This is a genomic window from Rhizobium aethiopicum (assembly GCF_014197535.1).
Lineage (GTDB): Bacteria > Pseudomonadota > Alphaproteobacteria > Rhizobiales > Rhizobiaceae > Rhizobium > Rhizobium aethiopicum_A.
On record NZ_JACIFV010000007.1, the window covers coordinates 170,555 to 227,239 of the forward strand.

Genomic DNA, 56,685 nt, shown 5'->3' on the forward strand with positions numbered 1-56,685 from the left:
GAGGGCAAGGTGACGGCCGAGAACCTGCATGCCGAAATCGGCCAGATCATCTGCGGCAGGAAGCCCGGCCGCGAGAGCGATGAGGAGACGATCCTGTTCTGGCACCGCGGCCTCAGCACCACCGATGTGGCGCTCGGCGCCGCCATGGTCGACAAGGCAAGAGAGATGAACATCGGCCAACGGCTGCGGTTCGCATAATTGCCATGGTGATGTCCAAGCCGATCGCCTGTTCGAGAATGTATAATCTCAGTCCGCGCATTCGCGGCCTGTGGGATGCGCTGTTTGCGCAGGTCAGTCTGCAGTCCGGCATCGAACTCGAGATCATCGCTCACGCAGCACCGGCACCGCTGTCGGAGCTATGGGCGAGGCCGGACATGGGAGCGGTCTTCATGTGCGGCTATCCGTTTTCGCACATGCCCGAGGCTGCGCGACCGACGGTGCTTGCCGCACCCGTCTCGAGCGAGGCATGGTCTTTGGACCAGCCGCTCTATGCCAGCCACATTCTCGTCGCCTCCGCCGGGCCGGTGAACGCTGTGGAGGATCTCGCAGCGGTACGCTGGGGCTGGACTGTGCGCGATTCCCAGTCGGGCTACCACGCGGCGCGTTCTTTTCTTGCCGACCGGTTTTCCGGGAAAATGAAGCAGAGCATGACGGTCGGACCGCTGCTCAACCCGTCAGGCATCGTCGCCGCCCTCAAGGACGGCAGGATCGATGCCGGTGCGATCGACGCTTGCGCCTTCCAATTGTTGCGGATGCACGAACCCGATGCGATCGATGGTCTCCGTATTCTGGCGACGACCGAGCCGCTTCCTGCGCCGCTGCTGGTTGCCGCGCAGACATTGCCGTTGGACATGGCCGCAGCGTTGCGGCAAAGCCTCGTGACATTGCATGAAACGCCTGAGGGAGCGGCGGTTTTGGTGCGGCTCGGCCTCAGGCGGTTCTCAACGGTCGTTGCCTCGGCCTACGATATTCTGCCGCAGAGAGCCGACGACGCCGATCGCAGATTGGGGATCTCATGGTAGACAGGCGAAAGAGCGCCCCGATGCGGAGGTCTCGACGATGAAATGGGTCCCTAAACATCTCGACCGGCTATTCGAAGCACTGTTGGAGCACCTCTATCTCGTTCTTTCCTCGGTCGGCATTGCCCTGGTGATCTCGCTGATCGTCGGGATATGGGCGGCAAGGCGGCCGCGGAGCTTTGCCGTGATCGTCATCTTCACTGGTATCCTGTTCGCGGTGCCGAGCCTGGCGCTGTTTGCGCTTCTCATTCCCATCATGGGCATCGGTGCGGCACCCGCCATAACCGGTCTTGCCGCCTATTCGCTGATGATCCTGATTCGCAATATCGGCATGGGGTTTCAGGCTATTCCGCGTGACATATTGGAGGCTGCCGATGGCATGGGCTACGGCACGGCGCGGCGGATCTGGGAAGTCGAACTGCCGCTGGCAGTGCCCTATATCGTCGGCGGGCTTCGCATTGCCATGGTGACGGTCATCGGCATTGCGACTGTTGCCGCCTATATCAATGCCGGCGGGCTCGGCGTCATCATTTTCGAAGGCATCGACCAGCGCTTTCCTGAAAAGATCATCGCAGGCGGGCTGCTGACGTCATTTCTGGCGCTCTTTGCCGACTACTGTTTTGCCTCCCTCGAAAAGCTGCTGCGACGGCGCAGCGGAGGGAAGATAGCATGATCCTCATCGATGCATTCAGCTGGATCTTCAACAATTCCGGTACCTTCCTCAATGCTTTCAATCGCCATCTTCTGATGTGCGTCCTATCGCTCGGCATCGCCTTCGTCATCGCGGTGCCGCTCGGATTTGTCGTCGCACGGGCACCGCGCGCCGCCTTTGCGGTGGTCAATATTGCCGGCGCCTTGCGCTCCATCCCCAGCCTTGCGATCCTGTCGGCGACGATGCCTTTTCTCGGCATCGGATTGCTGCCGTCGGTGATCGCCCTCATCGTCCTGGCCGTGCCGCCGCTATTGTTGAACACGATCATCGGCATCCGCGAGATCGACGCCTCGGTGATCGATGCGGCGGATGGAATGGGCATCAGCGCCGGACAGATGCTGTGGGAGATCGAACTTCCCCTGGCCGTTCCCGCGATTCTGTCGGGCGTCAGGACGGGCGCCATCCAGGTCATCGGTGGGGCGGCGCTAGCCTCCTTCATCGGCGGCGGCGGGCTTGGCGATTTCATCAATGCCGGCATTGCGATCATGAACATGCCGCGCCTTCTCGTCGGAGCGGTGCCGATAGCCCTGCTCGCAATCTTTGCGGAATTGGCCTTCGGCGCCCTGGAACGCCTCTTCACTCAACGGCGCTGAGCGGCCGAAAGCGGATATCAGGATGATTCATCTCGATCATGTTACCAAGAAATACGACGGAAGCGGCCCGCATGCGGTCGACAATCTCGATCTGCTGATCGAGACCGGCACGACGGTTGCCCTGATTGGTCCTTCGGGCTGCGGCAAGACCACGACCATGCGGATGATCAATCAGTTGGAGACGCCGACAACGGGACGCGTGCTGGTCGACGGAAGAGATATAGCCAGGGTCGATCAGAAGGAGCTCCGCCGCAGCATCGGCTATGTCATCCAGCAGGTCGGTCTGTTTCCGCATATGTCGATCGCACGCAATGTCGCGACCGTCCCGCGGCTTCTCGGTTGGGAAAAGGCGCGCAGCGATCGCCGCGTCGACGAGCTCCTGGATCTCGTCGGTCTTGATCCGGCCATCATGCGGCAGCGCCTGCCGCACGAATTGTCGGGCGGGCAGCGTCAGCGCGTCGGTTTCGCGCGTGCGCTCGCAGCAGACCCAGCAATCATGCTGATGGACGAACCTTTCGGCGCGATCGACCCGATCACCCGCGTTAGGCTTCAGGACGAATTCCGCGACATTCTGAGGAAGGTGAAGAAGACCGTCGTCATCGTCACGCATGACCTCGACGAGGCCATTAAGATGGGCGATCGCATTGCGATCATGCGGGATGGCCGCCTTCTTCAGTATGATAGCCCGCAGGAGATTCTTGCGCGTCCCGTCAACGAATTCGTCGAGAACTTCCTCGGCCCTGACCGAGCGATAAAGAGGCTGAGCTTGATTGCCGTATCGACGATCATGACCGCCCCGGAACCGTCCAACGGCGATGCCGAGATTGCCGCTGATGCCACGGTTCACGATGCCTTGGCGCTCATCCTCTCCGGCGAGATGCCGGGCCTCCATGTCAGGTCACCCGATGGGACGCTTGCGGGATATCTGTCGCGAGCCACCTTGTTGCGCGCCAATCGGCTGTAGAACAATTCCGGCCAAAGTCTGCAGCGGTTTTGCTCGACGTGAACAAGACCACCTGCCCTTGCCCAAGGCTCAATACACCAATGCTACCCACGCGTGCGGAAAGGGTTTGCCGATCGCCTGTCTCAGGCTGTCGGTGAGTTTCACACAATGGGATTGTGGCGGCTGGATTGACGTCAACTCCGCTCGTTCATTCTCTGCGCTTGTCTAGGCGTCTTTCGGCAGTACTGAGCGAACCCTTGCGATGAAGGCATGGAAGTCCTTCATGAATGTACGCAGGAAATCGGCGGTGCTCTCGTTGGTGACCTCGCCGTCATCGGTGATCAGCCCCGGAGTGAATTGGATGTAGGCTTCCGGAGCATTCATCTGCGGAGAGTTGCAGAAACTGAGCACGCTGCGCAAATTCTGCTGTGCGACGGCTGTGCCAATCGCGCCCGGCGACGTGCCGATGACCGCCGACGGCTTGCGTGTGAACGAGTTGGTGCCGTAGGGGCGGCTCGCCCAATCGATTGCGTTTTTCAATCCGCCGGGGATGGACCGATTGTATTCGGGCGTCACGAACAGCACGGCGTCGACGGCCGCGATTGCCGCCTTGAATGCTCTGCCGGCCGGAGGGTAGTCGGCGTCGTAATCGTAACTGTAGAGTGGCAGGTCCTTGAAGGAGATCTCCGACATTTCAAGTTCCGGCGGGGCAACGCGCACCAACGCCTTGGCGAGCTTGCGGTTGATCGAGCCCTTGGCGAGGCTGCCGATAAGATAGCCTACTTTATGCGTGGTCATGGCGTTCTCCAGTATCCCGCATGATAAGGGACCTATCATACGCGGAATTCTCGACAGGGTCTCTGTTCTTTAAGTGCAAGCAACTATTCGCCGATGAAGGTGACCGTTTCGGCCAGCGGGGCGCGGCCCGTACGGGCGTAACTTACGGCAGGGTCTTCGTAGCCGATCGACATGCCGCAGAAGAGGATCAGTCCGTCCGGGGGTGACAGGACCTCGGCGACCGTCTCGCGAACCTGCGACCACGCCATCTGCGGGCAACTGTGCAGTCCTTCGGCGCGGAGCAGCAACATGACGGTCTGCAGATACATGCCGACGTCGGCCCATTGGGGCAGGCCCAGGTCGCGGTCGATGTAGCAGAACAGGGCGGCGGGCGCGCCGAAGCAGTTCCAGTTGGCGATTGCTGCCCGTTGGCGCGCCTCCCAGTCCTCGCGCGCAATGCCGAGCGCGCTGTAGCGCTCCTTGCCGAAGGCGGAGCGGCGCTCGCCGTAGGGGGGCTTCAGCACGGAGGGGTACATCTCGTACTGCCGCTTGTCCCAGGCGTCGCCATGCGCCACACGCTCGACGGCTGATGTCTTGAGTTCGGCCAGCGGCGCACCGGTCATCACGTAGGTATTCCACGGCTGGATGTTCGATCCTGACGGCGACCAAGCCGCGGCGGCCAGCACGCGCTCAAGTATTTCCATCGCCACAGGCTTGTCTTTAAATCCGCGCACCGACCGTCGGCTTGTGACTGCCTCATATACGTCCATGATCGCCTCCATGCTCCGGGCCGTTGGTTCCGTTCCTGATGTGATTCATTATCTCCATTCGCAATGGAGGCGTAATCACACCGTGGTCTAGGAGGCGTACATCAAACGTCCATCAGCGATCGACGTGGTCGAGGGGCATGTCAGCAGAATTGAAGACCAATCATGAGCGGCAGCGTGAGCGTTCCGCCATTGGCGTCAGGTGCCCACGGCTCGGGCACGTTCTGTGGCCGTACTACGATGCGATCCGAAGATGTCCGCGAGCGTATCTAGCATTGCCCTGACCCCCTCAGATTGAAGTGAATAGTAGATCGTCTGCGCAGCCCTTCGTGTTTGCACGAGTTCCTGGTCTCGAAGAATTGCCAGATGCTGAGACGTCGAAGATTGGCTCAATCCCACTTCGTCAGCCAGGACGGTTACGGACATTTCTCCTTCGGTCAACAGATGCAGAATGTGAAGCCGTTTGGAATTCCCGATAGCCGACAGGAAGGTTGCTTCGGTGTCGAAGGCATTGGTTTTAGGGGAAGGCGCGACTGACGATTGATTGTTCAAGGCGAGATCTCCTTTGGGGAACCAAAGCCGGGTACGATGTCATATCCCCGAACTTTAATTTAGAGATAACGCAAGCGTGCGGGGCCGAAACCCATTACCCGGCGCCGCATCGTCTTTTTTGGCGCGAATCGGATACGGCCTGCATCAAATGGACAGCCAGCGTTCTTGGCTCCTTGATTAAAAGCTAACGCGCCCCAGCCTGACGCATCTGTGCCGGCAATGTTTCCCAGGCTCGGATCAGTTCGCCGATGGAGGCGGCCTCCATCTTGTGCATGACATTGCTGCGATGCAGCTTAACCGTCACTTCGCTGATGCCGAGATCGAAGGCGATCTGCTTGTTGAGGCGCCCGCGTGCCACTTGGTGCAGAACCTCGCGCTCGCGCTGCGTCAGCGTCTCCAGCCGTTCGATATTGCGATTGGCGATCGCTGCTTCCGCCCGTCGTTCGCCGTCCATTGAAATGGCGGCGGTTACGGCATCAAGCAGCGTCTGATCCCGCGCCGGCTTGGTGAGGAAATCCACGGCGCCGGCTTTCATCGCCTGGACGGTCATCGGGATATCGCCATGGCCGGTCAGGAAGATGATCGGCTTGGCGATGCCGTTCTCGGCCAGATGGCTCTGCAGGTGGAGACCGCTTACCCCCGGCATGCGCACATCGAGGATCAGGCAACCTGGTCTGTCCAATATATCCGCGTCGAGCAGCTCGCGCGTCGAAGCAAAGCTGACCGGCTGAAAACCGGCCGACAGGATCAGCTCCGACAGCGCCTCGCGAATGGATGCGTCGTCGTCCACGATCATGACGAGCGGCTGATCCTCTTCACGTTCACGCTGCGCTGACAAAGGCGCCGATCTACGAACGAACGGCTGGTCAACCCTCATGTCACCCTCCATCTCTCGATTTGTGTAAGGCATTGGCGATGGCCGCGATCAGGGCCTGGGCATCGAATGGCTTGCGGAAGAATCCGCCGGCGCCTTGAGCGCGGCCCTGATCCGCGATCTCGTGGCGGCCCGTAATCAGGAAAACCGGCAGCTCCGGGCGTGACTTCCTGACGAGATCGCGAAGTTCGAAGCCGTCTATGCCGGGCATTCCGATATCGGTGATGAGCAGATCCAGGTCCGACAGCCCGTTGACGAGCAGCGAGCCTGCCGACGAGAAGCTGCGGGCGACATAGCCCGCCGATTCCAGAAGGTCGCTCATCGATTCAAGGAGCCTTGGATCGTCATCGACAATGGCCACGACATGTCTTGTCTTGTTCATGTTCAATTCCCTCCCACCCGGCGCGAGTGGGTTATCGGTATTTCCAGTTTCTCCGCGATGCGCACGAGATCGGCGAGCGATGCCGCCGCCATCTTCTGCATCACGTTTCTTCTGTGGATCTGCAGTGTGACTTCGCTGATCCCCAATTCCGCGGCCGCCTGCTTGTTGAGAAGGCCGCTGACGACGAGCGGCAGCACCTCGCGTTCGCGCGGCGTCAGGTCGAGATAGTGTTGCCTCAGCATGCCGAGTTCGGCGCGCTCGGCCCTCTTTTCCCGATCCTGGGCGATCGCCGCCTGGATTGCCGCCATGAGATCCTCGTCGCTGAACGGCTTCGTCAGGAAATCCACTGCGCCGCGCTTGATGGCGCGCACGGAGGAGGGGATATCGCCATGTCCGGTGACGAAGACGATCGGCGGATGATCGACGTCGGCGATCTGCCTCTGCAATTCGAGGCCGTTGATATCGGGCAGTTCGATATCGAGGATGAGGCAGGCGGGAACATCCGGCTTGTCCGCTTTCACATAGTGGCAGGCGGACTCGAAGGCGACGGCGCGTATGCCGTGCGAGTCCAGCAGCTCGCCGAGCGCCTCGCGGATCCGTTCATCGTCATCGACGATGAAGACAATATGGTCGTCCGCCGTCATGACGCCGCCTGTGTTTCAATGGGCAATGTGAAGATCAACGTTGCTCCGCGCGGATTGTTCTGCTCCGCCCACAACCGTCCGCCATGCAGTTCGACGATCGAGCGGCAGATCGCCAGGCCCATGCCCATGCCATCTTCCTTCGTCGTGAAGAACGGCTCGAACATTTTTTCGGGAAACTCGATCCCCTGGCCATGATCGCTGATTTCCGTCTGCACGGCATTGCCGATGTGACGCACGCGCACCTCGATCACCCTGTCGCCGGCAACAGCGTCCATCGCTTCTATGCCGTTGCGAATGAGATTGATCAGAACCTGCTGGATCTGGGTGCGATCGATGGGAATTGGTGGGAGCTTGCCGTCGATCTGCAACACCATGCGGGCGTGACGGCGCGCCATCTCGTCTGCCATGAGGTTGCGCGCTTCGCTGACGATGTCAGGCATCGTCGTATGAACCCTCCTGTCGGCTGATTGCTTGAACAGGGCGCGGATCCGGCTAACGACATCCGCGGCCGAGTTGGCGTCTCGAATGATGCGCTCGATTGTCCTTTGGGCCCGCTCCATATTCGGCGGTTCGGCCATGAGCCATCGTTGGCAGGCGTGTGAATTTGCGACGACGGCCGCCAGCGGCTGGTTCACCTCATGGGCGATGGAGGCCGAAAGCTCGGCAAGGCTTGCCACCTGGCTCGCCCGTGCAAGGCCTTCCCGCGCCTGACGCAGATCTTCCTCCGTCCGAACCTCACCGTCGATATCAAGGCAGATGACATTCCACTGGACGATCACGCCTTCGGCATTGCGCATCGGCGCGGCACGTGTCTCGACCCAGCGATATTCTCCATCGAACCGCCTCAGGCGGTGCCGTCGTGCATAGGGCTCGCCGGTGCGCAACGAATGGGCATAGTCCGCTTTGACACTCGCCACGTCGTCGGGATGAACGCCGGCATCGAGGGTCCCGTCCAGCCGGGTTTTTCCCGTTCCATCAAGCTCTTCGAGCTTATAGCCGAGGAAGTCGCGGAGCTGAGGGTTGCGATAGACCGGCTCTCCGTCCGGGGCCGCGCAATCGATCATCGCCGGCAGCGTTTCAACGATTTGCCAGAGCGAACGTTCCCTTTCCCGCAGCTCTTGCTCGATGCGCAATTGATCGTCGATGTCATGCGTGAGGCCGTACCACTGTATGATTTGCCCGCTCTCGTCCCTGAGCGGTTCGGCGCTACCTCTGACCCAGCGGTAGACGCCGTCAGCGCGCCGCAGGCGATACTGTTTCGAGAAGCGCTCGCCGGTGGCGAAGGAATGCTTTAGCGCCTCGGAGAGGCTCTCCGCATCGTCGGGATGGATGGCGGCTTCTATTATGGCGGACAGCCGGTTCATGCCGGGCTTTTCTGTGTCTGCAATGTCCGGGCCGAGAAAATTGATCAGCCGCTTGTTGAAGAAAGTCGGCTCGCCATCCGCATTCAAGCGCCAGAGAAGGCTGGGGACGATGTCGACGAGCTGTGACAGCTCCCGCTCCCGCTCACGCAGGGCCTGTTGCGCACGCACTTCGTCATCAATATCGATCGCAGCGGCATACCATTGCACGATCGTTCCATTTTGATCCCGCAACGGCTCTGCGCGCCCTTCCATCCACCGATACGCGCCGTCGGCGTGGCGCCGGCGATACTTTATCGTATAGGGCCGCCGGTCGCGAGCGCACGACCGAGCACCTCGCGCATGCGAGGTCCATCGTCGGGATGCACGGTTGCTCCGATGATCACCGCCAAACGGCTGAGATCGGGTTTGTCCCAGGCTGCGACATCATCCAACCCGATGGATTGCAATGTGCGCCTGCTGAAGAAGGTTGGCTCGCCATTGGGCGCCATGCGGGCAATGTGAACCGGGACCATGTCGACGAGCTGTGAGAGTTCGCGCTCGCGGTCACGCAATGCCTCGAGCGCACGCACCTCTTCGTCGACATCGAGGGAAACTCCATACCACTGCACGACCGCTCCGTCATCGTCGCGCCGGGGCTCTACCCTGCATTCGGCCCAGCGATAGACGCCATCCTTTTCGCGCCAGCGGAACCGCATGGAAGTGCCGCTGCCGCTTTCGAAGCAATCGCGCAACTTGCGATCTACGCCCGGTGCGTCGTCGGGATGGATCAGCTGCTGCAGCAGTTCTTCGATGCGTGGCGCGCCGAGAGTGTCGAAACCAGCAATGACCGCGCGGAAATGGTCCTGGTACCGCTTGTTGAAATAGATCGCCCCGCCGGTGGGCTCGACGCTCCAGATGCGGACCGGGACGGCATCGATCATCTGCTGCAGTTGCCGTTCGCTTCGCCGGACCGCCTCTTCGGCCCGGACCTGATCGTCGATGTCGTGGCAAAGCCCATACCACTGGAGGGTGTTGCCCGCCTGATCCCGCAGCGGCTCGGCGCGGCTCGACATCCATCGATACACGCCGTCGGCGCGGCGCAGCCTATAGCGCATGGCGAAGATTTCGCCGGTGACGAGGCAGTGGCTAAGCGCTGTCCGGAATTCGGCTGCGTCGTCGGGATGAACGATGGCCTGAAGTACCGCTTCCAGCCGGCTCATATCCGGCTTGTCGGAATCGGCCACGTCAAGGCCGAGGAAATCGACCATGCGCTTGTTGAAGAAGGTCGGCTCGCCCTCGGGCGTCAGACGCCAGACGTGGCTCGGAACCATGTCCACCAGTTGTGAGAGCTCGCGCTCCCGTTCGCGCAATGCTTCAACGCTTTGTCGCAACGAAAGCGACGCCAGTTGATGCTGGCGGGATATGGCGGCGACGATAAGCGCCGAAAGCGCCGAGATGGCCAGAAAAAGCTGCAGCATGATCTGCTTGTGCTTCTGGGACTCCGGGTCGCCCGCGAATTGACCGGCGCCGGTTATCGTGAAGACCGCCGTAATCAGTGCCAGCAGCACGAGCGATATTGCCGCGCCCTTGAACTCGAAGCGGACCGCCGCCCACAGGAGAGGCGGCATGATGATATAGGCGAACGGAAGGTAGCCGCTCAGCGAAAGCGCGGCGACGGCGAGGAAGATGAGGCCGAGAACGCAAGCCTCCATCCATTGCGTGGTCGACAGCTGCGGTCTGCCCCGCCAGCTGTGGAGTACGACAAGCGCCAGCGGGGCGATAATGAGAACGCCGGTCGCATCGCCGATCCACCAGAGAGGCCACGCCGTCACGAAGGATTGCGACAGGATGCTAAACCACGCCAGCGTGGCGCTTCCGATGGTGGCGCTGACGATCGGAGCAATTCCGGCGCCCAGCGCTACGAAGGTCAGCACCTCCTGCAGGCTTTCCAGCCGCACAGGCCGCTGCAGAGTGCGGTTCACGAGCCAGGCGCCCGCCACCGCTTCCAGAGCGTTGCCGACATAGATCAGGAAGGCGGCGAGCGGTGGACTGTGAAACCACAGGACATTGCTGAACATCTCCGCCAGGCAGCCGCCCAGCACCCACCAGGGCCAGCTGTATCCGGAACTGAGAATGAGCGTCGCGATGAAAAGCCCGCTCGCCGGCCAGATGGAAATGCCGGTTCCAGGCACGATTGCCAGAGATTGCGCAAAGCCGCAGGCGAGCACATAGGCGGCGATAAAGAAACCCAGGTGCAACGGCTTGGGGCGGTACGACCAGACGTTCATCATCAGCCGCTCCTGCCGGGTTGAGAAAACCGGAGGATCGTCAGCATTTCCTACGGCGCTTGTTTTCGATTTCGGGGCCGGCGAGCTCATGATCGAACGCTAATCCTGTAACACCACAACCGCAACTCATGGAAATCTATGCATTGCGCGGGAATGTAGCCGCAAACTTGATCGCCGAACGGGCAACCGGAAGGATGTATTTTTTCGCTGGCGCATCCTGGACCTCGGGCTGGCTCCGCTACGCCCTGCGTCTCAGGCGTCCAACCTCAAGCACGATGGATGGTGGCCGGCGTTCCGGTCATTCTCGGTCCGTGTGAGGATTGTCGACGAGGCGTGAGAGGATGCCGAGATGAAAATCATGGTAGCGGGAGCAAACGGCCTTATCGGAACGCAACTGGCGGCGGATCTGCGACGCTCGGGCCACGACGTCACGGCCGCATCTCTGTCGCTCGGCGTCGATACGGTGACCGGCAAGGGCCTGGAAGCGGCAATGACAGGTGCCGAAGTCGTTGTCGATGTGACCAATGCCGCATCCTTCGGCGACAATTCGGCGCTCGATTTCTTCAAGGCATCGACGAAGAACCTGCTCGCCGCCGCGGCGGAAGCCCGCGTCCGGCATTATCTCGCGCTTTCCATCGTCGGCACCCCGCGCCTGGTCGAAAGCGATTATTTCCGCGCGAAAGCTGTGCAGGAAAATCTCATTCGGGCCTCGGCTCGTCCCTACACGATTCTCCGCTCGACGCAGTTCTACGAATTCATCAACGGCGTGATCGACATCGGCGCCGAGGGCAACGTCGTTCGTTTGCCTCCGGCCTCCGCGAGGCCGGTCGCGGCTCATGAAGTCGCGGCATTCCTGGCGGAACTGGCGACAGGAGATCCCTTGGGCAACATCATCGAGATCGGCGGCCCCGAACAGTTCGGCATCGATGACATCGCCCGGATCTATCTCGCCGCGAACGAAGACCAGCGACAGGTGATAACCGATCCTTCCACCTCGTATTTCGGCGTCGAACTCACCGGTGACGTGTTGCTGCCTCATGTCGGGGCGCGCGTGGCGACCCAGAAGCTCTCCGACTGGCTCTACAGGTCGATGGCGGCTTAGCGGCCATCTTGAATTTTGCCGAATGAAGTAATACCTTCTTCTTGGAGAGTATTACAGAAGGCGTTCGCTATGACCACCACCGTTACTGCGAAAGGGCAAGTGACCATTCCGAAGCCTCTACGGGACATGCTTGGCATCGTTCCTGGCAGCCAGGTCGATTTTCATCGTGCTGCCGACGGCAGTGTGGTTCTGACTTGCGCCGACAAGAAACGGCCGGCGAGCCGCTTCGAGAAACTGCGCGGCCATTCCGGCAAGGGTCTCGATACCGACGCCATCATGGCTTTGACGCGCGGCGAAACGTGACACTCGTCGATACCAATGTGCTCCTGGACCTCGTGACAAACGACCCGGAATGGGCGGACTGGTCTATCGCGCAGCTCGAGACGGCAAGTATCGAGGGGCCTCTCCTGATCAACGATGTAATTTATGCCGAACTTGCGGTTCGGTACGAGAGAATCGAGGCGCTGGAGGCTTTCCTGGAAGAGGCTGGCCTCAAGATGATCTCGATGCCGAAAGCCGCTTTGTTTCTTGCCGGCAAGGTCTTCACGCAGTATCGCAAGGCAGGCGGGATGCGCACCGGCGTGTTTCCTGATTTCTTCATCGGTGCTCACGCTGCCGTGCAACAGCTGCCACTCCTGACACGAGATCGCGGCCGCTATTGCAGCTATTTTCCCTCTTTGAGATTGATCGCGCCCGGTGCCTGAGGCGAAGACCTGCGTTATGGCAGATTTCAACAAATCTCCTGCAGCGGAGGCCCAAGCTTTTGCGCGGCTCCAACACTGTCGGCGACAGCCGGTTTGGCCTTCGCACCAAAGCGTGAATCCTGTTTATTGAACAACCAGAGAATGATGCCGACCGAGACGGGGATCATGCTCCAACCGTGCAGTGCCCCGCCGGCTCGACCTCGAGTCTATCGCGGCCCATGTGCCCCGTCGAAGATATGCCGCGCCTTGGCCCTCGGCGCAGCGACGGAATGACGATTGACCAGCGAGCATTCGAGCTTCGTAATTGGATAGCGCTTGCCGGGCATGGTCTGCAGGTTGAGATGTTCAATTGCCCACTGACCCATGGCGAGGTGCGGAAGGACCGAAGTGGTCAGTGCCGGTACCAGATGTCTCGAAATTTCTTCGTCGTCGTAACCGACCACCGACATGTCCTGGGGAATGCGAAGCCCGGCATCTTTGAGCGCTTCGTAGCATCCCACTGCAGTGCGATCGTTCTGGCAGAAGATCGCGGTCGGGGGTTCCTGCAAAGCAAGCAATTGCATCGTAGCGGCGTAGCCGGCACCGGCCGACCAGTCGCCTTCAACGACTAATTCTGGATCGAAGGGTAAATCGGCGGTCGCTAGTGCGCGACGGTATCCCGTCAGCCGGTCTTGTGCAGCCTGCATCCAGATTTCACCAGTGATCGTCCCTATGCGATGGTGGCCGTGCGTGATCAGATGCCGGGTGGAGCTCTGGCCTCCGGCGATTTCACTTGGCACCACGGCTGGAAAGGTATGATCCGCCGTGTAGCAGTTCAACAATACGGTCGGGATGTTGAGTTCAAAGACATAAGAAGGGAGTTGGACCTCTCTGGTATAGATTGTCATGTATATGAGTGCGGATATGCCCCCGTTCGTCAGCGCCCTGATTGCTTTTGGCTCCATGACGGGATCACCGAGCGTTTGGGTAACCAACAGCACGTTGCCTGTATTCCACGACGCTTGGCGGGCGCCCTCGATCGCGACGATCGCTTCCGGGCTGGTAGCGAGCTGATCCACGGCGAAACCAATTACGTTGTCCAGGCCCGAATAAGAGGCCTTCATGGTATAGCTTGTCCCCATATAGCCGAGAGCGCGCGCCGCCTCCAATACGCGGTCGCGAGTCTGCTGTGAGATGCGGGTGCCGGGCGTGTCGTTGAGCACGAAGGAAACAGCCGCCTGTGAGCAGCCGGCCGCCGCGGCAATGTCCATCATAGTCACGCGGGCGGGCTTATCCATTTCAGGATTCTTTTGGGCCTTAGGCTTTCGCATTCGGGGGAAAGATCTCCGGATCTTGGAAGAAGTTGCGTTTTAGGTAATTAATATTAGCACTTATCTGAAAGTGCTGGCAATCGCGCGAGAACCTGCAACGCTTGGCAATCTTCACTTTAAAACTTCATCCTCACTAGCCCGCGATGAAATGTTTTGATGCGCATTGATAATACTATTTACTAATTAAGATTCTTGTATACCGTCAGGAGGGCGATCGGAACCTATGCCACTCGTCGCTTTTGCGGCGGCCCTAGGAGGGGGCGCGCATTCGGCCGGCCGCAATTCGCAAATGGGCCCATGCGACTGCGGCCCCTCGGGAGGTATATTATGAAACAGCTGAAACGGAATGCAGCCTTGTTCCTTGCCGGGCTGATACTGAGCGCGGCGCCGATTGCAATATCCAATGCCGCCGACAAACCGACTCTTGCTTTCGTCGTCAACGGAGCGTCTGACTTCTGGAAAGCTGCGGAAGCGGGCGTGAAGAAGGCCCAGGCCGAATTGCCAGATTACCAACTGGAGCTGAAGTACCCTGAGCAGGCATCGGTAGCCATCCAGCAGCGCCTGATGGAAGACCTGGTCAGTGCTGGCGTCAAGGGGATCATGGTTTCCGCAGTCGATCCCAAGACTCAGACCGAGGGCTTGAACAAGATCGGCTCACAAACAGCTCTCTTCACGACCGACAGCGACGCTCCGCAGACCAACCGCGTCGCTTATATCGGCTCATCAAATATCGACGCGGGTCTGCAGGCAGCCGAAATCGCGAAGAAGGCAATGCCGGATGGCGGCAAGTGCATCGGTTTTGTCGGGCTCCTGGGAGCCGATAACGCCAAGGAACGCATTCAGGGCATGAAAGATGGGCTTAAGGGCACGAAGATCGAGCTGATAGATGTGCGCGGCGACGATATCGACCAGACACGCGCAAAAAAGAATGTCGAGGATGCTTTGGTGGCCAGCCCCGACGTCACCTGCATGGTCGGCTTCTACTCTTATAACACGCCACGCATCTATGAGGCGCTGCGCGACGCCGGAAAGCTTGGTCAAATCACCGTCGTCGGCTTTGACGACGATCCGATCACGCTCGGCGGCGTCAAGGAAGGCACGGTCGCGGCAACCGTCGTGCAGCAGCCATTCGAATGGGCTTATCAGGGGATGAAGCTGATGGCAGCCTACCTCAAGGGCGACAAATCAGGTGTTCCCAGCAACGGCTTGATCATCATTCCGACAGTGATCATCGGCAAGGATGACGTTGATAAATATGCCGCTAACCTGAAGGCCATGGCCGGCAAGTAATTCTCTTTCGCGGCGGGGTACTCCTCGCCGCGAAAGACGTTTCATGCCGTAGCATCCGCAGTCATGGACAGGCAATGAACCATAGCTCAGACATCTCGTCACCGGACGCGCCAGCAACGCCGTTCCTTTCGCTTTCGGGCGTTGGCAAGACATTCCCAGGTGTCGTCGCGCTTGAGGGGTTGTCGCTCGACATCTTGCCGGGAGAGGTCATCGGCTTGGTCGGCGAGAACGGGGCCGGGAAATCGACGCTGATGAATATTCTCGGCGGCGTGATCGCTCCGGATCGGGGCACGATCCTGCTTGATGGCGCAGAGCTTCACCACCTGACTGTGGAGTCGAGCATCGCATCCGGCATCGCCTTTGTGCATCAGGAACTCAACCTCTTCGACAATCTCGACGTTGCCGCCAATATCTTCCTGGGACGTGAGCCGTTGACAGCGGGACCTTTCAAGTTTGTCGATCGCGCTCGGCTTCGCGAGATGGTGACCCCGCTCTTGAAGCGCGTAGGGGCACATTTTTCCGCCGATACACCCGTTTCGGCGCTTTCCCTTGCCGAACAGCAGATGGTGGAAATCGCCAAGGCACTGTCGATCAAGGCCAGGCTTGTCATCTTCGATGAACCCACTTCCAGCCTGCCGCTGGCCGAAACCGAACGGCTGCTGAACATCATCAAATCGCTGAAAGCGGATGGTATCAGTGTGATCTTCATCTCGCACCGCCTCCACGAGGTTGAGCGCGTAGCGGACCGGGTGGTCGTATTGCGCGACGGCGCGCTCGTGGGGACCCTCGCCAAGAAGGACATTGGCCATGATCAGATGGTCAAGCTGATGATCGGCCGGTTGCTCGCGGCGCGGACGGCAAAGCCGCAGCGCTCGCCAGGTTCAATTGCATTGAAGGTAAGCGGCGTGCGCACGGCGGCCTATCCCGGCCGCCCCGTTGACCTGGAAATCAGATATGGCGAAATCCTGGGGCTTGCAGGCCTCGTCGGATCTGGCCGCACCGAGCTTGCAAGGGTACTCTTTGGCATCGATCGGAGTTACGGCGGAGCCATTCTGCACGACGGACGCCAAATTGCGATCGGTTCTGCTCGGGACGCCGTCGCCCGCGGCATCTTTCTGGTGCCGGAGGATCGCAAGCGCAATGGCATTCTTCTGGATCTTCCGATCGCCCAGAACATCACGCTTGCCGATCTTCCCAGGATTTCTAATCGCTTCGTGGTCTCCTCTGAACGGGAGATGGAGGCCGCTGAAAAGCAGCGTGTTCGTCTCGGTATCAAAGCGCCCTCAGTTTCGACGCGAACCGGCACTCTGTCCGGCGGCAACCAGCAGAAGGTGGTTCTAGCCAAATGGTTGTCGATGAGCCCGAGGGTCATGATCTTCGATGAGCCGACGCGCGGCATCGATATCGGCGCGAAGAACGAAATCTATGGCCTGATGCGAGCGCTTGCCGATGCCGGTGTGGCGATCCTGATGATCTCCAGCGACATGGAAGAGGTGATTGGCGTTTCTGACCGCATCGCCGTCATGCACGAGGGCCAGATTGCCGGCATTCTCGAAGGGGACGAATTCAGCCAGGAAAGCGTCCTTTTGCTTGCTGTCGGCAAAAGCGTAAAATAGCGGCTGCGGCCATTATGAATGGGTATCGGGGGATGGGTCTCGAATGATCAAGAAAGATCTTGGACTGCTGCTTTTGATCGTCGTTGTCGGCGTCGTTGTCGCCATCATCAACCCGCGCTTCTTGCTGCCGATCAACCTTGCGAACACCGCCAACCTGATCGGCCTGTTCGGCATCCTGTCGATGGGGCAAGCTTTTGTCATTATTACGGGCGGTATCGAGCTTTCGGTGGGCTCCCTCGTAGCGCTTCTTGGCGTACTGTTCGTCGATTTCATTGCCGTACAAGATATGCCCTGGATGCTGGCGCTACCGCTCATTCTCCTGCTCGGCGCAGTCATAGGCGCCGTTCACGGTTGGCTCATAACCCGGCTCAACTTGCAGCCATTCGTCGTCACCCTCTGCGGCCTCCTGATCTATCGCGGGGCAGCGCGCTTCTATACGGCCGACGGAACGGCGGGATTTGCTTTCGGCCAGAATTTTCCGGAGCTTGAGTTTCTGACCGCGGGGCGGTTCTATGGCATTCCGAGCACCTTCATTGCTATGGTCGTCATTGCCGTGGCCATGTGGCTGGTGCTTCATCGCTCTGTGTTCGGCCGTTATCTTTACGCGATTGGAAAGAACGAAGAGGCTGCTCGCTATTCAGGTATCCGGACCGACCGTTTGGTTATGACGGCCTATGTCATATGCGGACTGCTTACGGCGCTTTCGGCGATCTACTTCTCTATGTACACGCGGTCGATCTCGCCGGCGAGCCATGGCCAGTTCTACGAGCTCTACGCGATTGCCGCCGCCGTGCTCGGCGGCTTTTCACTCCGCGGCGGTGAGGGATCGATCGTCGGGGTCGTGCTGGGCACAGTCCTACTGCAAGAGTTGCAAAATCTTGTGAACCTGCTCGGCATTCCCTCGTCGCTGAACTTCGCCGTCATGGGTGGCGTGATCCTCATCGGCGTCCTGATCGACCAACAATGGCATTCGATCCGCGCAAGGCGACGTCTCGTCTCCGCCGCACGACAGGCTGAATCCCGCCATCCGAATGACGGGACCTTGCCACTCGTTGCAAACAGGGATTAGGCAGTTTAGTCGAGTATTTACTGCTGCTCGTCGAGGTGAGCGTGACCGAAATTAGAGGACATTGTCGCGCCTTGGCCAGATCGATCATCGCCTGCCAATTTTCCTCAAGAAATCCGCTCCTCCCTCCGCGAGCGACATCGTTCGTGAAAATAACCGGTAGTCGATGGCAATTCAAATATTGCCGCGAACGCGACTGATCTGGCGGCGCGAACCAAGTGATAAAATTCTCGTGTTCCGCTGTCGGCCAATGCACCGGCAACGTCCAAAATGGTAAGGTTGTCGAGCAGTCTTCCGCCGATGACTTCTCTCAACTCACCCCTGGTCGTTAACTTTCCCACCCAGGCCAGTCATTCAAATTGATCAGCATGTGGTTTTCTATTCGATCAATTGTGCCTTCATTCTGCGTCAGAAAGCTAGCAGCTTTGGGCGACTTAGGTACCTTCGAGCTTGCTCGAGGCAGGGCATCGGGCAATTTCGTTGCTACGACAAGCTCCAGTGCCACGGCATCGTGTGAAGTGAATTCGCGGCGGCAAAGGAGCAGCTTCAGGACAGGCCCCGGCGACCCTACCTGCTCCGGATGAGCCTGAGAATCCGCGTTAATCAGGTCATTGCGTGCTTCTTTACAATCGTGATTGGCAGCGCTACCATCGGCTGCGTGACGCCCTCGGGAGGAGCCCATCCGGCGTCATTTGGATAGCGTATCGACATGCATTGCCGGACCGGCAACCGACTGCAGAACAAACTGCAGCGGACAGTCGATGATTCCGACACCCATTCGATGCCGATCCGAACATGGCAACAAATGGGAGGATTCGATGTACAAGACATTGGTCGGCGGCCTTCTCGCCGCGGCTGCATTTACGCTTTCCCACTCCACGGCTCTTGCCCAACCGGAAATTGTCAGCGGGCCTGCGGCCGACCCTGACTGCTTCGTGCCGTGGACGGCGGATACCAAGTTCTTCAAATTTCCGAAAAAAGACGGGCCTTATCGCATCGCGCTCGCCAATGGGTATATCGCCAACACCTGGCGCATTCAGATGATCCAGACGGCGAAAGCCTATGCCGCTCAGCCGGATGTCGCCGCCAAACTCAAGGAGTTCAAGGTCGTTTCCACCGGTGAAGACGTCCCGGCGCAGATTTCGGCGATCAACAACTTCATCGATTCCGGTTACGACGCCATCGTCGTCAATGCCCAGAATCCGACGGCATTCGGACCGGTCATCAAGCGCGCCAAGCAGGCCGGTGTTGTCCTGGTCGCCTTCGACAATATTCTCGATACGCAAGACGCAATCAACGTCAACGTCGATCAGAAGGGCCTGGGCGTGTTGTGGGCTAACTGGCTGGCAAAGCACCTGCCTGACGGCGGCAAAGTTCTCGAGGTGCGCGGGGTTGCCGGAACGTCAGTCGATACCGACCGCCACAACGGCATACACGAAACCCTGGATGCCACCGGCAAGAAGTGGGATGTGGTCGAAGTACTAGGCAAGTGGGACGACCCGACGGCACAGAAGGCCACCGCCGACGCGATAGCGGTGCACAAGAAGTTCGACGGCATCACCGCGCAAGGCGGCGATACCGGCGTCGTGCAGGCAATGATCGATGCCAAACATCCATTCGTGCCGTTCGGTGGCGAAACCGAAAACGGCTTCCGTAAGTTCTGCGCCAAATATGCTGGCGAAGGCCTGAAATGCTCCTCGGCCGGCACCGGGCCTGCCCAGGTGGCGGTTGCCATCAAGACGGCGATCGCAGCACTTGAAGGACAGGTCGTGCCGCAGTCCATCAAGCTGCCGCTGGCAATCGTCGAAGATCCGAACTTCAAGGAGGGCCAGGACTACTATCCGGATCAGTCGGACAATTTCTTCGTCGGCAACGCTTTTCCGACCTGCGGCATCAATTTCACCGCACAGGAGATCATGGGGCAGTCGAAGGAAAACCAATAGGCCGGGGTCCAACCGGATCACTTGAGCGGCGTGCCGCGGCTCTGCCCGCGGCGCGCGAGAAACACCTGCCCCGAGGACATTCATGACGGCACCAGAAAAACCGGCGGCAACCCCGCTCTTTGAGATGAGCGGTGTATCGAAGCGTTACGGCGGCGTGCATGCGTTGGAAAACGCCAAACTCACAGTGGAAGCCGGGAAAATCCACGCCATTCTCGGCGAGAACGGCGCGGGCAAATCCACGCTGATCAAGATCATGGCCGGTGTCGTTGCGCCGGATGAAGGCCGCATGCTGCTTGACGGGCATCCGGTGACCTTCCGCTCCCCGGCCGAAGCTTCCGCCGCCGGCGTCACCTGCGTATTTCAGGAACTCTCGCTGATCCCGGACCTCAGCGTTGCCGACAACATCTCTATCGCCGCTCCGCCGCGCCGTTTCGGCCTGATTGACCGCAAGGCGCAACGCGTCATCGCCGAGGAGATGCTCGCGCGGGCAGGCGCCAGCGACATTCATCCGCGCGAGCTGGTCAAGGACCTGCCGCTCTCGCGCCGACAACTGGTGGAGATCGCCAAGGCGCTCGCCTGGAAACCGCGCATTCTCATTCTTGACGAAGGAACGTCGGCACTGACGGCAGCCGATGTCGCCGAGGTCTTCTCCGTTTTGCGGCGGCTGAGGTCCGAAGGGCTGGCACTCCTTTATATTTCTCATCGCATGCAGGAGATCGCCGAATTGGCGGATCAATGCACGGTCTTGCGCAACGGCCGCAATGTGGCGAGTTTCCCGGCAGCCACGCGCAGCGATGGCGAGATCGTCGAAATGATGATCGGTCGGGAATACAGCCGCGCCTTTCCGCCGAAACCGGAACGGGTTGCGAAGGATGAAGTCCGTCCGGTCCTCGAATGCCGCAAGCTCGGCTGGGCGGATACGCTGCACGACATTTCACTCACTGTCGGGCGTGGTGAAGTCGTCGGCCTTGGAGGCCTGGATGGACAAGGGCAGCGCGAGCTGCTGCTTGCGCTCTTTGGCGTCCTGCGCGGGACCACCGGTTCTGTCCTTGTCGACGGCAAGGCGGTTACGCTCGCAAGCCCGGCAGCGGCAAAATCCGGACAGATCGGCATGGCGCTCATCCCCGAGGACCGCAAGACGGAAGGCTTGATGCTGCCGATGACGGTCCGGGAAAATCTATCCTTTGCGGTACTGGACCGGGTGTCCAGAGCGTGGGTGATAGATCAGGAAAAGGAAGAACGGCTGATCGAGGAGATGGTACAGCTACTGGCGATCAAGACGGCAGGTCTCGACATTCCGGTCGGAGCGCTCTCCGGCGGCAACCAACAGAAGGTCGTCATCGCCAAGTGGCTGATGCGCAAGCCGCGGATCATTCTGCTCAACGATCCGACACGCGGCATCGATGTCGGCACCAAGCAGGAGATCTATCAGTTGCTGCGGCGCTTGGCCGAAGCGGGAGCAGCCATTCTCTTTTATTCGACGGATTACGGCGAGTTGATCGGCTGCTGCGATCGCGTTCTCGTCTTCTACAACGGCAGCATCAGACGCGAATTGAAGGGCGACGGCATCACCGAGCATGCGCTGGTGGCGAGCGCACTGAATGTCGGCAGCGAGAATGTGGGGAGCGCGGCATGACGGAGTGGCGTTACCGGTTGGGCGAATGGCGCGGCACGCTGATGGCAGCCGGCATATTCCTCGTCATGTTTGCAATCTACGTCTCCAATCATCCCGCCGGACTGACGGCCAATGTCGTGCAGACCGCGGCGAACAAGGGCGTGCTGCTTGCCTTCGTCGCGATGGCTCAGACGTTGGTGGTGATCACCGCCGGCATCGACCTCTCGGTCGGGATGATCTTCATCCTGACCAATGCGCTGGCCTCCTGGCTCGTGCTCGGCTCGCCGCTTGAAACTGCTCTTGGGGTGATGGCCGTCCTGGCAACCGGTCTTGCCTGCGGCGCGCTCAACGGCCTGATCGTCATCTATGGACGGTTGCAGCCGATCGTTGCCACGATCGCTACCGGCGCTGTGTTCTTCGGCATTGCCCTCCTGCTGCGACCCTTTCCCGGCGGATCGGTCAACGAGGAACTCGCAGACGTCATGACCGGCAAGGTCTTCGACCTCTTGCCGGCCAGCCTTGTCGCTCTCATCGCCGTCGTGCTCGTCATATGGGTACCGTTCAGCCGCTCCCTGATCGGGCGGGCGGCCTATGCCTCCGGTTCATCGGAGATCGCGGCTTATATGTCCGGCCTGCCCATCCGCCGCGCGAAATTTACCGCCTATGCGCTCGCCGGTCTTCTTGCGTCGATTGGCGGGCTCTTCCTCACCTTCTTCACCTTCACCGGCGAGGCAGCCTTTGCGAGCGGCAATGCCTATACGCTGTTCTCAATCGCTTCGGTGGTGCTCGGCGGCGTATCCCTGTTCGGCGGCAGAGGCAGCGCGATCGGCGCAATCTTCGGAGCCCTCGCCTTCCGGACCATCGGCGACCTGCTCTTCGTCTTCGATTTCGATCCACTGTGGCAGCCGCTGTTCCAGGGTGTGGTGCTGCTCGTCGCGGTGAGCCTTGGCGCGTTCGCATTGTTCCGTGTGCGCAACCGCCTGGAATGGTTCGGATGAACAACCTAATGCGAGAACACTCAGTGACCCTGCTTTCCAAGTTCATGCATCGGCTGGACCCGGCCATCGTCACCGCCTTCGCCTGCATTTTCCTTCTGCTCATCATCGGCAGTTTCTATTCGGCGAGTTTCCTGTCGCCGGAATATCTCCTGCAGCAGTTGAAGGTCGCATCCTTTCTTGGCGTCATCGCCACAGGCATGATGATCGTCGTGCTGCTTGGCCAGATCGATCTTTCCGTACCGTGGTCTGTCGCCGTCGGCGGAATGATGGCGTGCGCGGCTGCCGCTTACGGCCCACTCGGCGAAGCTCTGGCCATGCCCTTCGGCATTGCCTGCGGCATGGCGATCGGGCTCGCCAACGGGATCGGCGTCGCCTATTTGCGCATCCCCTCGATGATCATCACCCTGGCGACCAACGCCGTCGCGCAAGGACTGATGGTCGTCTATACTGGCGGCTTCTCGCCGCAGGATTCGGCAACAGTTGCGATGCGCTATCTGGCAACCGGCTTCCTTCTGCCCGGGCTACCCAATGCCGTTCTCATCTGGGCGGTCGTTGGCGCCGCAACGGTCTTCGTCCTTAACCGCACGACATTCGGCCGGTCCGTCTATGGTATCGGCAATCGGGAGAGTGCCGCCTATCTTTCCGGTATCAATACCCGCCGGATCGTCATGATCGCCTTCATTGCCTCAGGGGCGCTGAGCGCCTTCGGCGGTGCCCTGCTTGCTGGCTATGCCTCGAAAGCGGCGCAGTCCATGGGCGATTCTTATCTCCTGCCCTCGATCGCCGCCGTCGTCCTCGGCGGAACCTCGATTCTCGGCGGCAAGGGCTCCTATCTGGGCACCGTTGCCGGCGTGATCCTGATTACGCTGCTGCAATCGATCCTCTCCGTCATGCAAATGCCGGAGGCAGGGCGGCAGATCATCTACGGCGTCGTCATCATCGCCATGCTTTTGCTTTACGGCCGCAGCCCAGCCAACCGGCAATAGCGCGCCTGCGTTACTGCAACGCCGGATCAAAATCGCAGGACCACCGCCGCCCCGTCTGATGAAAAAGAAACGCTGCTCTTTTCCAGTAGCCCCAGGCACGTGCATGTTCAGCCAAATCGAGAAATTCCTTCGAAGCCTCTATCCGCTCGTTAAAATGCTCGGTCGCTACGCGGAGGCTATCCTCCGTCGAGAGCGGTGGGCTCAGGCAGTGGCTCATCGTCCAGTTTATAAAGAACGGAGAGGCACGATGGGGGATCCGGGCCACGGTGGCCGGGGAAGCTATTCTGAAGCTTCACGGGCTTTCAGCCATACTTGAACTCCGACCGGCCTGCCAATCGAATGTCGCCGTCGAGATGGCTTGCAAAGCAGTGAAATCTATCTCACTCGGTTAGCCGTTTGGGATCTGGACGGTGCTGTTTGTTAAGCGTTTGTAAAATGCCAACGAATCGGGGCATATAGCAACTGCGCAACTGAAGTGCTTTCGTTCAAAATTGCGCAGTTACGCGGGAAAGAGATCATGCAGCCGAGTCTTGCTCTTCAAGACGATCAAGAGCACCTTCCGTCGCTTCTGGCAACGGATGCGAAGGAGTTATCCTATCAACTTCAGCAGCATCAGGCCAAAATCTTTCCCCCGCTGTCGCAAAAGACGATCAGGACATTTTCGCCGGCGGAGGCTGCGGCCTTCATCGGCATCGGCGAAGGTTATCTCCGGCAGGTGGCAGCCGACGGCCATGGCCCGGATCCGCTGGCAAACGGACGCCGGCTTTATAGTGCAACCGACATGGACCGGATCCGGCGCGTCCTCGACGAACGGAACGGCACGCCGAAATATGTGCCCGCTCGCAGGCCGGGCGAAAAGCTCCAGATCGTCTCGGTGATGAATTTCAAGGGCGGCTCCGGCAAGACCACGACCGCGGCCCACTTCGCGCAATTCATGGCGCTCCGGGGCTATCGCGTACTCGCTGTCGACCTTGACCCGCAGGCCTCCCTGTCTGCCCTGTTCGGTCATCAGCCGGAATTCGACGTCGGGGAGGGCGAAACGATCTACGGCGCGATCCGCTATGACGATCCGCGCCCGATCGCCGACATCGTGCGCGCCACCTATACGCCGAACCTGCATCTCATTCCCGGCAATCTCGAACTGATGGAATTCGAGCACGAGACGCCGAAGGCCATGGCATCGGGTACGGCGGAGACGATGTTCTTCGCCCGTATCGGCGAGGTGCTGACCGACATCGAAAGCCTTTACGACATCGTCGTCGTCGACTGCCCGCCGCAGCTTGGCTTCCTGACGATGTCGGCGCTCTGCGCCGCGACCTCGGTCCTGATCACGGTTCACCCGCAGATGCTCGACGTCATGTCGATGTCGCAGTTCCTGACGATGACCAGCGAGTTGATGTCTGTCGTCGAGAAGGCCGGCGGGCGCACCAGCTATGACTGGATGCGCTACCTCGTGACGCGGTTCGAACCGAATGACGGACCGCAAAGCCAGATGACCGGCTTCATGCGGGCGATCTTCGGCAATCGCATGCTCCACAACGCGATGGTGAAGTCGACGGCCGTTTCCGATGCCGGCGTCACCAAGCAGACACTCTACGAAGTCGAGCGGTCGCAGTTCACACGCGGAACCTATGATCGGGCGCTGGAGTCGCTGAACCTCGTGAATGGTGAGATCGAAGCGCATATTCGCTCCACCTGGGGAAGGAGATAGGATGGCGCGCAAGAACCTCATCGAATTTTCCGCACCGAGCCCGGCAAGGGCGGAAGCGGTCGCGCCGCGCGATAATCGTCCGATAGCCGGTTTCGTGCCGCAGGAGCGCAGTGGCGGGCCAGTCGGCGGTATCACCAAGACGCTCGGCAACATCACCGAAAAGATGGAACGCGCCAGCGAACTGGAACGGCAGCTTGCCGCCGGCCAGATGATCGTCGAGCTTGATCCCGGGCTGATCGACGGATCTTTCGTCAGCGACCGTCTGGCGATCGACGCGGCTGAACTCGCCGAGCTGGTCGAGCAGATCCGCGAGCATGGGCAGCAGGTCCCAATCCTCGTGCGTCCGCATCCGGAAACCAAAGGCCGCTATCAGGTCGCCTATGGCCATCGCCGCCTGGCGGCCACGAGAGAGATCGGCATCAGGGTCCGCGCTGTCGTCCGCGATCTGACCGACGGCCAGCTGGTCGTTAGCCAGGGACAGGAAAACAGCGCTCGCACCAATCTCTCCTATATCGAGCGCGCGCTCTTCGCGTCGCGGCTGGAAGAACGCGGTTTTGGCCGTGACGTCATCATGGCGGCGCTGAGCGTCGACAAGGCGGCGCTGTCGAGAATGCTGATCGTGATACGGCAGGTGCCCCTTGATCTCATCAACGCCATCGGGGCAGCGCCTGACATCGGCCGGCGGCGATGGCTGGAACTGGGCGAACGGCTGGAAAGCGCCGACGTCGACAGGATCATCGCGGAGTTGTCCGCGGACGACGCACGCAAGATGCCGAGTGACGAGCGGTTTCACCGGGCATTCGTTCTGGCAACGAAGAAGGTCGCGGCACCAAAGCCGGCGGTCGTCAAATCCGAGGTCAGCGGCGTGCCGGTGACCGTCAAGAAAACAGCGTCCGGCGCCACCTTTGTCTTCGACGGCAAGAGCGCCCCCGGTTTCGATCAATTCGTCCAGGAACGGCTGCAGGGCCTGTTCCAGGAGTTCAACAAGTACAGAGGAGCGTAGCGCGCAAAAGAAAAAGGCCCCCAACGACGCCGTCGTGGAAGCCCTTCTCAGATCTTAAGCACATCGAGAATCGCATTTCCACGAATCACAGTCAAGCGTCTTAGGCACCAAAGTGGTGGACTGTTTTCTTTTGCCTGAACGAAGGTGAAGGCAAATGGAGAGTGGATATGTGACGACGCCCTTTGGGCGGCGGCCGATGTCGCTCGGCATGCTGGCAAGCCAGCAACTGGCCGAGAGCATCGAGCCTGGGATAAGACGCAGCAAGTGGAAATTGTTCAGGGCGATCTGCGAAGCGCGGCCGGCACTCGGCGTGACCGATCGGGCGCTGACGGTGCTCGATGCGCTTCTGACCTTCTACCCCAATGACGAAATTTCCGAGGAAAACGGCCTGATCGTCTTTCCCTCGAACGCGCAGCTTTCGCTTCGCGCTCGCGGAATGACGCCGGCAACGCTGAGGCGCCATCTTGCCGTGCTGGTTGAGGCCGGCCTGATCCTGCGCAAAGACAGCCCGAACGGAAAGCGTTATGCGCGCCGCGACCGGGAAGGGGAGATCGGCGAGGCTTTCGGCTTCAGCGTCGCTCCGCTTCTGGCGCGCGCGGTCGAAATCGAAAACCTGGCCGCCGAGGTGGTTGCCGACCGAGAACTCATCCGGGCGACCAGGGAGCGCCTCACCGTGTGCCGGCGGGATATCTCGAAGCTGATCGCAGCAGCGATCGAGGAAGCTGTGCCTGGCGACTGGGAGCAGATGTCGCTGATGTTTCGCGATCTTATTCGCAGGATTCCGCGCGTCGCAGGGGCCGAGGAACTGGCTTTACTGCTCGACGAGATGGGGCTGCTGCGCGATGAAGCCGTCAACCTGCTGGAAAGACATATAAAATTAAAAAAACTAGACGCCAATGAGTCTCAAACTGAGCGCCACAAACAGAATTCAAACCCCAACTCCACATCTGAATTTGAACCAGGCTTCGAAACGAAGCAGGGCGCGAAGCCGGCGACCGATAACGACCCGCTCGCCGGACCGCAGGACGAGCAAAGATTGAAACATCCGGCATCGGCCGGCGCAATGAGCGGCAGGAAATCCGGCGCGCCTGAACCGGCGGCGGGACATACGCTGAAATCCTTCCCGCTTGGTTTGGTTCTTCATGCCTGCCCGCAAATCCTCGATTATGGGCCGGGTGGAACGATCGGCAATTGGCGCGACCTGATGTCGGCTGCCGTCGTCGTCCGCTCGATGCTCGGCGTCAGCCCCTCGGCCTATGAGGAAGCCTGCGCCGGCATGGGGCCGGAAAACGCCGCGACGGTGATCGCCTGCATTCTGGAAAGGGGCGGGCATATCAATTCGCCCGGCGGTTATCTCCGCGATCTCACCCGAAGGACCGAGAGAGGCGAATTTGCGATCGGCCCGATGCTGATGGCCCTGGTGCGGGCGAATGGTGGAGTGCGGCGCGATGTCGGCTGATGAACTTCAGTTGCTACACACTCGGCCATCGAGCGGTTGCTCTCATCAGCGCGGCGGCGCGGTACTCTCCCGCAGGATCAGCTCGACTGGCCACAATTCGTGGATCTCGTCTGCGGGGCGGCCAGCGATAAGCTGTAGTGTCAGCTCGGCGCAGCGTGTGCCGGCGGCACGCATGGAGGACCGCGTGGTCGACAGCGATGGGACCATGTTCTCGGCCGTCAGATAGGGGAAGACGTCGTCATGGGCGATGACGGAAACATCCTGTCCGACCGTCATCCCAAGCGAACGGACGGCACGGTAGACACCAAGCGCTGTCATGGTGGAACCGGCAACGATGGCGGTCGGGGCATTGGCGCTCTCCAGAAAAGAGCGGGCGTGGCGAAAGCCGCTCTCGTCGGAGAATTTATCGCAAACCATCAGGCTGGGATCCGCGGTGAGCCCACGCTCCTGATGGGCGATCCGAAAACCCTGTTCGCGATGGATCGAATAGGTCTTGCCCCGCAGGCCATTGATCATCGCAATGCGCCGGTGCCCGAGATCGAGCAGGTGTTCGGTCACTCTGCGCACGGCATTTTCATTGTCGATATCGAGCCAGGCATGAACGTGCTCGGTCTCCGAGCGGCCGTGGACCAAAAAAGGCACGCCGAGGCTGTTCAGCATTTCGATCCGCGGGTCTCTGGGGCGTGGCGAATGAATGATCACGGCGTCTACCCGGCGGCTTTCGACCAGGCGCCGGTACGCCTGGATCTCGTCGTCGTCATTATGCGCGGTAATAGGTGTGATGAGAATATCCGTATCGGTCGTTTCCAGGCGCTGCGCCATCCCCGACACGAATTCGGCAAAATGAATTTCTCCTGAACGCCCCATCATGACGCCGATCGCTCCGGCTCTTCCGGTCTTCAGGCGCACGGCATTGATATCGGGGCGATAGCCAAGCCGCATTGCTTCGCTGGCAACCCGGGCGCGCGTGGCTTCGCTCACCTCCGGATAGCCGCTAAGTGCGCGGCTGACCGTTGTCGGAGAAAGCCCAAGCTGCTTTGCAAATTCACGAAGTTTCATCGATGTCTTCTTTGTCCGGGAAATCAATGGACGATGCGTTGATGATGCGCAACGGGCAAGTGCCGATTCAGTTCAAATTGAAAACGATTTCAATTATGTCGCGTTGAAATGCCGGCTACGGATGCCGAATATACGCTCCTATCCGCGCAGCATGGCTATTATTATCATACAAATGCAACCACCAGAAGCTAGTTTTGGTGTCTTGACGTAATCAAAGCCTTCTGCAATGTTCCGTTTGCCAAATCGATTTCAATTTCTGGGAGGAGATTATGAAAAAGTTTGCTCTGGCCTTGTCCGCGCTTGGACTTGCTCTCGCGGCTGACCCCATCCACGCCGCAGAAATTTCGTTTGCCGCGAACACCACCGGGAAAAACGTCGAATTCCTGAACAAGCAGCTCGCGATTTTCGAGAAGGCGACCGGCAATCAGGTGAAGCTCGTCACCATGCCATCGTCGAGCAGCGAACAGTTCTCGCAATATCGCTTGTGGCTTGCTGCGGGAAACAAGGACATCGACGTCTATCAGACCGATGTCATCTGGGCACCGCAGCTCGCCGATCAGTTCATCGATCTCAAGGAGGCCACCAAGGACGTGGCCGGCCAGTTCTTCCCGTCGATCATCGCCTCGCAGACTGTTAACGGCCGGCTCGTGGCGCTGCCGTTGTTTACCGATGCTCCGGCGCTGTTTTATCGGAAGGACCTGCTCGAGAAATATGGCAAGCAGCCGCCGAAGACCTGGGACGAGATGGCCGCAACCGCCAAGGAGGTACAGGACAAGGAACGTCAGGCCGGCCAGAAGGATGTCTGGGGTTACGTCTTCCAGGGCAATTCCTATGAGGGGCTGACCTGCAACGCGCTCGAATGGGTGAAGTCGTCGGGCGGCGGCCAGATCGTCGAGCCGGACGGGACGATCTCGATCAACAATGAGAAGGCGGCAGCAGCGCTTGAACGCGCCAAGGGATGGATCGGTACGATTTCGCCGCCCGGCGTGCTCGCCTATCAGGAAGAAGAATCCCGCGGTGTCTGGCAGACCGGCAACGCTGTCTTCATGCGCAACTGGCCATATGCCTATTCCCTCGGCAACGGCGCCGACAGCGCCGTGAAGGGCAAGTTCGACGTGATGACGCTGCCGGTTGCGGCCGCCGGCGACAAGCCATCCTCGACACTCGGCGGCTGGAACCTGGCGGTGTCAAAATATTCGGGGAAGCAGGAGGCAGCCATCGCGCTCGTCAAATTCCTGGCGTCGGAGGACGTTCAGAAGGCTCGCGCCATCGAGCTCTCCAATCTGCCGACGCTGACCGACCTTTATGACGACAAGGATGTTGCCGCAGCACAGCCCTTCATGCCGAACTGGAAACCCATTTTCCAGGATGCGGTGCCGCGTCCTTCGGCGACAGCCAAGGTGAAGTACAACGAAGTGTCCTCGAAGTTCTGGACGGCAGTGCACAATACGCTGTCCGGCAGCGGCTCGGCCGCCGAGAATCTCGAGCTCCTCGAGGCCGAGCTGACGACCCTCAAGGGCGACGCCTGGTGAGTATCGGGACCGGCGACTGAGAGGTCGTCGGTCCATCCTCCGGATGGGCTTAACAGGGGATAGGCTTTCATGACTGAAATCGTAGCTCCACAAGCAGTTGCACCAAGGGCGTCCCGTCTCAGCGCCTCTACGGAGCTGCGATCCGAGCGCGTTCGATCGGCCTGGATGTTTCTGGCGCCGACGCTGTTGATGCTGGCAATCGTCGCTGGCTGGCCGCTCTTCAGAACGATCTATTTTAGCTTTACGAATGCGTCACTCAACGATCTTGGCAATGCGCAATTCGTCGGCTTTGCCAATTATCTGTCGTGGGTGACGCTGAAGAGCGGAAAGACTGTCTATCGCGGGCTGCTTGCCGATCCGGTCTGGTGGAATGCCGTCTGGAACACGGCCAAATTCACTCTCCTTTCGGTGGCGATCGAGACTGTGCTCGGCTTGATCGTTGCGCTGGTGCTGAACGCGCAATTCGTCGGGCGAGGAATCGTTCGCGCCGCAATCCTCATCCCTTGGGCGATCCCGACCATCGTTTCGGCCAAGATGTGGGCCTGGATGCTCAACGACCAGTTCGGCATTCTCAATGATATCTTGCTCGGCTTCGGCCTGGTCAGCGAAAAGATTGCCTGGACCGCCAATCCCGAAACGGCGATGATCGCCGTGCTGATCGTCGACGTCTGGAAGACGACGCCCTTCATGGCGCTTCTGATCCTTGCCGGGCTGCAGATGGTGCCGGGGGATATCTATGAAGCGGCCAAGATCGACGGCGTCAACCCGATCAAGGTCTTCTGGCGTCTGACGCTGCCGCTGATCCGCCCTGCCATCATGGTTGCCGTGATCTTCCGGATGCTGGATGCGATGCGCATCTTCGATTTGATCTATGTTCTGACGCCCAACAATGCGCAGACGAAGACCATGTCGGTCATGGCGCGTGAGAACCTGTTCGACTTCGATAAGTTCGCCTATGGCGCCACCGCCTCGACGGTGCTTTTCCTCATCATCGCCTCCGTCACCGTCTTCTATATCTGGCTCGGTCGCGTCAAGCTCGGCGGGGAGGAACGCTGATGTTGCTTTCGATCACCAAGAACACGCTCTTCTACCTGCTCGTTACGATCATCGTCATCGTTGCGGTTTTCCCGTTCTACTATGCGATCCTCACCAGCCTGAAGACCGGTACTGCGCTTTTCGAAGTTGATTATTGGCCGACCTCGATCTCCTTCGGCAACTATGCTTCCGTGATGGGGCAGGGCAGTTTCGTTCGCAGCCTTGCGAATTCCGCGATGATCGCCTGCGTCGTGGTTTCAGCATCGCTGCTGCTCTCGATCACCGCTTCGTTCGCTTTGGCCCGGGTTCACTTCCGCGGACGGGCACTGTTGATGCTGACCATCCTGTCGGTGTCGATGTTTCCGCAGATTGCCGTTCTCGCCGGTCTCTTCGAACTCATCCGATGGATCGGCATCTTCAACACGCCCTTCGCGCTGATCTTTTCCTACGTAATCTTCACGCTGCCCTTCACCGTCTGGGTGCTGACGACCTTCATGCGGGAATTGCCGATCGAGATCGAGGAGGCGGCGATCGTCGACGGCGCCTCGCCATGGGTCATCGTCACCCAGGTGTTCATGCCGCTGATGTGGCCGGCGCTGGTGACGACCGGGCTGCTCGCCTTCATCGCCGCCTGGAACGAGTTTCTTTTCGCGCTGACGTTCACATCGTCCGATACGCAGCGGACGGTGCCGGTCGCCATCGCCCTGCTTTCGGGCAACAGCGCGTTCGAAATCCCATGGGGCAACATCATGGCGGCTTCGGTGATCGTCACCGTCCCGGTTGTCGTGCTTGTTTTGATATTCCAGCGCCGGATCATTTCGGGGCTGACCGCCGGCGGCGTCAAGGGTTGAGGGAGTAGGACATGGCAGAGATCCGACTGGAGGATATCCGCAAGAGCTTCGGCGCTTTCGAGGTGATCAAGGGCGTGACGATGGAGATCCGCAGGGGCGAGTTCATGGTGTTCGTCGGGCCGTCCGGATGCGGCAAGTCCACGCTGCTGCGGCTTATCTCCGGGCTCGAGGACATCACCTCGGGAACCCTCGCTTTCGACAATGAGACGGTAAACCGGCACGCGCCGTCAAAGAGAGGGATCGCCATGGTCTTCCAGTCCTACGCGCTCTACCCGCATATGACGGTCTTCGACAACATGGCGTTCGGCATGAAGCTTTCCGGGAGCAGCAGAGACGAATGCCGCCAGCGCGTCGAACGGGCCGCCGGTATGCTGCAGCTTTCACCCTACCTGGACCGCTTGCCGCGACAGCTTTCCGGCGGACAGCGTCAGCGTGTCGCCATCGGCCGGGCGATCGTACGCGATCCCAAGGTCTTTCTCTTCGACGAGCCGCTGTCCAATCTCGATGCGGCGCTTCGAGTCGCGACAAGGCTTGAGATCGCCAAGCTTCATCGCAGCATGCACGGTACGACGATGATCTATGTGACGCATGATCAGGTCGAGGCCATGACGCTGGCCGATCGGATCTGCGTGTTGAGAGACGGCGTCGTCGAGCAGATCGGCACGCCGCTGGAACTTTACGAAAGCCCGAACTCGGTCTTTGTCGCGGGCTTCATCGGTTCGCCGAAAATGAACTTCCTATCGGGCGGGCTGGCACAGGCCTATGACAGCCATACGATCGGTGTGCGCGCCGAGCATGTGCTCATCACGGCCGAGTCGCCGGTTTGGAGCGGCACGGTCATCCATTCCGAAATCCTCGGTTCCGATAGCTTCGTCTATCTGGACATCGGAGCGGATGAGCCGCTTGTCATGCGAGAGGCCGGCGTCTCTCGTCATGAGCCGGGCCAGACGCTTGGCCTCACGCCACTTGCCGGTCACATCCACCGTTTCGACCAGTCGGGCCGGGCGCTCGAACGTGAATCCATGCGGGCTGCCTGATCTTTCAGGCATCAATGTCCTTCCCAGGCTCGATCCGCTTCAACTACAAGGAGAAAAAGACGTGACCATACGTACCATTGTGTGGGGTGAAAATATCCACGAGAATACCAATTCGATCGTCCGGGGCATTTACCCCGAGGGCATGCACACGACGATCGCCAATGCGCTGAATAGCGATCCCGCCATATCCGCCACCACGGCGACGCTGCAGGACCCGGAGCACGGGCTGAGCGAAGTCCGGCTTGCCGAGACCGATGTCTTAACCTGGTGGGGCCACAAGGATCACGGCGCGGTGTCAGACGTCGTCGTCGAGCGCGTCGCCAAGCGCGTCTGGGAAGGCATGGGCCTTCTCGTCTTACATTCCGGCCATTTCTCGAAGATCTTCAAGCGGCTGATGGGCACGCCCTGCGCGCTGAAATGGCGCGAGGCGGGCGAGCGCGAGCGGCTGTGGACGATCAACCCGCGCCATCCGATCGCCGCCGGCATCGGCGAGTACTTCGAGCTTGAGAACGAGGAAATGTATGGCGAGCAGTTCTCGGTGCCGGAGCCGCTCGAAACGGTATTCATCTCCTGGTTCCAGGGCGGGGAAGTGTTCCGCTCGGGCCTGACCTGGCGCCGCGGCGCCGGCAACATCTTCTATTTCCGCCCGGGCCATGAGACCTATCCGACCTATCACGACGCCACCGTTCAGAAGGTGCTGATCAACGGCGTCAAGTGGGCCTACAACCCTGAAGGCGCGTTGACTGGCATTACCGACGCTCCAAATGTGCCGGTAGAGAAGGCACCGGAGCCGATCGTCGAGCGCGGCCCGAAACTGCACCAGGCCGGCGAAGCCGGTTACCGCTGAATTCGATAAACGACCATGAGGACAAACATGCGCTTGATCATTCTCGGAACCGGAGGATGGGCAAATACCCATGCCATGAATTTTTCGGAAATCACCGGCGTCAAGATTGTTGCCGCCGTCGATACGGACGAGGTCCGGCTGCGGGCCTTCGCGCTCAGGCATGGCATTCCGCTTACCTTCACATCGCTCGATGACGCCCTTGCGTGGGGGGAGTTTGACGCTGTGACCAATGTGACGCCGGATCGCGCGCATTATTCCACGACAATGAAGATACTCGGCGCCGGCAAGCATGTGCTCTGCGAGAAGCCCCTGGCCGTCAACTACCGCGAGGCCAAGGAGATGGCCGACGCCGCGGCGGCATCCGGCAAGGTCACGATGGTAAACCTTACCTATCGCAACGTGGCGCCGCTGCAAGCAGCGCGAAAAATGGTGCTGGACGGCCGTCTCGGCGCGATCCGTCACTTCGAAGCCTCATATCTGCAGAGCTGGTTGGTTTCGAAGGCCTGGGGCGATTGGACCAAAGAATCGCAATGGCTTTGGCGCCTGTCGACGAAGCACGGCTCCAATGGCGTGCTGGGCGATGTCGGTATCCACATTCTCGACTTCGCGGTTTTTGCCGCCGGAAGCGATGTCAAGGCGGCGGCATCGCATCTTAAGGTTTTCGACAAGAGCCCCGGGAACCGGATCGGGGAATACGAGCTCGATGCAAATGACAGCTTCCTGATGATGGCCGAACTCGAAAACGGCGCGGCTGGCGTCATCCATGCGACGCGCTGGGCAACCGGCCATCTGAACGAATTGCGCCTGCGCCTGCATGGAGACAAGGGAGCGCTGGAGGTGGTGCATACGCCTGAAGGTTCGACCCTCAGGGCCTGTGAAGGCGCCGATGCCGACAAGGCGATCTGGCGCAAGATCGAGGTCGAACCGGTGATCACCAATTTCCAGCGATTTGCAAACGCCGTGCAAAAAGGGAAGCCGGATGAGCCGGGTTTCGGCCATGCCGCCAAGCTGCAATTTGTTCTTGATCACGCAGTCAAGACGGCCGGCGCCCTGACCGAGCTTTAGACAGGTTCTTCGGAGGGCGGTCGAACTCGTCAAATGCGCCGGTTCAGCTCGTCTTCGCTGATGCCGAAATGCTCGAGGATGATGCCGACGTTCCGGCGGTGAGACTTGAAATAGACGTCGAAGAGATCGCCGATCAGCGGAACCGTGCCGCAGGCGGCGTCGACGCCGAGATTGACCGCCATGCGGGCGAGCTTGTGGGTGGGAAGGCCGAGACGCCTTGCTTCGTCGATGATGAAAAGACCGATGAGGGAACCGGCAACGTCGCCGACGGCCGGGATAAGGCCGAGAACCGAATCTGCGCCGATCCGTACGCCGAAAGGCAATCTGACTGCGGTGTCCATGAGCCGAGCGATTGCGGCGGCGCGGCGGATTCTGCCGAGTTCGGCGGCGGTGGGGTATCTCATAGCATGGGAAGTTGGCATCAGCGACCCGGCCGAGCGATGGAACGCTGCGCCTCCATCACGAAGGCAGGGACGCCTTCGATTGTCCGAAGCTGCGAGTATTCGATGTGATCGAAAGCGTTGTCCATGGCGGTGGAACGCCGCAAGCCCGATAAGGTTCGTGCGGCGCGCCGGAGATCATCTCGCGTCGGGAACGACGACCAGTTTGCCGACAAAATTCTTCGCCATGAATTCGGTCTGTGCCCGGTGGAAATCCGACAGCGGATAGACGCCGCCGACAAGAGGCCGGATTTTACGGCTTTCTATATAGCCGATGAGCCTACGGAAATCGGCGCGGCTCCCCTGGCTCGATCCATGCATCTCGAGTTGCTTCAGATACAGAGTGCGCAGATCGAGCTGCACGACGGGGCCGGCGATGGCGCCGGCCGTGGTATAGCGGGCTTCCGGGCGCAAGACCTTCAGGAGATCGTTGAACAACGGTCCGCCCACGAGGTCTGCGACCAGGTCGATCGGCTGGCCACCGCTTGCGGAATGGACGGCTTGGACAAGATCCCCCTTGCCGCGGGTCACGACCGCTTCGGCGCCGATATCGATCATCGCCGCCTCCTTGCCGAGTCCCGCGACCGCGATCGGGATGGCGCCGCGGGCGCGAGCGAGCTGGATGATCGCTGAACCGACGCCGCCCGAAGCGCCGGTGACGAGAACGCGCTCGCCGGCGACAAGCCTTGCCCGTTCCAGCATCCGTTCGCCGGTCAGATAGGCGCAGCAGAAGGTGGCGAGCTCGACATCGGTCATATCGGTCGCGACGACATGGGCGTTCTCGCCAGGCAGCACCATATATTCGGCGTAGCCGCCATCGCGCCCGTGGCCGATGTAATCGATGTCGGCAAGACTGTCGTCGTCGCGATTATAGATCGAGAAGTCGACCATGACGCGTTCGCCGATGCGTCTCGGATCAACGCCCGCGCCGACGCCGACGATATGACCGACGGTATCGGTGCCCTGGATGCGCGGGAATGTCAGCGTGTTGCCCTGCCTGCGCCAGGTGGAGAGGGCGGAGGGATCATCCTCTGTGCCGTAGGCGCCTTCGCGCACCCAGACGTCGGTATTGTTCATGCCGCAGGCGGCAACACGGATCAGCACCTCGCCCTCCGTCGGCGTCGGGACAGGCACATCCGTGGCATAGATGAGCTTTTCCAGCCCGCCATGGCCGGTGAGGAACACCGCCGCCATCTTTTCCGGGATCGTCATGCGGCTCTTCTCCTCAGATGGTTTTGAAAACACTTTCAATCGCGTCTGCAGCCGCCTTGACGACCACGTCTGCTTCTTCGCGGGTGAGGCAGAGCGGCGGAGCGAAGCCGAGAATGTCGCCCTGCGGCATGGCGCGGCCGATGACGCCGCGTTCGAGAAGAGCGGATGCGACCTGCGGACCGACCTTGCGGCCGGGATTGAAGAACCGGCGGTCGTCTCTGTCCTCGACGAATTCGACCGCGGCCATCAGACCGTCGCCGCGGACTTCACCGACATTCCGATGGCCGCCAACCGCTTCTTGCAACTGCGACCGGAAATAGCTGCCGGTCGTGCCGGCATTGGCGACGATGCCGAGTTCGTCGATTAATTCCAGATTGGCGATGCCTGCGGCAGCGCAGATCGGATGGGCGGAATAGGTCCAGCCATGGCCAATGGCGCCGAGCTGATCGGAGCCCTGCACCAGGACCTGCCACATCTTGGTCGAAACGATCGAGCCGGAAAGCGGAGCATAGGCCGAGGTCAGGCCCTTGGCGATGGTGATCAGGTCCGGCTTCATACCATAGTGATCTGAGCCGAACATCGTGCCGAGACGGCCGAAGCCGGTGACGACCTCGTCGGCGACCAGCAGGATATCGTATTTGTCGAGCACGGCCTGGATCTTCTGCCAATAGCCCTGGGGGGGCGGGACGATGCCGCCGGTGCCGAGGATCGGTTCGCCGATGAAGGCAGCGATGGTGTCGGGCCCCTCGGCAACGATCATCTCCTCCAGTTTGTCGGCGCAATATTGCGAGAATTGCTCCTCGCTCATCGACCGGTCGGCCCGGCGGAAATAATAGGGCGCTTCGGTGTGGAGGATCGGGGCGCGCGGCAGATCGAAGGCATTGTGAAAAAGCGCAAGACCGGTGAGGCTGCCGGTCATGACGCCGGAGCCGTGATAGCCGCGCCAGCGTGAGATGATCTTCTTCTTTTCCGGCCGGCCGAGAATGTTGTTGTAATACCAGATCAGCTTGATGTTGGTCTCGTTGGCATCCGAGCCGGAAAGGCCGAAATAGACGCGGCTCATGCCCGCGGGTGCGCGGTCGATAATCATTTTCGCAAGCGTAATCGATGCTTCTGTGCCGTGGCCGACATAGGCGTGGTAGTAGGCAAGGCCTTTCGCCTGTTCGGCGATGGCGTCGGCGATCTCCTGGCGGCCGTAGCCGACATTGACGCAATAAAGCCCGGCAAAGGCATCGAGGCTTTTGCGGCCGCTGGTGTCGGTGATGTAGACACCTTCGCCCCCGGCGACGACGCGCGTCGGCGTCTCGCCGCGCGCATGCATGCCCATATGGGTTGAGGGATGAAAGAAGTGGTCGCGGTCCCAGGCGGTGAGTTCGTTGCTTTTCTCGAGCATGTCCTATCCTCTCTTGAAATGGGCGCTCAGGCGGCGGTGTCGATGCAGAGATATTTGAGCTCGGTGAAAGCCTCGAGCCCGTGGCGGGAGCCTTCCCGGCCGAGGCCGGACTGTTTCCAGCCGCCGAAGGGGATCGGACCGCCGGTGATCTTCACGCGATTGATCGCCACCATGCCGTATTCCAGCGCGCGGCCGAGGCGCATCTGGCGGGCGCCATTCTCGGTGACGACATAGGCGACCAGGCCATATTCGGTGTCGTTGGCACGGGCGACGACCTCTTCCTCCGTATCGAAAGTGACAAGTGCGGCCACAGGCCCGAAAGTCTCCGCGCGCATGATCAGCGCATCCGCCGGCACATCCGTCAAAAGCGTCGGCTGATAGAAGAGTGGGCCGGCTCTATGGCGGCTGCCGCCGGCAGCAAGACGGGCGCCCCGCTCCAAGGCGTCGGCGACGTGGTCCTCGACCTTGACGACGGCGCGTTCATGTATCAGCGGCCCGAGTTCGCTTTCAGCCTCGATGCCTGCGCCGACCTTCAGTGCAGTGATCCGTGCGGCAAAAGCCTTGGCGAAAGCATCGGCGATGCGTCGCTGGACGAAGATGCGGTTGACAGCAAGGCAATCCTGGCCTGACGTGGCAAACTTGGCGTCGACGGCAATCTCGACGGCTTTCGCGACATCGGCATCGTCGAAGACAATCAGCGGCGCGTGCCCGCCGAGTTCCATTACCAGCCGCTTCATGGTCGGCGCGCACTGGGCGGCGATCAGGCGGCCAACCTCGGTCGAACCGGTGAAGCTCATGGCGCGCAGGCGGCTATCGCTGCACATCCGTCCGACGATCGTTGCGGCATGGCCGGTGACTACGTTGAAGACGCCGGCGGGAATGCCGGCCCTTTCGCCGAGCTCGGCAAGCGCAAGGGCAGAAAGCGGCGTTTCCGAGGAGGGGTGGGCGACGATCGTGCAGCCGGCGGCAAGGGCTGCGGTCGCTTTGCGGGTGAGCATGGCGGAAGGGAAATTCCAGGGCGTGACCACGCCGACGACCCCAAGCGGCTCGCGCCGGACGATCATTTCCGCCCCTGGCAGATGGCTGGTGACGCTTTCGGCGTTTAGCCGCTTGCCTTCTTCGGCATACCACTCGATGAAGGAGGCGGCGTAGTCGATCTCACCACGCGCTTCGGCAAGCGGCTTGCCCTGTTCCAGCGTCATGATCAGCGCCAGGTCCTCTCTGGCCGCGAGCATCAGCTCATGCCATTTGCGCAGGATCGCTGCGCGCTGCTGCGGCAGCATCGCGCGCCACGCGGCAAAGGCGCGCGACGCCGCATCGATCGCCATCGCCGTCTCCTCCGCACCCAGGCTCGCAACCCAGGCCAGTGTTGCCGAAGAGGCCGGATCGGTCACGGCGAAACTCTTGCCCGCCCCGGCAATCCACCGGCCACCGATATAGGCGAGATCGCGCAGGAGGTGACGGTCGGCAAGCCGTGACAGCGCATCATGATAGTCGGGGCGGGCAAACACGGCGGGCATGTCCAATCTCCTCGTTGCGGGTTGACGCAAGTCTTGCACAAGAGCGGACGAGAGATTGTCCTTTGCCGAAGGCGGAAAGAGACAGACGGTCTAAAGGGCGGCCGCCTGCTAGAGAGATTGTCTACGAGGCGCTCTGCTCCTCGCCGGAGGCGGCGAGGGAAGAGACCGGAAGGACCGTTTCCTCCTTCACGGTCTTGGTGACAATGTAGGTGAAGTAGCGATCGATGCCGAGTTCGCGGTCGAGAAGACCGTCGACCAGCCGCTGATAGGCGTCGATATCGGCTGCCATGATTTTCAGGATATAGTCGACGCCGCCGCCGACCGACCAGCAGGCGACGATCTCGGGGGTTGCGGCAACGGCGCGCTCGAAACGCTCGAAATCGGCCTGGCGATGATTGGCGAGCGTCACCTCCATCATCACGCTGGCCACCGGCGCTATGCGCCGCGGTGCGATCCGGGCGTGGTAGCCGGTAATGATCCCCGCCTTTTCGAGCTTGCGCAGCCGCATCCAGCACGGCGTCGGCGACAGCCCTGCCTTTTCGGCGAGCGCCAGCTTGGTGATGCGGCCGTCGTGCTGGACGGCGTCGAGGATGCGCAAGTCGATGGCGTCGAGCTTCATGGCGCTTTCTTTAGCAAGAAATCATTTCAAACGCGGTGAAAAGACAATGGAAGCGCATTTTGCCATTGTCAATTGAACTGATTTTCAGCAGTGTTGAAATCATGACAAATTGGCGCCCTGATCCCTCGCAACTCCGCCGGCCCGCCTATCTCTCGCTCGCCGAGCAGATCGCCAATGCGATCACCGACCGCAAGCTCGCCGACGGCATGCAATTGCCGCCGCATCGCAAGCTGGCCGACGATCTGCATCTTTCCGTGCAGACGGTGAGCCGCGCCTATGACGAGCTGAGCCGCCGCGGGCTGATATCAGGCGAGATCGGACGCGGCAGCTTCGTGCAGACGCGGCCGCGCGAGCCGGAACCGCCTTATCTGCCGGAACGGCTGGGCGAGGTCATCGATCTCTCTATCCTCAAACCGGTCTGCGAGCAGATTCATCTGGAAAGGCTGCGCCAGGCCTTTGGCTGGCTCTCCGAAAATCTGCCGTCGAGCTCGGCCCTGTCGTTCCGGCCGAACATGGTCTTTCCCCGCCATCGCGTCGTTGCCACGGAATGGCTGGCGCGCTGCGGCCTCGACGTATCGCCGCTGAACATCAGCCTGACGAATGGCGCGACATCGGGCATGACCGTGGCGCTGATGAGCGTCGCCCCGCCCGGTTCGACCATTGCGACCGAGGCGATCAGCCATCATACGCTGGTGCCTCTCTCCACCTATCTCGGCCTGCATCTCGAGGGGCTGGCGATCGACGAGGAGGGCATGATTCCCGAAGCGCTGGACGAGGCCTGCCGGACGGGGCCGATCCGGGCGATCTTCCTTCAGCCGTCGGTGATCAATCCGATGGCGGCGCTGATGAGCGCAGAGCGCCGGCAGGCGCTCGCCGCCGTGGCCGCCAAGCATGACATAGCGATCATCGAAAACGACATTCTCGGGCCGATGATCGAGGACCGCGCGCCGCCGATGGCCGCCTTCGCGCCGGAGCGGACGCTTTACGTCACGAGCTTCACGAAGATCACCGTTCCGGGTCTCAGGATCGGCTATCTCGTTGCGCCCGACCGCTATGTCGCCGCCGTTGCCAACCGGCATCTGGTCTCCAGCTGGATGGCGACGCCGGCGATGGCCGAAATCGCCACGCGCTGGGTCAGCGACGGCACGGCGATGGAACTCGTCAACTGGCAGCGCCGCGCCCTTGTCGGACGCCATGCGATCGCGGCGGAGATGCTGGCCGGCCTGTCCTATCGAACGCACCCGCAAAGCCTGCACGTCTGGCTGCCGCTTTCCGGCAGCCATACGGAGGATGGTTTCGTGTCGCAGGCAAGGCTGCGCGGCGTGGCGATCGCGCCGGGCAAATCCTTCCGCACCGGCGATCACGGGTGGACGCCGGCGGTGCGCATCTCGCTCGGCTCGACGACGGAAGGCGAGCTGCGGACGGGACTGGGGATCGTTGCCTCACTGGCACAGGGAAATCCCGAAGAGCTGCTGCTCGCGATTTGAGGCCGGCGCCTCATTTGCGGGCAGGCGCAGAATAATTGTCATGATATTATTTTACGAATTGACATGATTTTCGAGCGCCGTCATCGTTAGGTCATTGCTTGTCTCAACAAGGAGAGACATGAATGCCTGCGCCTATCATCCGCATCGACAACATCGTCAAGAAATACGGCCCGCTGACCGTGCTGGACGGCCTGTCGATGAATGTCATGCCGGGTGAGAAGCTGGCGCTGATCGGGCCGTCCGGCTCCGGCAAGACGACGATCCTGCGCATCCTGATGACGCTCGAGACGATCGGCGGCGGCCATATCGAGGTCGATGGCGAGCAGCTCTATCATATGCCGAACGGCAACGGGCTGGTGGCGGCCGATGAACGGCATCTGCATCGCATGCGCGAGAAGATCGGCATGGTCTTCCAGCACTTCAACCTGTTCCCGCACAAATGTGTGCTCGATAATGTGACGCTGGCGCCGATGCTGACCAAGGGCGTCAAGCGGCGCGAAGCCGAAAAGCGGGCTATGGAATTACTCGACATGGTCGGCTTGGCCGATAAGGCTAAAAGCGTCCCGGCGCAGCTTTCGGGCGGGCAGAAGCAGCGAGTTGCCATCGCCCGGGCGCTGGCGCTGTCGCCGAAGATCATGCTGTTCGACGAGGTGACCTCGGCGCTCGATCCGGAGCTGGTCGAGGAGGTGCTGAACGTCATGCGCCGACTCGCCTCCGAGACCGACATGACGATGCTGCTCGTCACCCACGAGATGGGTTTTGCCCATGACTTTGCCGACCGCGTTCTGTTCTTCGATCGCGGCAGGATCGTCGAGGAAGGCAAGCCCGGCGACATTTTTCGCAATCCGACGCAGGAGAGGACGCAGACCTTCCTGCGCAAGGTCATCGCGGCAGGGCACCGCGTCTGAGATCCGACATTGCCCGCAAAATAAAGCGCAAGGAAAGCCAGAGGAGTTGGGAACGATGAAAACAGGATATTTTTTGAGCGCCATCGGCCTGTCGGCCCTGCTGATGACAGCAGCCGGCCAGGCTTGCGCCGGCGATGACAAGCTCGAACAGCTGAAGGAGCAGGGCTTTGCCCGTATCGCCATCGCCAACGAGCCGCCGTTCACGGCGGTCGGCGCCGACGGCAAGGTCTCGGGTGCTGCGCCCGATGTGGCGCGGGTGATCTTCGAGAAGCTCGGCGTCAAGGAAGTGGTCGCCTCGATCTCCGAGTACGGCGCGATGATTCCCGGCCTGCAGGCCGGCCGACACGATGCAATTACGGCGGGCCTCTTCATGAAGCCCGAACGCTGCAATGCCGTCGCCTATTCCGAACCGATCCTGTGCGACGCTGAAGCCTTTGCTCTGAAGAAGGGCAACCCGCTGAAGCTGACCAGCTACAAGGATATCGCCGACAACCCGAACGCCAAGATCGGCGCGCCGGGCGGCGGCACGGAAGAGAAGCTGGCGCTGGAAGCCGGCGTGCCGCGTGACCGCGTCATCGTGGTTCCGGACGGGCAGAGCGGCATCAAGATGCTTCAGGACGGCCGCATCGACGTCTATTCGCTGCCGGTCCTGTCGATCCACGACCTGTTGACCAAGGCGAACGATCCGAACCTCGAAACCGTCGCCCCCGTCGTCAATGCGCCGGTCTATTGCGACGGCGCCGCCTTCCGCAAGCAGGACGTTGCGCTTCGCGACGCCTTCGACGTCGAGCTGAAGAAGCTGAAGGAATCGGGCGAATTCGCCAAGATCATCGAACCCTATGGCTTCTCGGCCAAGGCGGCGATGTCGACGAGCCGCGAAAAGCTCTGCGCCGCCGCCAAGTAACCTGACGTAAGCAGCCGGCCATGCTCCCGCCATGGCCGGTTTGCCCTTCGCACCATCTCCAGAGAAGTGAGCTGCCGATGTCGGTCTGGTCCGGCTATCTGACACTGATCCTTCAAGGCGCCCTGGTGACGCTCGAGCTGACGATCATGGGCTCGGCGCTGGCGCTCGTCATGGCCTTCCTGGCCGGTCTCGCCCGCCTGTCGCGTTTCTTTGCCCTCCGGGCTCTGGCGACCGCCTATATCGAATTCTTTCGCGGCACCTCGATCTTCGTCCAGCTCTTCTGGGTCTATTTCGTCCTGCCCTTCGCGGGATTGACGCTGACGCCGCTGCAGGCGGGCGTGCTGGCGCTCGGTCTGAATGTCGGCGCCTATGGGGCGGAGGTGGTGCGTGGCGCCGTCAAGGCGGTCGGGCGCGAACAATCCGAAGCCTGCATCGCGCTCAATCTGTCGCGATACCAGCGCATGCGCCACGTCATACTGCCGCAGGCGTTGCCGCTGATGCTGCCGACCTTCTGCAACAATGCGATCGAGCTTTTGAAGGGCACGGCCGTCGTGTCGCTGATCTCGCTGACCGACATGACCTTTCAGGCGCAAGTGGTGCGGGCGCAGACCGGCAATACGCTGGTGCCCTTCGCAACGATCCTCATCCTCTATTTCCTCATGGCCTCCGCCATCTCGGCGGCGATGCGCCTGTTGGAGCGACGGATGACACGCGGCCTCGACGGCATGAGGACCTGATCATATGGAATGGGATTGGGATTTCGTCTGGCAGATCATGCCGACCCTTCTCGAAGGGTTCAAGATCACCATTCTCGCGACCATCCTCGGCGCTGCTGTCGCCATGGTCGCAGGCCTCGCGCTTGCCATCGCGCGGCGGTCACCTGTCGCCGCCATTTCCACAACTGTCGGCTTCGTCTCGGAATTCATCCGCGGTACGCCGCTGCTGGTGCAGCTCTACTTCATCTTCTACGTCCTGCCGGATATCGGCATCCGGCTGTCGCCGCTCACCGCCGGCGTCATCGGCATGGGCATTCACTATGCGACCTATACGGCCGAGGTCTATCGCGCCGGCATCGAGAACGTTTCGCGCGGACAATGGGAGGCGGCCAAGGCCACCAATCTGACGACGCGCCAGGCCTGGATCCACGTGATCTTGCCGCAGGCGATCCCGCCGATGATCCCGGCGCTCGCCAATTACTTCATCGCCATGTTCAAGGAAACGCCGCTGCTGTCGGCGATCACCGTGCTGGAATTGATGAACCAGGCCAAAAGCATCGCCAATAGCAACTATCGCTATATTGAACCCATGACGCTCGTCGGCGTCTTTTTCCTCGTCATCAGCTTGATTTCGGTTCTCGGATTGCGCTGGCTCGAGGAGCGCTATGCCAGGGTGGATGACTGACATGACGACATCGATCGAGATCATTCCCGCCGGCCGACTGCCACGGCTGGACGACCGGCCGCTGGAAAAGCGCATCGGCCTCGTCATCCTGGCGACCGACCACACGACGGAAGTCGACTTCCGGCGGATGGTCGCCAGCGACCGTATCGGCGTCTATGTCAGCCGCATCCACTACGCCAATCCGGTGACACCGGAAAATCTTCTGAAGATGCAGCCTTCGCTGACGCAAGGCGCAGGGCTCATTCTGCCGGGCGAGACGCTGGATGCCGTCATGTATTCCTGCACCTCCGCCTCGGTCGTCATCGGTGACCGCAAGGTCGAGGAAGCGATCCAGGCGGCCAAGCCGGGTGCTTCGGTGGTGACGCCAACGGCGGCTGCTGTCAAAGCCCTGAAGGCGTGCGGCGCCAGGCGGATTTCCGTGCTGACGCCTTATACGGTCGAAACCAGCCGGCCGATGGCGGATTATTTCAGCCGACTCGGTTTTGCGATCGACCGCTTTACCTGCCTCGGCCTCAGCGACGATCGCCAGATGGCACGGATTGCGCCGGACGAGATTGCAGCCTTCGCGAACCAGGCGCTGGCGCCGCAATCCGACGCACTATTCATTTCCTGCACTGCCGTGCGCGCCGCACAGGTCGCCGCCCGCATCGAAGCGGCGACCGGCAAGCCGGTGGTGACCAGCAATCTCGCCACCGCCTGGGCCTGTCTGCGGCTCTGTGGCGATGATCAGGCGCGGCCTGAGCTCGGTCAGTTGATGACCAGACCCTATGGGGAAGGCTGAGCGCATGAGGGGCGTCCTGCCAATTTCGATGGAGGATATCCGTGCGGCGGCGCATCGGATCGCCGGCCGTGTTGTGGAAACGCCGATCGTGTCGTCGGCATCGCTCGGCGAGATCGCGGGTGTTCCGGTTTGGCTGAAGCTCGAACATCATCAGACGACGGGTAGCTTCAAGCTTCGTGGAGCGACCAATGCGGTGGCGTCATTGTCGCCGGCGGAGCGCGTGCGCGGCGTCGTCGCCGCCTCGACGGGAAATCACGGCCGGGCACTTGCCCATGCGGCGAAGGCACAAGGCATAGTCGCGACGATCTGCATGTCGCGGCTGGTGCCGGAGAACAAGGTTTCCGAAATCCGCCGTCTCGGCGCCGATGTGCGCATCGTCGGTCGATCACAGGACGAGGCGCAGGAGGAGGTGGACCGGTTGGTGCGAGAGCAAGGGCTGGTGATGGTTCCGCCTTTTGACCATCCGGCTGTCGTAGCCGGGCAGGGGACGCTGGGGCTCGAGATCGTCGACGCATTGCCGCAGACAGCCACGGTTCTGGTGCCGCTCTCGGGCGGCGGTCTTGCTGCGGGCGTTGCCGCTGCGATCAAGGGCGTCAATCCGAAAACGAGAGTGATCGGCCTGACGATGGAACGCGGCGCCGCGATGAAAGCGAGCCTCGATGCCGGACGGCCGGTGCAGGTCGAGGAGGTGAGAAGCCTCGCGGACTCGCTCGGCGGCGGCATCGGCCTCGACAATCGCGTGACTTTCAGCATGTGCCAGGCGCTTCTCGACGATGTCGTCCTGCTGACGGAGGCGGAGATCGCCGCAGGCGTGCGCCATGCCTATGCCTGCGAGCGCGAGATCGTCGAGGGCGCGGGAGTTGTCGGAATAGCAGCGCTGCTGGCGGAAAAGATCAGCTCCGGCGGCCCGATCGTTGCGATCCTTTCCGGGCGGAATGTCGACATGGAACAGCACCGCCGGGTGATCAACGGCGAGGGTGCGGCATTCGAGGAGGATGGCCCATGAACCGCATGATCATTCTGACGGAAGCGGAACTGCGCAAGATCGTGGTGCTCGATCGCGATGCGGTCGCCTGTATCGAGCAGGCTTTCGCGGCGCTTGCAACGAAGGCGGTCGCCATGCCGCCGATTTTGCGGCTCGACATTCCGGAGTATCGGGGGGAGGTCGATGTGAAGACCGCCTATGTACCGGGCATTGAAGGTTTCGCCATCAAGATCAGCCCCGGTTTCTTCGACAATCCAACGATCGGCCTGCCGAGCACCAATGGCATGATGGTGCTGCTGTCCTGCCGGACCGGCCTGGTGCAGGCGCTGCTTCTGGACAATGGCTATCTTACCGATGTGCGCACCGCGGCAGCCGGCGCCGTCGCTGCGAAATACCTGTCACGGCAAGACTCCAGCGTGGCCGCAATTTTCGGCGCTGGCATGCAGGCTCGGCTGCAGCTCGAAGCACTGACGCTGGTGCGGCCTATCGCCGAGGCCAGGATCTGGGCGCGGGATGCCGCCAAGGCGCAGAAGGCAGCGGCCGAATTGAGCGGGGAACTCGGATTTCCCGTCATCGCTACGTCGGATCCGAGAGAGGCAATCTCCAGTGCCGATATTATCGTGACCACCACGCCTGCGCAAAAACCGATCGTCGAAGCCGGGTGGCTCGAATCCGGACAGCATCTGACGGCGATGGGGTCGGATGCGGAGCACAAAAACGAAATCGATCCCGCGGCCATCGCCCGGGCCGGCCTCTACGTCGCCGACAGCCTGAAACAGACGCGCCGCCTCGGCGAGCTGCACCACGCAATCGAAGCCGGTCTGGTCGCGGCCGATGCGGATTTCGCCGAACTCGGCCGGATCGTTTCCGGCCGGACGCCAGGCAGGACGAGCAGCGACCAGATCACCATTGCGGACCTCACCGGCACCGGCATCCAGGACACCGCTATCGCCACCCTCGCCTTCGCCCGCGCCGGCGCGATGAAGGCAGGAACCACGTTCGAAAGCTGACCGGCGCGGCGCCGGAAAAGAAGGGAAGAAACATGACCCAGCCCAATCTGAAGTTCTCGCTCGGCGAATATGCCGCGCGGCTGGAAAAAACACGGCGTGCCATGGAAGCGAAGGGTGTGGACCTGCTTGTTGTCAGCGATCCCTCGAACATGGCCTGGCTGACCGGTTATGACGGTTGGTCCTTCTACGTGCACCAGGCGGTGATCGTGCCGCCGCAAGGCGAGCCGATCTGGTTCGGCCGCGGTCAGGACGCCAACGGCGCTAAGCTCACCGCCTATCTCGCGCACGACAATATCGTCGGCTATCCCGATCACTACGTGCAGTCGACCGAGCGTCATCCAATGGATTACCTCTCCGGCATCCTGACGGAGCGCGGCTTCGCCAAGCTGACGATCGGCGTCGAGATGGACAATTACTGGTTTTCTGCCGCCGCCTTCGCCGCGCTGCAGAGACATCTGCCGAATGCGCGCTTCGTCGACGCAACCGCGCTGGTCAACTGGCAGCGCGCGGTCAAGAGCGAGACCGAAATCAAGTACATGCGCAATGCGGCCCGGATCGTGGAAGCCATGCACGCCCGCATCTTCGACAAGATCGAGGTCGGCATGCGCAAGTGCGATCTGGTAGCGGAAATCTATGACGCCGGCACCCGCGGTGTCGACGGCATCGGCGGCGACTATCCGGCCATCGTGCCGCTGCTGCCGTCCGGCGTCGAAGCATCCGCACCGCATCTAACCTGGGACGATCGGCCGTTGAAAAAGGGGGAGGGCACCTTTTTTGAGATCGCCGGCTGCTACAACCGCTACCATCTGCCGCTGTCGCGTACCGTCTTCCTCGGCAAGCCGACGCAGGCCTTTCTCGACGCCGAGAAAGCGACGTTGGAAGGCATGGAAGCCGGTCTTGCTGTCGCCAGACCCGGCAATAGCTGCGAGGATATCGCCAACGCCTTCTTCGCGGTGCTGAAGAAATATGGAATCGTCAAGGACAACCGCACGGGTTACCCGATCGGGCTTTCCTATCCGCCGGATTGGGGCGAGCGCACCATGAGCCTGCGGCCGGGCGATCGGACCGAGTTGAAGCCCGGCATGACCTTCCATTTCATGACCGGCCTCTGGCTCGAGGATATGGGTTTCGAAACGACGGAGAGCATCCTCATCACCGAGAGCGGTGTCGAATGCCTCGCCAACGTGCCGCGCAAGCTGATGGTCAAGGATTGAGGCTGTCATGACAGAGACTGGCTTGCGGCCGTCGCCGATCAGCGCGACGGTGGATTTCGCCGCCGAAGGCGTCCAGCACGGGTTCCTGAGGCTGCCCTACAGCCGCGACGATTCCGCTTGGGGCTCGGTGATGGTTCCGATAACGGTCGTCAGGAACGGCAAGGGACCGACGGCGATCCTGACCGGCGGCAATCATGGCGACGAGTACGAGGGACCGATTGCGCTTTTCGATCTCGCCCGCTCGCTGCGGGCAGAGGAGGTGAGCGGCGCTGTCATCATCGTGCCGGCAATGAATTACCCAGCATTCCTTGCGGGAACCCGGACCTCGCCGATCGACAGAGGCAACATGAACCGCAGCTTCCCGGGTCGTCCGGACGGCACGGTGACGGAAAAGATCGCCGATTATTTCCAGCGTGTGCTTCTGCCGATGGCGGATCTCGTGCTCGACTTCCACTCCGGCGGCAAGACGCTCGATTTTCTGCCGTTCTGCGCAGCGCACATCCTGCCGAACAAACAACAGGAGGCGCAGGCTTTCGATTTCGTGACAGCCTTTGCCGCACCCTATTCGATGAAGATGCTGGAGATCGATGCGGTCGGCATGTATGACACGGCGGCCGAGGAAATGGGCAAGATCTTCATCACGACCGAGCTGGGCGGTGGAGGTACCGCCACGGCCAGAAGTGCGGCGATCGCCAAACGCGGCACCATGAACGTGCTGCGGCATGCCGGTATCGTCGCCGGCGCCGTCGATACCGGGCCAACGATCTGGCTGGATATGCCGGATGGCCGCTGTTTCTCTTTCGCTGAACAAGGCGGATTGATCGAACCCGCGATCGATCTCGGTGAAGCGGTCGCCAAGGATGCCGTCATCGCTCGCATCTATCCGACGGGCAGGACGGGTGAGGCGCCGCGCGAGATCCGTGCCGCCATGGACGGTATTCTCTGTGCGCGGCATTTCCCAGGCCTGGTCAAATCAGGCGATTGCGTTGGGGTCGTGGCGATTGTGACGAACTGAAACGACGGCGGCGCGTGAGATGAATGTCATCTTCCGATCAACATCAAGCTGCCTTCCGCGCTCTTGACCCGGCAGCTGCCGCATCGGTCTGGAAGCGACCGACAATCCCTTCCAGCGTCTGCGTCTGGCCACCGAGCGCGCGGCAGGCTGAGACGGTTTCCGCGGCCATGGCGGCGTTGCGCTGTGTGACCTCGTCGAGCGCATTGACGGAGGCATTGATTGCCCCGATCGCCACCGCCTGCTCGGAGGAAACCGAAACGATGCGGGCGATCAGGCCGGCGACCTGCTCGACCTGGCCTTCGATTTCCATAAGCGCCTTGCCGGTGCGGTTGACAAGCTCCACGCCGGTGGAAACCTGAGACGATGACGTGGAAATCAGAGATCTGATCTCCTTGGCGGCATTGGCCGAACGGAGGGCGAGCTCACGTACTTCCTGCGCTACAACGGCGAAGCCTTTGCCCGCTTCGCCCGCGCGGGCGGCTTCGACGCCGGCGTTGAGCGCCAGAAGGTTGGTCTGGAAGGCGATCTCGTCGATGACGTTGACGATCTCGCCGATCTGGGCGGACGAACCTTCGATCTCCTGCATGGCAGCGATCGCATCGCGAACGATGGCGGCCGAATGTTCGGCGCTGCTGCGCGTCTCGGCCATCATGCCGGTCGCCTTGCCGGCATGGTTCGAAGCGTCCTTGGCTTTGGCGTTCATTTCGCCGAGCGCGCTCGTAGCCTCTTCAAGCATCGCTGCCTGCTGTTCGGTACGCAATGCAAGGCTGTCGGCGGCATTCGTGATGCCGGCGGAGGAGCTGCCGACCTGCCTGGAGGTCTGGGCGACCTCCGCCATCGAGGCGGAAAGCGCGTTCATGCTGTCGTTGAACTTGGCGCGCAAGCTCTCATAGGCGGCGGCAAAGGATGTCGTGATACGGCAATCAAGATTGCCGTGCGACAGCTGGTCCAGGCCATATGTCAACTCGTTGATAACCGTTTCGCGTGTCCGCTCCTCGGCCGCCTTCTCGGCCATCTGGCTGCGCTCGCGTTCGAATTCGGCATCGCGAAGGGCCGCTTCGCGCTTCTGCGCGTCCTGGCGTTCCAGCGCATTGCAACGGAAGACCGCGACTGCCTTGGACATGGCGCCGATCTCGTCTGAACGGTTCGCATAGGGAACTTCGGTTGAAAAATCGCCCTCGGCAAGATTGCGCATATAGGCCTTCATGCCGTCGAGCGGCACGATTGCCCGGCGGCGCAGGAGATAGAGCCCCGCCAGCAGCAGAGCGAAGGAGCCGAAGCCGGCAGCGCCCGCACAGATCGTCCAGGTCACGATTTCCGAAGCTGCGTTCTTTTCCTCGGCCTTCAGGAAAGCGTCGGAATCTGCGACGAGCTTCTCCACAGCATCCTGGTGCGTATGGAAGGCGACGCGCAATTGCTCGATCGCGCCGTGCGCCTTGTCTTCATCCTTGGCTTTCAGCGCCGGGATAATCTCGCGGTTCATCACGTCCCAGAATGCATCGCCCTTGGTCAGCACATCGTTTTCAAGCTCGTCCTTCAAAGCCTGCGGCAGCCGGGTGGACTTCCAATAGGCGCGGCGGTCGTCGTAAGCGGCTTTCAGATTGGCGATCTTCGCGAGATTCGTATCGGTGAGTTCGGGGAATTTGCTCGCCTCGAAGGAGAGCATGTAGGATTCGACCACGAAGAGGGGCGGCGGCAATATATCGGCGATGAGATCCTTGCCGTAGACGACCTGCTCGTAAACCGGGCCGTTGACCTTCAGCCTTTCAAGCGCCGATTGCTGCAATCCAATCGACATGAAAAGACCGGCTGAAACGGCGATGCCAAACGCCACCAGGCTGCGCGCAATGGTAAATGCCAAGACTCTCTCCAAATAACTTTTTGCTTCTCTTCTTCGAGATGCCTGATCTACGTATGTCATTATTTCGCGAGAACACTGAAATATGGTTAACTTCTTATTCGGATGCGAAGTCGACTAACTGTCCAGGATCGAGCAGCCGTCCAAAATTGGGATGATCAGCTCTATAGCTGTTCAGCCAGCCATCTTCTTTGATGGCTGGCGCGGAAAACATTATGTTCGTTGCAAGGAGATCAGATGGCCGAACCGCAGCTTTCCGTACGCAGCGCAAAGGCGCGGGATCTAGCGCACCGTCTAGCCCGCCGCGAAAATCGCTCGATAGCCGACATTGTCGAGCGGGCTCTGGAATCCTATGAAATACGCGGAGCCGAGCGAGAGCCGGCGATGTCCTTTCTATGCCCCGGCTTTCTCAGTAAAGCGGGACGGACATCGATCTTGAAGCCGTCATCAAGGACGGCAAGCAGCTTCATAAGGACATTGAGCTTTGATTTTCTCGATACCAATGTTGTTTCGGAACCTTTTAGAAAATCGCCCAACGAAGCCGTGATCGCTTGGCCTGTCCGTCATGATTCTGAATTGGCCCTGTCGATCGTGACGATCGCCTGATTTCTCCATGGGACTTCTGACGTCCCTACCGGCCTGTCCGCTAGGCCAGGCATTTCAGCATTTCATTCAGGTCGCCGATTTCCCGCAGAAGCTCGATCAGCTTATCCGTATCGTCCTGGCTGAGTCGGCCCATTCCGCCGCTATTATTCCAGAGATCCTGGAATTCCTGGCTCATCTCGCGGGCGCGATGCATGATCTCGATGATTTGCGTGCGGTTTTCCCAGGTTGTGACGATGTTCGGTTCGTCCATCTCCATCGGCATCTCGGGTTTGCGTTCCAGCAAAAGCAATGTCTGTTCCTCTTGGGCGACGAGGGTTTGGTTCGGATAGGCCTTCGGGCGGAGGGAGCCATCCATGGTGAGGCTACTCGGGGAACGCGGTGTTTGACGGTCGGGCAATGGGAGATCAACGATTGGCTAGCGGGTGTGGGGCGGTACCCGTTAGCCAATCGGCAAGCCCTATTTCGGAATCATCCGAACGAAGGATCGCAGGGCCAATAAATGGGAAATTTTCCCATTTGTCAAATGTTCAGTTACACCGTCAGGGCTGGCCCGGAAAATCCGGTGGTGGTCCAGGCGGCGGCCCCGGCGGCGGACCATTCGGTCCCGGCCCCGCCCCGGGCCCTGGTCCCGGTCCGCCCGGGCCGGAAAAGCCGTCAGGACCGGCTCTGCCAAAGGGCGAGTGATCATGCGGCGGACCATCCCAGAAGCCGCGTGGCGGCCGGGAATCGATGCCCCCGGGAGGATGCGGGTTTGGAAAGTCGGTCAGTCTGTTCGAATCCCGCACGCCGATATCAACGAAGCCGTGACCATCCGGGGATAGCCGCATCGATCCGAAAGGTGGCGAACCCCCGGGACCTGACCTCGGTCCGTCCTTGTCGCTCGCCCGGAAAGTTTCGATATTGACGGTACCGCGTTTGAGGCCCGGCACTACCGGTTCGGGCTGAATGCGGGTGATCGCCAACCGATCAGCCGCTGTCTTGAGATGCACGACGGTTTGCTTGCCGACCAATTGGCGGTGCGCGCCTCCGAGCGAAAGGCCGCCGATCAGGACGCGATTGCCGCTCTTGACGGGGACGCCGCGGACATGAGCGCCATCCGAGACGGAGCGGGTTTCGATGCGCCGGGCTACGATTGTGCCGTCTGGTTTGCGGATGCCGAAGACGGCGACCCGCTTGCCTTTCCGCAGGCCCTTCGTCGCCAGACCGGATGTGTCGACGGTTTGCGAAAGGATGGTTATCGAAGCCTTGCTCAACCGGTCGATGCGGCCCTGGACCTCGCTGACGATCGTGATGCGGGCGGCGCGCTTTCCCTTCAGCAGCACCCGCGCGACATGGCCGACCTTCATCGCGCTTGCAGGAACACGCCGTCCATCGATCTCGATCGGCGTGGTCGCGCTGAACGGTATGTGGATGCCGTTGACGATGATGCTGCCAAAACCCTGGATGGTCCCGACGATGCCGGTTCCGCCGATGCCGTGGTCTTCATTCTCGCCGCCGCCCTGGATGGAGGTGCCGGACCCGCCGATTCCATGATCGTTGGTGCTGGTCGACTGCGCGGCGGCAAATCCCGGCTTCAAGGTCTGAAGCGCTATGCCGGCCAGCAGAAACTGTCTTCTCGAGATCATCGACGGGCTCATTCGTCCGCCTCCGTCTTGGAAGCGGCGCCTGCCTGGAGACCCGTCTCACCCTCTTCGGTCATGACATAGAGCCCCGCGATCCAGCGGCTGTTGCCGCCGGGATCCTCCTTGATCGCCTGATGGGCGACCTTGTTGAGCTTCAGGAGCAGCGCCATCGCTTCCTCGCGCGCGAGCGCATCGAGCCGGGCGGCGAGCGCGGCAGATATGCCGTCATAATGAACCGCGCGTTCGAAATAGGGCGGAGGGTCATTCATCAGGTTGGTGACGGAGGCCTGCACGTGGTCGCGAAGGTTGCGGGTGAAATAATGCCGGCGGGCGTCGTCGCCGGCATTCGGGACGATCGATGAGAGGTCGAGCCGGACGCGGCCGTCCTCATCGAGAACGACGATGCCCCTGTCCAGCCAGTCGTCCAGGATGGAGCGGGGGTGGACATCCTTGGTGATATCGCTCACCAGGCTTTCGAATGAAGGGCTGCCGTCGCTTGTGGTTCGGGGCAGGGCGCTCGGCCTGTCCTCGGCATCGCAATAGAGCGGGTCGGCCAGCCATCGGGCAAGGATGCGGCTCGTTTGCGAGACGCCGACAGTCAGCAACGATGTCGAGATCTCCTGTCCGCGTAGCCGGTTGACGTCCTTGCGATGCACGCCTGTCAGAAGCGAGATGCGGCTGTCCGTCTGCTGCTTGTTCGGCAGCGCGAATTCCTTTTCGGCAACCTCGATATAGAGCCGGCGAAGAATGGCCGAAAAGGCGGTGAAGTTGAAGCCGGAAGCGAGTGCGAGCTTCACCAGCGGACGCAGCACGCGGACGAGCATGGCCTGCAAGGTCTCTTCGGAGAAGGGTAGCTTCGCGCGCGGCTTCGACATCAAGAACACACTCGGTCTCTGAAAGACCATTGCCGGCAGACTTCGATAGCCGCCTTCACTCTCCTATGACAAAGTCCGGAATGCCGCAACGGAGTAGCCCATGCAAGATCGGCCTACGCCGCACTTCCTGCCAACCTGGCCGCGATCGTGCCGCCATAGGGAAGATGTTTCGCGCCTTCTGTCAATGCGTTACCGGATGGGGCTCGGGCGAGAGCACCGCCCCGTGGCTCCAGTCGATCAGCCGGTCGATCCGCGCAATCTTGTGGAAAACCTCGAAGACGTCGAATGCCGCACCCTTTTCGATATGGCCTGCCAGCAGCTCGCAAAGCTCGAATATTTCAGGCGGCGTGGTGGTCATTTCGACGCCGTCATCGGTGAAGACACCTGATCGCGGCCACGCCCGCACCTGCTGCTCGTCGAGCTTGCAACCGACGAATGGGATCGTATCGATGATGCCGGAGGCAAGCGCGAAGGCTGCTTCCGCCACGATTTCGGAGCAGGACGTGTTTGGCTCGTTTCTTAAGGCCGGTATCTGCGGCCGCTTGAGTTCGCGCATTTTCAATCCGTCAGAGATAGTTGACCAGGCTGAGATTCTGGAGTTTCGAGACGAGCGTGTAGGCGGTTTCCAGCTGTGTCTGCAGCTGGTTGACGAGCGTCGAAGCCTCATAGGTGTCGACCCCCTGCAGGTCGACGAGCTTTCCTTGCAGCAGGCTCGACTGGGCGTCGAGCGCGTCATTTGCCTTTTCGAGCCGCTCCTGCGAGAGGCCGAGCTCGCTCTGCTGCGTCACGATGCCCGAAGTCGCCTGGGCCGCGTAGCCTATCGCCTTGGATGCGACGGTGCTCTGCGCGTCCGAGCTCAGATCCTGGCCGAAGAGGGCGGAGACGACGACGGAGGCAAGTGCCAGGTAACGCATGCCTTCGGAATTGGCGGTGGTCGACGAGGTGATGGTTTCCGATGCGCTGATCCGGCTGGTCATGTCGGTGCTCGATGCGCTCGACCAGCCGCTCGAAGCGTCCGCCCAGCTGCTTTCGGAGAACATCGGCTCGACCGTATCGGTGATGAAGCTGCCGATTTCCTCGCCCGTCAGCTCGTTGACGTTTTTTCCGAGACCGGTTGCATAATCGGTGAGCGCCGTGACGATCGTATCCGAGACTGCGGACGACTGATCGGTCAGGGGCTGGCTGTCGAGGTTCGTTCCGCCGAACAGGTATTCGCCGTTGACCGATGTGTTTGCCGTCGAGATCAGCTGCGAAATTGTGGAACTGGCCGATTGCAGGGCAACGGCGATGCTCGTCGTATCCTGGCTTGCCTGGAGCGCGGTCAGGTTGGTGACCAGGCTGTCGCCAGCATCCTTGAGGCTCGAAAGAGCAGTTTGCGATGCTTCCATGCGCAGTGCGACGACGGAATTGCTCGTCTTGAACGAGTCCGTCTGGGCGATGGCGCTGGTGAGATTGATCGACTTCGCGGCGCCGGCGCCGAGGGAGACACCGATATCGGCGTAGGTTCCCGTCGTCGCCTCCGTCGAGGCCTGTTGCAGCTTGCTTTGCGACTGGCTGATGGTGAGCCTGAGTACGCTCTGCATCGCCGATGATGAGACAAAAGAGGCTTTCATGATTAGCTCGCTATATCGAGGAGCGACTGGAACATCTCGTCGATCACGTTCAGGATCTTCGTCGCTGCCTTGTAGGATTGTTCGATGTCGAGAAGGAGC

At 60.9% G+C, this 56,685-nt stretch carries 54 protein-coding genes and 3 pseudogenes (2 of these 57 only partly in view); 36 read left to right on the plus strand and 21 right to left on the minus strand.

The genetic code is table 11. From position 1 onward, the window contains the following. The 5 genes in view from GGD53_RS12800 to GGD53_RS12820 are tightly spaced (at most 37 nt apart) and all read left to right on the plus strand, a layout consistent with a single transcriptional unit that may run on beyond the window. Window positions 1-198 carry the 3' end of an ornithine cyclodeaminase family protein gene (locus GGD53_RS12800; RefSeq protein ID WP_184456451.1) on the plus strand. 807 nt of this gene lie to the left of the window's left edge, so 198 of the gene's 1,005 nt are visible here — the last part of the coding sequence; its start codon lies off the left edge, out of view; the stop codon is at window positions 196-198. A gap of 5 nt (window positions 199-203) precedes the next feature. Then, entirely contained in the window at window positions 204-1,022 is an 819-nt protein-coding gene (locus GGD53_RS12805; RefSeq protein WP_184456453.1) for a phosphate/phosphite/phosphonate ABC transporter substrate-binding protein, read from the plus strand. Between the two features lie 37 nt (window positions 1,023-1,059). Beyond that, complete coding sequence (locus GGD53_RS12810) at window positions 1,060-1,692, plus strand: ABC transporter permease (protein WP_184456455.1); 633 nt, start codon at window positions 1,060-1,062, stop codon at window positions 1,690-1,692. Then, entirely contained in the window at window positions 1,689-2,324 is a 636-nt protein-coding gene (locus GGD53_RS12815) for an ABC transporter permease (protein ID WP_184456457.1), read from the plus strand. The genes GGD53_RS12810 and GGD53_RS12815 overlap by 4 nt, the downstream gene beginning before the upstream one ends. A gap of 22 nt (window positions 2,325-2,346) precedes the next feature. After that, window positions 2,347-3,288: an ABC transporter ATP-binding protein gene (locus tag GGD53_RS12820; RefSeq protein WP_184456459.1), complete on the plus strand. Its 942-nt coding sequence runs from the start codon at window positions 2,347-2,349 to the stop codon at window positions 3,286-3,288. A gap of 204 nt (window positions 3,289-3,492) precedes the next feature. Here the strand turns inward: GGD53_RS12820 and GGD53_RS12825 are convergent, their stop codons facing one another. The 7 genes and pseudogenes from GGD53_RS12825 to GGD53_RS12855 form a co-directional block, all read right to left on the minus strand. Further along, complete coding sequence (locus GGD53_RS12825; protein ID WP_184456462.1) at window positions 3,493-4,065, minus strand: NADPH-dependent FMN reductase; 573 nt, start codon at window positions 4,063-4,065, stop codon at window positions 3,493-3,495. A gap of 83 nt (window positions 4,066-4,148) precedes the next feature. Beyond that, entirely contained in the window at window positions 4,149-4,814 is a 666-nt protein-coding gene (locus GGD53_RS12830) for a nitroreductase (RefSeq protein ID WP_184456464.1), read from the minus strand. Between the two features lie 195 nt (window positions 4,815-5,009). After that, the gene (locus tag GGD53_RS12835) at window positions 5,010-5,363 is read right to left on the minus strand and encodes an ArsR/SmtB family transcription factor (RefSeq protein ID WP_184456466.1); all 354 of its coding nucleotides are present in this window, start codon (window positions 5,361-5,363) and stop codon (window positions 5,010-5,012) included. Between the two features lie 184 nt (window positions 5,364-5,547). After that, complete coding sequence (locus GGD53_RS12840) at window positions 5,548-6,240, minus strand: response regulator transcription factor (protein ID WP_184456468.1); 693 nt, start codon at window positions 6,238-6,240, stop codon at window positions 5,548-5,550. 1 nt (window position 6,241) lies between these two features. Then, window positions 6,242-6,619, minus strand: a complete 378-nt coding sequence (locus GGD53_RS12845) for a response regulator (RefSeq protein WP_184456470.1) — start codon at window positions 6,617-6,619, stop codon at window positions 6,242-6,244. Window positions 6,620-6,621: 2 nt separating this feature from the next. Further along, window positions 6,622-7,263: a response regulator transcription factor gene (locus tag GGD53_RS12850; protein WP_184456472.1), complete on the minus strand. Its 642-nt coding sequence runs from the start codon at window positions 7,261-7,263 to the stop codon at window positions 6,622-6,624. Next, window positions 7,260-10,897 (minus strand): annotated as a pseudogene (locus GGD53_RS12855) (PAS domain-containing protein). The gene GGD53_RS12850 and the pseudogene GGD53_RS12855 overlap by 4 nt, the downstream one beginning before the upstream one ends. Window positions 10,898-11,243: 346 nt before the next feature. Here GGD53_RS12855 and GGD53_RS12860 point away from each other — a divergent pair. The 3 genes from GGD53_RS12860 to GGD53_RS12870 all read left to right on the plus strand — a co-directional run bounded on the left by GGD53_RS12860 (window position 11,244) and on the right by GGD53_RS12870 (window position 12,700). Then, window positions 11,244-11,996 (plus strand): SDR family oxidoreductase, encoded by a 753-nt coding sequence (locus tag GGD53_RS12860; protein WP_184456474.1) that lies wholly within the window; start codon window positions 11,244-11,246, stop codon window positions 11,994-11,996. A gap of 69 nt (window positions 11,997-12,065) precedes the next feature. Then, on the plus strand, window positions 12,066-12,299 hold the full coding sequence (locus GGD53_RS12865) for an AbrB/MazE/SpoVT family DNA-binding domain-containing protein (RefSeq protein ID WP_184456476.1): 234 nt from the start codon (window positions 12,066-12,068) through the stop codon (window positions 12,297-12,299). Further along, entirely contained in the window at window positions 12,296-12,700 is a 405-nt protein-coding gene (locus GGD53_RS12870; protein WP_184456478.1) for a PIN domain-containing protein, read from the plus strand. Before GGD53_RS12865 ends, GGD53_RS12870 begins: the two co-directional genes overlap by 4 nt. A gap of 206 nt (window positions 12,701-12,906) precedes the next feature. On the opposite strand, the gene GGD53_RS12875 is transcribed toward GGD53_RS12870, so the two are convergent. Beyond that, window positions 12,907-14,010, minus strand: coding sequence for a LacI family DNA-binding transcriptional regulator (locus tag GGD53_RS12875; RefSeq protein ID WP_184456480.1), 1,104 nt, complete (start codon window positions 14,008-14,010; stop codon window positions 12,907-12,909). Window positions 14,011-14,337: 327 nt separating this feature from the next. On the opposite strand from GGD53_RS12875, the gene GGD53_RS12880 reads away from it, so the two are divergent. The 10 genes from GGD53_RS12880 (at window position 14,338) to repC (ending at window position 27,697) form a co-directional block, all read left to right on the plus strand. Continuing rightward, on the plus strand, window positions 14,338-15,300 hold the full coding sequence (locus tag GGD53_RS12880) for a sugar-binding protein (protein WP_184456612.1): 963 nt from the start codon (window positions 14,338-14,340) through the stop codon (window positions 15,298-15,300). 74 nt (window positions 15,301-15,374) lie between these two features. Further along, window positions 15,375-16,916 (plus strand): sugar ABC transporter ATP-binding protein, encoded by a 1,542-nt coding sequence (locus GGD53_RS12885; protein ID WP_184456482.1) that lies wholly within the window; start codon window positions 15,375-15,377, stop codon window positions 16,914-16,916. 43 nt (window positions 16,917-16,959) lie between these two features. Then, complete coding sequence (locus GGD53_RS12890; protein ID WP_184456484.1) at window positions 16,960-17,985, plus strand: ABC transporter permease; 1,026 nt, start codon at window positions 16,960-16,962, stop codon at window positions 17,983-17,985. An 815-nt stretch (window positions 17,986-18,800) separates the two neighbouring features. Further along, window positions 18,801-19,925 (plus strand): sugar ABC transporter substrate-binding protein, encoded by a 1,125-nt coding sequence (locus GGD53_RS12895; protein WP_184456487.1) that lies wholly within the window; start codon window positions 18,801-18,803, stop codon window positions 19,923-19,925. A gap of 82 nt (window positions 19,926-20,007) precedes the next feature. After that, window positions 20,008-21,561 carry a sugar ABC transporter ATP-binding protein gene (locus GGD53_RS12900; protein WP_184456489.1) on the plus strand — a complete coding sequence of 518 codons (1,554 nt, stop codon included), beginning with the start codon at window positions 20,008-20,010 and terminating at the stop codon, window positions 21,559-21,561. Beyond that, window positions 21,558-22,538, plus strand: coding sequence for an ABC transporter permease (locus tag GGD53_RS12905; RefSeq protein WP_184456491.1), 981 nt, complete (start codon window positions 21,558-21,560; stop codon window positions 22,536-22,538). Before GGD53_RS12900 ends, GGD53_RS12905 begins: the two co-directional genes overlap by 4 nt. Next, the gene (locus tag GGD53_RS12910; protein WP_184456493.1) at window positions 22,535-23,524 is read left to right on the plus strand and encodes an ABC transporter permease; all 990 of its coding nucleotides are present in this window, start codon (window positions 22,535-22,537) and stop codon (window positions 23,522-23,524) included. Before GGD53_RS12905 ends, GGD53_RS12910 begins: the two co-directional genes overlap by 4 nt. Window positions 23,525-24,041: 517 nt before the next feature. Beyond that, window positions 24,042-25,235, plus strand: a complete 1,194-nt coding sequence (gene repA, locus GGD53_RS12915; protein WP_184456495.1) for a plasmid partitioning protein RepA — start codon at window positions 24,042-24,044, stop codon at window positions 25,233-25,235. A gap of 1 nt (window position 25,236) precedes the next feature. Next, window positions 25,237-26,238, plus strand: a complete 1,002-nt coding sequence (gene repB, locus GGD53_RS12920; protein ID WP_184456497.1) for a plasmid partitioning protein RepB — start codon at window positions 25,237-25,239, stop codon at window positions 26,236-26,238. 154 nt (window positions 26,239-26,392) lie between these two features. Beyond that, window positions 26,393-27,697, plus strand: coding sequence for a plasmid replication protein RepC (gene repC / locus GGD53_RS12925; RefSeq protein ID WP_184456499.1), 1,305 nt, complete (start codon window positions 26,393-26,395; stop codon window positions 27,695-27,697). 45 nt (window positions 27,698-27,742) lie between these two features. Here repC and GGD53_RS12930 read toward each other — a convergent pair whose 3' ends face one another. After that, entirely contained in the window at window positions 27,743-28,756 is a 1,014-nt protein-coding gene (locus GGD53_RS12930) for a substrate-binding domain-containing protein (RefSeq protein ID WP_184456501.1), read from the minus strand. Between the two features lie 269 nt (window positions 28,757-29,025). On the opposite strand from GGD53_RS12930, the gene GGD53_RS12935 reads away from it, so the two are divergent. The 6 genes from GGD53_RS12935 (at window position 29,026) to GGD53_RS12960 (ending at window position 35,123) form a co-directional block, all read left to right on the plus strand. Continuing rightward, on the plus strand, window positions 29,026-30,288 hold the full coding sequence (locus GGD53_RS12935) for an ABC transporter substrate-binding protein (protein WP_184456503.1): 1,263 nt from the start codon (window positions 29,026-29,028) through the stop codon (window positions 30,286-30,288). A gap of 69 nt (window positions 30,289-30,357) precedes the next feature. After that, on the plus strand, window positions 30,358-31,344 hold the full coding sequence (locus GGD53_RS12940; protein WP_184456505.1) for a carbohydrate ABC transporter permease: 987 nt from the start codon (window positions 30,358-30,360) through the stop codon (window positions 31,342-31,344). Further along, window positions 31,344-32,174: a carbohydrate ABC transporter permease gene (locus GGD53_RS12945; protein WP_184456507.1), complete on the plus strand. Its 831-nt coding sequence runs from the start codon at window positions 31,344-31,346 to the stop codon at window positions 32,172-32,174. The genes GGD53_RS12940 and GGD53_RS12945 overlap by 1 nt, the downstream gene beginning before the upstream one ends. 11 nt (window positions 32,175-32,185) lie before the next feature. Then, window positions 32,186-33,211, plus strand: coding sequence for an ABC transporter ATP-binding protein (locus GGD53_RS12950; RefSeq protein WP_184456509.1), 1,026 nt, complete (start codon window positions 32,186-32,188; stop codon window positions 33,209-33,211). Between the two features lie 61 nt (window positions 33,212-33,272). Continuing rightward, complete coding sequence (locus GGD53_RS12955) at window positions 33,273-34,058, plus strand: ThuA domain-containing protein (RefSeq protein ID WP_184456511.1); 786 nt, start codon at window positions 33,273-33,275, stop codon at window positions 34,056-34,058. A 27-nt stretch (window positions 34,059-34,085) separates the two neighbouring features. Beyond that, the gene (locus GGD53_RS12960) at window positions 34,086-35,123 is read left to right on the plus strand and encodes a Gfo/Idh/MocA family protein (protein ID WP_184456513.1); all 1,038 of its coding nucleotides are present in this window, start codon (window positions 34,086-34,088) and stop codon (window positions 35,121-35,123) included. Between the two features lie 29 nt (window positions 35,124-35,152). On the opposite strand, the gene GGD53_RS12965 is transcribed toward GGD53_RS12960, so the two are convergent. The 5 genes from GGD53_RS12965 to GGD53_RS12985 all read right to left on the minus strand — a co-directional run bounded on the left by GGD53_RS12965 (window position 35,153) and on the right by GGD53_RS12985 (window position 40,307). Next, window positions 35,153-35,545, minus strand: coding sequence for a DUF4112 domain-containing protein (locus tag GGD53_RS12965; RefSeq protein ID WP_184456515.1), 393 nt, complete (start codon window positions 35,543-35,545; stop codon window positions 35,153-35,155). A gap of 156 nt (window positions 35,546-35,701) precedes the next feature. After that, entirely contained in the window at window positions 35,702-36,775 is a 1,074-nt protein-coding gene (locus GGD53_RS12970; RefSeq protein WP_184456517.1) for an alcohol dehydrogenase family protein, read from the minus strand. A gap of 13 nt (window positions 36,776-36,788) precedes the next feature. Continuing rightward, a complete protein-coding gene (locus GGD53_RS12975; RefSeq protein ID WP_184456519.1) occupies window positions 36,789-38,168 on the minus strand; it encodes an aspartate aminotransferase family protein in 1,380 nt (459 codons plus the stop codon). 26 nt (window positions 38,169-38,194) lie between these two features. Beyond that, complete coding sequence (locus GGD53_RS12980) at window positions 38,195-39,688, minus strand: NAD-dependent succinate-semialdehyde dehydrogenase (RefSeq protein WP_184456521.1); 1,494 nt, start codon at window positions 39,686-39,688, stop codon at window positions 38,195-38,197. Between the two features lie 121 nt (window positions 39,689-39,809). Further along, window positions 39,810-40,307, minus strand: coding sequence for an Lrp/AsnC family transcriptional regulator (locus GGD53_RS12985; RefSeq protein ID WP_184456523.1), 498 nt, complete (start codon window positions 40,305-40,307; stop codon window positions 39,810-39,812). Window positions 40,308-40,408: 101 nt separating this feature from the next. On the opposite strand from GGD53_RS12985, the gene GGD53_RS12990 reads away from it, so the two are divergent. The 10 genes from GGD53_RS12990 (at window position 40,409) to doeB (ending at window position 50,012) form a co-directional block, all read left to right on the plus strand. Further along, a complete protein-coding gene (locus tag GGD53_RS12990) occupies window positions 40,409-41,794 on the plus strand; it encodes a PLP-dependent aminotransferase family protein (protein ID WP_184456525.1) in 1,386 nt (461 codons plus the stop codon). Between the two features lie 122 nt (window positions 41,795-41,916). Further along, a complete protein-coding gene (gene ehuA / locus GGD53_RS12995; protein ID WP_184456528.1) occupies window positions 41,917-42,702 on the plus strand; it encodes an ectoine/hydroxyectoine ABC transporter ATP-binding protein EhuA in 786 nt (261 codons plus the stop codon). Window positions 42,703-42,757: 55 nt separating this feature from the next. Continuing rightward, the gene (ehuB, locus tag GGD53_RS13000; protein WP_184456530.1) at window positions 42,758-43,606 is read left to right on the plus strand and encodes an ectoine/hydroxyectoine ABC transporter substrate-binding protein EhuB; all 849 of its coding nucleotides are present in this window, start codon (window positions 42,758-42,760) and stop codon (window positions 43,604-43,606) included. Window positions 43,607-43,683: 77 nt separating this feature from the next. Beyond that, window positions 43,684-44,343 (plus strand): ectoine/hydroxyectoine ABC transporter permease subunit EhuC, encoded by a 660-nt coding sequence (gene ehuC, locus GGD53_RS13005; RefSeq protein ID WP_184456532.1) that lies wholly within the window; start codon window positions 43,684-43,686, stop codon window positions 44,341-44,343. 4 nt (window positions 44,344-44,347) lie between these two features. Beyond that, window positions 44,348-45,007 (plus strand): ectoine/hydroxyectoine ABC transporter permease subunit EhuD, encoded by a 660-nt coding sequence (ehuD, locus tag GGD53_RS13010; RefSeq protein ID WP_184456534.1) that lies wholly within the window; start codon window positions 44,348-44,350, stop codon window positions 45,005-45,007. 1 nt (window position 45,008) lies between these two features. After that, a complete protein-coding gene (eutA, locus tag GGD53_RS13015) occupies window positions 45,009-45,788 on the plus strand; it encodes an ectoine utilization protein EutA (protein WP_184456536.1) in 780 nt (259 codons plus the stop codon). A gap of 4 nt (window positions 45,789-45,792) precedes the next feature. Further along, entirely contained in the window at window positions 45,793-46,794 is a 1,002-nt protein-coding gene (eutB, locus tag GGD53_RS13020; protein WP_184456538.1) for a hydroxyectoine utilization dehydratase EutB, read from the plus strand. Beyond that, on the plus strand, window positions 46,791-47,783 hold the full coding sequence (gene eutC, locus GGD53_RS13025) for an ectoine utilization protein EutC (RefSeq protein WP_184456540.1): 993 nt from the start codon (window positions 46,791-46,793) through the stop codon (window positions 47,781-47,783). Before eutB ends, eutC begins: the two co-directional genes overlap by 4 nt. 32 nt (window positions 47,784-47,815) lie before the next feature. Next, complete coding sequence (doeA, locus tag GGD53_RS13030) at window positions 47,816-48,997, plus strand: ectoine hydrolase DoeA (RefSeq protein ID WP_184456542.1); 1,182 nt, start codon at window positions 47,816-47,818, stop codon at window positions 48,995-48,997. Between the two features lie 7 nt (window positions 48,998-49,004). Continuing rightward, the gene (gene doeB, locus GGD53_RS13035; protein WP_184456544.1) at window positions 49,005-50,012 is read left to right on the plus strand and encodes a N(2)-acetyl-L-2,4-diaminobutanoate deacetylase DoeB; all 1,008 of its coding nucleotides are present in this window, start codon (window positions 49,005-49,007) and stop codon (window positions 50,010-50,012) included. Window positions 50,013-50,055: 43 nt separating this feature from the next. Here the strand turns inward: doeB and GGD53_RS13040 are convergent, their stop codons facing one another. Then, complete coding sequence (locus GGD53_RS13040) at window positions 50,056-51,873, minus strand: methyl-accepting chemotaxis protein (RefSeq protein WP_184456546.1); 1,818 nt, start codon at window positions 51,871-51,873, stop codon at window positions 50,056-50,058. Window positions 51,874-52,107: 234 nt separating this feature from the next. On the opposite strand from GGD53_RS13040, the pseudogene GGD53_RS13045 reads away from it, so the two are divergent. Continuing rightward, window positions 52,108-52,358, plus strand: a pseudogene (locus GGD53_RS13045) (type II toxin-antitoxin system VapB family antitoxin). Next, a pseudogene (locus tag GGD53_RS13050) lies at window positions 52,348-52,473 on the plus strand (type II toxin-antitoxin system VapC family toxin); the annotation flags it as partial. The pseudogenes GGD53_RS13045 and GGD53_RS13050, both read left to right, overlap by 11 nt. 43 nt (window positions 52,474-52,516) lie before the next feature. Here the strand turns inward: GGD53_RS13050 and GGD53_RS13055 are convergent. The 6 genes from GGD53_RS13055 to flgK all read right to left on the minus strand — a co-directional run. Further along, window positions 52,517-52,765, minus strand: coding sequence for a hypothetical protein (locus GGD53_RS13055; protein WP_184456614.1), 249 nt, complete (start codon window positions 52,763-52,765; stop codon window positions 52,517-52,519). Between the two features lie 250 nt (window positions 52,766-53,015). Next, a complete protein-coding gene (locus GGD53_RS13060; RefSeq protein ID WP_184456547.1) occupies window positions 53,016-54,113 on the minus strand; it encodes a DUF5666 domain-containing protein in 1,098 nt (365 codons plus the stop codon). Beyond that, window positions 54,110-55,003, minus strand: a complete 894-nt coding sequence (locus GGD53_RS13065; RefSeq protein WP_184456548.1) for a DUF6502 family protein — start codon at window positions 55,001-55,003, stop codon at window positions 54,110-54,112. The genes GGD53_RS13060 and GGD53_RS13065 overlap by 4 nt, the downstream gene beginning before the upstream one ends. A gap of 151 nt (window positions 55,004-55,154) precedes the next feature. Continuing rightward, complete coding sequence (locus tag GGD53_RS13070; RefSeq protein ID WP_184456549.1) at window positions 55,155-55,529, minus strand: hypothetical protein; 375 nt, start codon at window positions 55,527-55,529, stop codon at window positions 55,155-55,157. Window positions 55,530-55,539: 10 nt separating this feature from the next. After that, the gene (locus GGD53_RS13075) at window positions 55,540-56,586 is read right to left on the minus strand and encodes a flagellar hook-associated family protein (RefSeq protein WP_184456550.1); all 1,047 of its coding nucleotides are present in this window, start codon (window positions 56,584-56,586) and stop codon (window positions 55,540-55,542) included. A gap of 2 nt (window positions 56,587-56,588) precedes the next feature. Beyond that, a protein-coding gene (gene flgK / locus GGD53_RS13080) for a flagellar hook-associated protein FlgK (RefSeq protein ID WP_184456552.1) crosses the window boundary here: on the minus strand, window positions 56,589-56,685 show its end. The gene runs 1,364 nt beyond the window's last position; the window shows 97 of its 1,461 coding nt (coding positions 1,365-1,461); its start codon lies beyond the right edge, outside the window; it ends in the stop codon at window positions 56,589-56,591.

Excerpts from the sequence above, each read along its gene's own strand:
- repB (WP_184456497.1), top strand. The coding sequence starts at position 25,237 with ATGGCGCGCAAGAACCTCATCGAATTTTCCGCACCGAGCCCGGCAAGG.
- GGD53_RS12985 (WP_184456523.1), bottom strand. The coding sequence starts at position 40,307 with ATGAAGCTCGACGCCATCGACTTGCGCATCCTCGACGCCGTCCAGCAC.
- GGD53_RS12965 (WP_184456515.1), bottom strand. The coding sequence starts at position 35,545 with ATGCCAACTTCCCATGCTATGAGATACCCCACCGCCGCCGAACTCGGC.
- GGD53_RS12935 (WP_184456503.1), top strand. The coding sequence starts at position 29,026 with ATGAAAAAGTTTGCTCTGGCCTTGTCCGCGCTTGGACTTGCTCTCGCG.
- repA (WP_184456495.1), top strand. The coding sequence starts at position 24,042 with ATGCAGCCGAGTCTTGCTCTTCAAGACGATCAAGAGCACCTTCCGTCG.
- GGD53_RS12940 (WP_184456505.1), top strand. The coding sequence starts at position 30,358 with ATGACTGAAATCGTAGCTCCACAAGCAGTTGCACCAAGGGCGTCCCGT.
- GGD53_RS12890 (WP_184456484.1), top strand. The coding sequence starts at position 16,960 with ATGATCAAGAAAGATCTTGGACTGCTGCTTTTGATCGTCGTTGTCGGC.
- GGD53_RS12850 (WP_184456472.1), bottom strand. The coding sequence starts at position 7,263 with ATGACGGCGGACGACCATATTGTCTTCATCGTCGATGACGATGAACGG.
- GGD53_RS12975 (WP_184456519.1), bottom strand. The coding sequence starts at position 38,168 with ATGCTCGAGAAAAGCAACGAACTCACCGCCTGGGACCGCGACCACTTC.
- GGD53_RS12910 (WP_184456493.1), top strand. The coding sequence starts at position 22,535 with ATGAACAACCTAATGCGAGAACACTCAGTGACCCTGCTTTCCAAGTTC.
- GGD53_RS13060 (WP_184456547.1), bottom strand. The coding sequence starts at position 54,113 with ATGAGCCCGTCGATGATCTCGAGAAGACAGTTTCTGCTGGCCGGCATA.
- GGD53_RS13070 (WP_184456549.1), bottom strand. The coding sequence starts at position 55,529 with ATGCGCGAACTCAAGCGGCCGCAGATACCGGCCTTAAGAAACGAGCCA.
- GGD53_RS12845 (WP_184456470.1), bottom strand. The coding sequence starts at position 6,619 with ATGAACAAGACAAGACATGTCGTGGCCATTGTCGATGACGATCCAAGG.
- GGD53_RS12815 (WP_184456457.1), top strand. The coding sequence starts at position 1,689 with ATGATCCTCATCGATGCATTCAGCTGGATCTTCAACAATTCCGGTACC.
- GGD53_RS12905 (WP_184456491.1), top strand. The coding sequence starts at position 21,558 with ATGACGGAGTGGCGTTACCGGTTGGGCGAATGGCGCGGCACGCTGATG.
- GGD53_RS12900 (WP_184456489.1), top strand. The coding sequence starts at position 20,008 with ATGACGGCACCAGAAAAACCGGCGGCAACCCCGCTCTTTGAGATGAGC.
- GGD53_RS12865 (WP_184456476.1), top strand. The coding sequence starts at position 12,066 with ATGACCACCACCGTTACTGCGAAAGGGCAAGTGACCATTCCGAAGCCT.
- GGD53_RS12805 (WP_184456453.1), top strand. The coding sequence starts at position 204 with ATGGTGATGTCCAAGCCGATCGCCTGTTCGAGAATGTATAATCTCAGT.
- GGD53_RS12960 (WP_184456513.1), top strand. The coding sequence starts at position 34,086 with ATGCGCTTGATCATTCTCGGAACCGGAGGATGGGCAAATACCCATGCC.
- GGD53_RS13065 (WP_184456548.1), bottom strand. The coding sequence starts at position 55,003 with ATGGTCTTTCAGAGACCGAGTGTGTTCTTGATGTCGAAGCCGCGCGCG.
- eutB (WP_184456538.1), top strand. The coding sequence starts at position 45,793 with ATGAGGGGCGTCCTGCCAATTTCGATGGAGGATATCCGTGCGGCGGCG.
- GGD53_RS12840 (WP_184456468.1), bottom strand. The coding sequence starts at position 6,240 with ATGAGGGTTGACCAGCCGTTCGTTCGTAGATCGGCGCCTTTGTCAGCG.
- GGD53_RS12825 (WP_184456462.1), bottom strand. The coding sequence starts at position 4,065 with ATGACCACGCATAAAGTAGGCTATCTTATCGGCAGCCTCGCCAAGGGC.
- GGD53_RS12860 (WP_184456474.1), top strand. The coding sequence starts at position 11,244 with ATGAAAATCATGGTAGCGGGAGCAAACGGCCTTATCGGAACGCAACTG.
- eutA (WP_184456536.1), top strand. The coding sequence starts at position 45,009 with ATGACGACATCGATCGAGATCATTCCCGCCGGCCGACTGCCACGGCTG.
- GGD53_RS12885 (WP_184456482.1), top strand. The coding sequence starts at position 15,375 with ATGAACCATAGCTCAGACATCTCGTCACCGGACGCGCCAGCAACGCCG.
- GGD53_RS12945 (WP_184456507.1), top strand. The coding sequence starts at position 31,344 with ATGTTGCTTTCGATCACCAAGAACACGCTCTTCTACCTGCTCGTTACG.
- GGD53_RS12990 (WP_184456525.1), top strand. The coding sequence starts at position 40,409 with ATGACAAATTGGCGCCCTGATCCCTCGCAACTCCGCCGGCCCGCCTAT.
- GGD53_RS12880 (WP_184456612.1), top strand. The coding sequence starts at position 14,338 with ATGAAACAGCTGAAACGGAATGCAGCCTTGTTCCTTGCCGGGCTGATA.
- eutC (WP_184456540.1), top strand. The coding sequence starts at position 46,791 with ATGAACCGCATGATCATTCTGACGGAAGCGGAACTGCGCAAGATCGTG.
- doeB (WP_184456544.1), top strand. The coding sequence starts at position 49,005 with ATGACAGAGACTGGCTTGCGGCCGTCGCCGATCAGCGCGACGGTGGAT.
- GGD53_RS12930 (WP_184456501.1), bottom strand. The coding sequence starts at position 28,756 with ATGAAACTTCGTGAATTTGCAAAGCAGCTTGGGCTTTCTCCGACAACG.
- repC (WP_184456499.1), top strand. The coding sequence starts at position 26,393 with ATGGAGAGTGGATATGTGACGACGCCCTTTGGGCGGCGGCCGATGTCG.
- ehuD (WP_184456534.1), top strand. The coding sequence starts at position 44,348 with ATGGAATGGGATTGGGATTTCGTCTGGCAGATCATGCCGACCCTTCTC.
- GGD53_RS13075 (WP_184456550.1), bottom strand. The coding sequence starts at position 56,586 with ATGAAAGCCTCTTTTGTCTCATCATCGGCGATGCAGAGCGTACTCAGG.
- GGD53_RS12980 (WP_184456521.1), bottom strand. The coding sequence starts at position 39,688 with ATGCCCGCCGTGTTTGCCCGCCCCGACTATCATGATGCGCTGTCACGG.
- GGD53_RS12830 (WP_184456464.1), bottom strand. The coding sequence starts at position 4,814 with ATGGACGTATATGAGGCAGTCACAAGCCGACGGTCGGTGCGCGGATTT.
- GGD53_RS12875 (WP_184456480.1), bottom strand. The coding sequence starts at position 14,010 with ATGCGAAAGCCTAAGGCCCAAAAGAATCCTGAAATGGATAAGCCCGCC.
- ehuB (WP_184456530.1), top strand. The coding sequence starts at position 42,758 with ATGAAAACAGGATATTTTTTGAGCGCCATCGGCCTGTCGGCCCTGCTG.
- GGD53_RS12810 (WP_184456455.1), top strand. The coding sequence starts at position 1,060 with ATGAAATGGGTCCCTAAACATCTCGACCGGCTATTCGAAGCACTGTTG.
- ehuC (WP_184456532.1), top strand. The coding sequence starts at position 43,684 with ATGTCGGTCTGGTCCGGCTATCTGACACTGATCCTTCAAGGCGCCCTG.
- GGD53_RS12895 (WP_184456487.1), top strand. The coding sequence starts at position 18,801 with ATGTACAAGACATTGGTCGGCGGCCTTCTCGCCGCGGCTGCATTTACG.
- doeA (WP_184456542.1), top strand. The coding sequence starts at position 47,816 with ATGACCCAGCCCAATCTGAAGTTCTCGCTCGGCGAATATGCCGCGCGG.
- GGD53_RS12950 (WP_184456509.1), top strand. The coding sequence starts at position 32,186 with ATGGCAGAGATCCGACTGGAGGATATCCGCAAGAGCTTCGGCGCTTTC.
- ehuA (WP_184456528.1), top strand. The coding sequence starts at position 41,917 with ATGCCTGCGCCTATCATCCGCATCGACAACATCGTCAAGAAATACGGC.
- GGD53_RS12970 (WP_184456517.1), bottom strand. The coding sequence starts at position 36,775 with ATGACGATCCCGGAAAAGATGGCGGCGGTGTTCCTCACCGGCCATGGC.
- GGD53_RS12820 (WP_184456459.1), top strand. The coding sequence starts at position 2,347 with ATGATTCATCTCGATCATGTTACCAAGAAATACGACGGAAGCGGCCCG.